The organism is Salinifilum aidingensis, assembly GCF_054782015.1.
Map to the genome: position 1 here is coordinate 1 of NZ_BAAGTH010000006.1, position 55,769 is coordinate 55,769.

54 protein-coding genes, 3 tRNA genes and 3 pseudogenes (1 of these 60 running past the window's edge) are annotated in these 55,769 nt (G+C 71.0%); 30 read left to right on the plus strand and 30 right to left on the minus strand.

The window, feature by feature from the left end:
* From ACYVJE_RS09785 to ACYVJE_RS09815, 7 genes and pseudogenes are all read left to right on the plus strand, one after another.
* Positions 1-179, plus strand: a pseudogene (locus ACYVJE_RS09785) (NAD(P)-dependent alcohol dehydrogenase); the annotation flags it as partial.
* Between the two features lie 90 nt (positions 180-269).
* Entirely contained in the window at positions 270-698 is a 429-nt protein-coding gene (locus ACYVJE_RS09790; protein ID WP_461144222.1) for a hypothetical protein, read from the plus strand.
* Positions 695-2,263 carry a GMC family oxidoreductase gene (locus ACYVJE_RS09795; protein WP_461144223.1) on the plus strand — a complete coding sequence of 523 codons (1,569 nt, stop codon included), beginning with the start codon at positions 695-697 and terminating at the stop codon, positions 2,261-2,263. Before ACYVJE_RS09790 ends, ACYVJE_RS09795 begins: the two co-directional genes overlap by 4 nt.
* A 54-nt stretch (positions 2,264-2,317) precedes the next feature.
* Positions 2,318-2,851, plus strand: coding sequence for a YbhB/YbcL family Raf kinase inhibitor-like protein (locus ACYVJE_RS09800; RefSeq protein ID WP_461144224.1), 534 nt, complete (start codon positions 2,318-2,320; stop codon positions 2,849-2,851).
* Between the two features lie 120 nt (positions 2,852-2,971).
* Positions 2,972-3,619, plus strand: a complete 648-nt coding sequence (locus tag ACYVJE_RS09805) for a hypothetical protein (RefSeq protein ID WP_461144225.1) — start codon at positions 2,972-2,974, stop codon at positions 3,617-3,619.
* 39 nt (positions 3,620-3,658) lie between these two features.
* A pseudogene (locus tag ACYVJE_RS09810) lies at positions 3,659-4,455 on the plus strand (IS5 family transposase).
* Positions 4,456-4,774: 319 nt separating this feature from the next.
* Positions 4,775-6,411 (plus strand): annotated as a pseudogene (locus tag ACYVJE_RS09815) (BCCT family transporter).
* Here the strand turns inward: ACYVJE_RS09815 and ACYVJE_RS09820 are convergent.
* The 7 genes from ACYVJE_RS09820 to ACYVJE_RS09850 all read right to left on the minus strand — a co-directional run bounded on the left by ACYVJE_RS09820 (position 6,405) and on the right by ACYVJE_RS09850 (position 12,824).
* Positions 6,405-6,536 (minus strand): hypothetical protein, encoded by a 132-nt coding sequence (locus ACYVJE_RS09820; protein WP_461144226.1) that lies wholly within the window; start codon positions 6,534-6,536, stop codon positions 6,405-6,407. The pseudogene ACYVJE_RS09815 and the gene ACYVJE_RS09820 overlap by 7 nt on opposite strands.
* Positions 6,536-7,105, minus strand: a complete 570-nt coding sequence (locus tag ACYVJE_RS09825; protein WP_461144227.1) for a baeRF2 domain-containing protein — start codon at positions 7,103-7,105, stop codon at positions 6,536-6,538. Before ACYVJE_RS09825 ends, ACYVJE_RS09820 begins: the two co-directional genes overlap by 1 nt.
* A gap of 359 nt (positions 7,106-7,464) precedes the next feature.
* Complete coding sequence (locus tag ACYVJE_RS09830; protein WP_461144228.1) at positions 7,465-8,043, minus strand: hypothetical protein; 579 nt, start codon at positions 8,041-8,043, stop codon at positions 7,465-7,467.
* Positions 8,044-8,234: 191 nt separating this feature from the next.
* Entirely contained in the window at positions 8,235-8,480 is a 246-nt protein-coding gene (locus ACYVJE_RS09835) for a hypothetical protein (protein WP_461144229.1), read from the minus strand.
* A 93-nt stretch (positions 8,481-8,573) separates the two neighbouring features.
* Complete coding sequence (locus ACYVJE_RS09840) at positions 8,574-9,512, minus strand: tyrosine-type recombinase/integrase (RefSeq protein WP_461144230.1); 939 nt, start codon at positions 9,510-9,512, stop codon at positions 8,574-8,576.
* Positions 9,513-10,184: 672 nt separating this feature from the next.
* Positions 10,185-11,393 (minus strand): YcaO-like family protein, encoded by a 1,209-nt coding sequence (locus ACYVJE_RS09845; RefSeq protein ID WP_461144231.1) that lies wholly within the window; start codon positions 11,391-11,393, stop codon positions 10,185-10,187.
* A gap of 612 nt (positions 11,394-12,005) precedes the next feature.
* Positions 12,006-12,824: a phosphotransferase gene (locus ACYVJE_RS09850; protein ID WP_461144232.1), complete on the minus strand. Its 819-nt coding sequence runs from the start codon at positions 12,822-12,824 to the stop codon at positions 12,006-12,008.
* Between the two features lie 102 nt (positions 12,825-12,926).
* On the opposite strand from ACYVJE_RS09850, the gene ACYVJE_RS09855 reads away from it, so the two are divergent.
* The 3 genes from ACYVJE_RS09855 (at position 12,927) to ACYVJE_RS09865 (ending at position 14,988) form a co-directional block, all read left to right on the plus strand.
* On the plus strand, positions 12,927-13,196 hold the full coding sequence (locus ACYVJE_RS09855; RefSeq protein WP_461144233.1) for a DUF1883 domain-containing protein: 270 nt from the start codon (positions 12,927-12,929) through the stop codon (positions 13,194-13,196).
* A gap of 426 nt (positions 13,197-13,622) precedes the next feature.
* Entirely contained in the window at positions 13,623-13,907 is a 285-nt protein-coding gene (locus tag ACYVJE_RS09860; RefSeq protein WP_461144234.1) for a hypothetical protein, read from the plus strand.
* A 94-nt stretch (positions 13,908-14,001) separates the two neighbouring features.
* Positions 14,002-14,988 carry an NAD-dependent epimerase/dehydratase family protein gene (locus ACYVJE_RS09865; protein ID WP_461144235.1) on the plus strand — a complete coding sequence of 329 codons (987 nt, stop codon included), beginning with the start codon at positions 14,002-14,004 and terminating at the stop codon, positions 14,986-14,988.
* A 300-nt stretch (positions 14,989-15,288) separates the two neighbouring features.
* Here ACYVJE_RS09865 and ACYVJE_RS09870 read toward each other — a convergent pair whose 3' ends face one another.
* Positions 15,289-16,110 (minus strand): SAM-dependent methyltransferase, encoded by an 822-nt coding sequence (locus ACYVJE_RS09870; RefSeq protein WP_461144236.1) that lies wholly within the window; start codon positions 16,108-16,110, stop codon positions 15,289-15,291.
* Between the two features lie 603 nt (positions 16,111-16,713).
* Here ACYVJE_RS09870 and ACYVJE_RS09875 point away from each other — a divergent pair.
* The gene (locus ACYVJE_RS09875) at positions 16,714-17,508 is read left to right on the plus strand and encodes a hypothetical protein (protein ID WP_461144237.1); all 795 of its coding nucleotides are present in this window, start codon (positions 16,714-16,716) and stop codon (positions 17,506-17,508) included.
* A 270-nt stretch (positions 17,509-17,778) separates the two neighbouring features.
* Here ACYVJE_RS09875 and ACYVJE_RS09880 read toward each other — a convergent pair whose 3' ends face one another.
* The 8 genes from ACYVJE_RS09880 to ACYVJE_RS09915 form a co-directional block, all read right to left on the minus strand.
* Entirely contained in the window at positions 17,779-18,078 is a 300-nt protein-coding gene (locus tag ACYVJE_RS09880; protein ID WP_461144238.1) for a hypothetical protein, read from the minus strand.
* 67 nt (positions 18,079-18,145) lie between these two features.
* On the minus strand, positions 18,146-19,615 hold the full coding sequence (locus tag ACYVJE_RS09885) for a SufS family cysteine desulfurase (RefSeq protein ID WP_461144239.1): 1,470 nt from the start codon (positions 19,613-19,615) through the stop codon (positions 18,146-18,148).
* A complete protein-coding gene (locus ACYVJE_RS09890; protein WP_461144240.1) occupies positions 19,608-20,984 on the minus strand; it encodes a family 2B encapsulin nanocompartment shell protein in 1,377 nt (458 codons plus the stop codon). The genes ACYVJE_RS09885 and ACYVJE_RS09890 overlap by 8 nt, the downstream gene beginning before the upstream one ends.
* 485 nt (positions 20,985-21,469) lie before the next feature.
* The gene (locus ACYVJE_RS09895; RefSeq protein WP_461144241.1) at positions 21,470-21,727 is read right to left on the minus strand and encodes a hypothetical protein; all 258 of its coding nucleotides are present in this window, start codon (positions 21,725-21,727) and stop codon (positions 21,470-21,472) included.
* A 164-nt stretch (positions 21,728-21,891) separates the two neighbouring features.
* The gene (locus ACYVJE_RS09900) at positions 21,892-22,392 is read right to left on the minus strand and encodes an RICIN domain-containing protein (protein WP_461144242.1); all 501 of its coding nucleotides are present in this window, start codon (positions 22,390-22,392) and stop codon (positions 21,892-21,894) included.
* A 743-nt stretch (positions 22,393-23,135) separates the two neighbouring features.
* A complete protein-coding gene (locus ACYVJE_RS09905; RefSeq protein WP_461144243.1) occupies positions 23,136-23,390 on the minus strand; it encodes a hypothetical protein in 255 nt (84 codons plus the stop codon).
* A 23-nt stretch (positions 23,391-23,413) separates the two neighbouring features.
* A complete protein-coding gene (locus tag ACYVJE_RS09910; RefSeq protein WP_461144244.1) occupies positions 23,414-24,757 on the minus strand; it encodes a TRAP transporter large permease subunit in 1,344 nt (447 codons plus the stop codon).
* A gap of 59 nt (positions 24,758-24,816) precedes the next feature.
* Positions 24,817-26,172: an RraA family protein gene (locus tag ACYVJE_RS09915; RefSeq protein WP_461144245.1), complete on the minus strand. Its 1,356-nt coding sequence runs from the start codon at positions 26,170-26,172 to the stop codon at positions 24,817-24,819.
* Positions 26,173-26,314: 142 nt separating this feature from the next.
* On the opposite strand from ACYVJE_RS09915, the gene ACYVJE_RS09920 reads away from it, so the two are divergent.
* Positions 26,315-27,079 carry an IclR family transcriptional regulator gene (locus ACYVJE_RS09920; protein WP_461144246.1) on the plus strand — a complete coding sequence of 255 codons (765 nt, stop codon included), beginning with the start codon at positions 26,315-26,317 and terminating at the stop codon, positions 27,077-27,079.
* 534 nt (positions 27,080-27,613) lie between these two features.
* Here ACYVJE_RS09920 and ACYVJE_RS09925 read toward each other — a convergent pair.
* Positions 27,614-28,321, minus strand: coding sequence for a B3/B4 domain-containing protein (locus ACYVJE_RS09925; RefSeq protein ID WP_461144247.1), 708 nt, complete (start codon positions 28,319-28,321; stop codon positions 27,614-27,616).
* A 366-nt stretch (positions 28,322-28,687) separates the two neighbouring features.
* Positions 28,688-29,524: an EamA family transporter gene (locus tag ACYVJE_RS09930; RefSeq protein ID WP_461144248.1), complete on the minus strand. Its 837-nt coding sequence runs from the start codon at positions 29,522-29,524 to the stop codon at positions 28,688-28,690.
* 115 nt (positions 29,525-29,639) lie between these two features.
* Between ACYVJE_RS09930 and ACYVJE_RS09935 the strand changes: the two genes are divergently transcribed.
* Positions 29,640-30,224 (plus strand): helix-turn-helix domain-containing protein, encoded by a 585-nt coding sequence (locus ACYVJE_RS09935; RefSeq protein WP_461144249.1) that lies wholly within the window; start codon positions 29,640-29,642, stop codon positions 30,222-30,224.
* Positions 30,225-30,357: 133 nt separating this feature from the next.
* Here the strand turns inward: ACYVJE_RS09935 and ACYVJE_RS09940 are convergent, their stop codons facing one another.
* The 4 genes from ACYVJE_RS09940 to ACYVJE_RS09955 all read right to left on the minus strand — a co-directional run bounded on the left by ACYVJE_RS09940 (position 30,358) and on the right by ACYVJE_RS09955 (position 33,577).
* Positions 30,358-31,179 carry a zf-HC2 domain-containing protein gene (locus ACYVJE_RS09940; RefSeq protein ID WP_461144250.1) on the minus strand — a complete coding sequence of 274 codons (822 nt, stop codon included), beginning with the start codon at positions 31,177-31,179 and terminating at the stop codon, positions 30,358-30,360.
* A gap of 15 nt (positions 31,180-31,194) precedes the next feature.
* Positions 31,195-31,752 (minus strand): RNA polymerase sigma factor SigC, encoded by a 558-nt coding sequence (gene sigC, locus ACYVJE_RS09945; protein ID WP_461144251.1) that lies wholly within the window; start codon positions 31,750-31,752, stop codon positions 31,195-31,197.
* A 111-nt stretch (positions 31,753-31,863) separates the two neighbouring features.
* Positions 31,864-32,493, minus strand: coding sequence for a hypothetical protein (locus ACYVJE_RS09950; protein WP_461144252.1), 630 nt, complete (start codon positions 32,491-32,493; stop codon positions 31,864-31,866).
* Between the two features lie 88 nt (positions 32,494-32,581).
* Positions 32,582-33,577: a cytochrome c oxidase assembly protein gene (locus ACYVJE_RS09955; RefSeq protein WP_461144253.1), complete on the minus strand. Its 996-nt coding sequence runs from the start codon at positions 33,575-33,577 to the stop codon at positions 32,582-32,584.
* Between the two features lie 199 nt (positions 33,578-33,776).
* Here ACYVJE_RS09955 and ACYVJE_RS09960 point away from each other — a divergent pair, with 199 nt between their 5' ends.
* Positions 33,777-35,186 (plus strand): PepSY-associated TM helix domain-containing protein, encoded by a 1,410-nt coding sequence (locus ACYVJE_RS09960; RefSeq protein ID WP_461144254.1) that lies wholly within the window; start codon positions 33,777-33,779, stop codon positions 35,184-35,186.
* Here ACYVJE_RS09960 and ACYVJE_RS09965 read toward each other — a convergent pair.
* Positions 35,132-35,917 (minus strand): M48 family metalloprotease, encoded by a 786-nt coding sequence (locus tag ACYVJE_RS09965; RefSeq protein ID WP_461144255.1) that lies wholly within the window; start codon positions 35,915-35,917, stop codon positions 35,132-35,134. The genes ACYVJE_RS09960 and ACYVJE_RS09965 overlap by 55 nt on opposite strands.
* Positions 35,918-36,243: 326 nt before the next feature.
* Here ACYVJE_RS09965 and ACYVJE_RS09970 point away from each other — a divergent pair, with 326 nt between their 5' ends.
* Positions 36,244-37,767 (plus strand): arylsulfotransferase family protein, encoded by a 1,524-nt coding sequence (locus ACYVJE_RS09970; protein ID WP_461144256.1) that lies wholly within the window; start codon positions 36,244-36,246, stop codon positions 37,765-37,767.
* A 10-nt stretch (positions 37,768-37,777) separates the two neighbouring features.
* On the opposite strand, the gene ACYVJE_RS09975 is transcribed toward ACYVJE_RS09970, so the two are convergent.
* From ACYVJE_RS09975 to ACYVJE_RS09985, 3 genes are all read right to left on the minus strand, one after another.
* On the minus strand, positions 37,778-38,644 hold the full coding sequence (locus ACYVJE_RS09975; protein ID WP_461144257.1) for an Abi-alpha family protein: 867 nt from the start codon (positions 38,642-38,644) through the stop codon (positions 37,778-37,780).
* A 1-nt stretch (position 38,645) separates the two neighbouring features.
* Entirely contained in the window at positions 38,646-39,950 is a 1,305-nt protein-coding gene (locus ACYVJE_RS09980; protein ID WP_461144258.1) for a hypothetical protein, read from the minus strand.
* Positions 39,951-40,180: 230 nt separating this feature from the next.
* On the minus strand, positions 40,181-40,486 hold the full coding sequence (locus ACYVJE_RS09985) for a DUF6191 domain-containing protein (protein ID WP_459157425.1): 306 nt from the start codon (positions 40,484-40,486) through the stop codon (positions 40,181-40,183).
* Positions 40,487-40,551: 65 nt separating this feature from the next.
* Between ACYVJE_RS09985 and ACYVJE_RS09990 the strand changes: the two genes are divergently transcribed.
* Entirely contained in the window at positions 40,552-40,860 is a 309-nt protein-coding gene (locus ACYVJE_RS09990; protein WP_459157424.1) for a hypothetical protein, read from the plus strand.
* Between the two features lie 10 nt (positions 40,861-40,870).
* Here the strand turns inward: ACYVJE_RS09990 and ACYVJE_RS09995 are convergent, their stop codons facing one another.
* Positions 40,871-41,287 (minus strand): TIGR03668 family PPOX class F420-dependent oxidoreductase, encoded by a 417-nt coding sequence (locus tag ACYVJE_RS09995; protein WP_459157423.1) that lies wholly within the window; start codon positions 41,285-41,287, stop codon positions 40,871-40,873.
* Between the two features lie 255 nt (positions 41,288-41,542).
* Between ACYVJE_RS09995 and ACYVJE_RS10000 the strand changes: the two genes are divergently transcribed.
* The 7 genes from ACYVJE_RS10000 to ACYVJE_RS10030 all read left to right on the plus strand — a co-directional run bounded on the left by ACYVJE_RS10000 (position 41,543) and on the right by ACYVJE_RS10030 (position 47,339).
* Positions 41,543-42,532 carry an alpha/beta hydrolase gene (locus tag ACYVJE_RS10000; RefSeq protein ID WP_461144259.1) on the plus strand — a complete coding sequence of 330 codons (990 nt, stop codon included), beginning with the start codon at positions 41,543-41,545 and terminating at the stop codon, positions 42,530-42,532.
* 322 nt (positions 42,533-42,854) lie between these two features.
* Positions 42,855-45,611, plus strand: a complete 2,757-nt coding sequence (locus ACYVJE_RS10005) for a putative bifunctional diguanylate cyclase/phosphodiesterase (protein ID WP_461144260.1) — start codon at positions 42,855-42,857, stop codon at positions 45,609-45,611.
* 140 nt (positions 45,612-45,751) lie between these two features.
* Positions 45,752-45,824 (plus strand) — tRNA-Thr (locus ACYVJE_RS10010).
* Positions 45,825-45,908: 84 nt separating this feature from the next.
* Positions 45,909-45,984, plus strand: a tRNA-Met gene (locus ACYVJE_RS10015).
* 69 nt (positions 45,985-46,053) lie between these two features.
* Positions 46,054-46,218 carry a 50S ribosomal protein L33 gene (rpmG, locus tag ACYVJE_RS10020; RefSeq protein WP_459157420.1) on the plus strand — a complete coding sequence of 55 codons (165 nt, stop codon included), beginning with the start codon at positions 46,054-46,056 and terminating at the stop codon, positions 46,216-46,218.
* A gap of 234 nt (positions 46,219-46,452) precedes the next feature.
* Positions 46,453-46,914, plus strand: a complete 462-nt coding sequence (locus ACYVJE_RS10025) for an FAS1-like dehydratase domain-containing protein (protein WP_461144261.1) — start codon at positions 46,453-46,455, stop codon at positions 46,912-46,914.
* Complete coding sequence (locus tag ACYVJE_RS10030) at positions 46,911-47,339, plus strand: MaoC family dehydratase (RefSeq protein WP_459157418.1); 429 nt, start codon at positions 46,911-46,913, stop codon at positions 47,337-47,339. Before ACYVJE_RS10025 ends, ACYVJE_RS10030 begins: the two co-directional genes overlap by 4 nt.
* A gap of 110 nt (positions 47,340-47,449) precedes the next feature.
* Here the strand turns inward: ACYVJE_RS10030 and ACYVJE_RS10035 are convergent, their stop codons facing one another.
* Positions 47,450-48,679, minus strand: a complete 1,230-nt coding sequence (locus ACYVJE_RS10035) for a pyridoxal phosphate-dependent aminotransferase (protein WP_461144262.1) — start codon at positions 48,677-48,679, stop codon at positions 47,450-47,452.
* 270 nt (positions 48,680-48,949) lie between these two features.
* On the opposite strand from ACYVJE_RS10035, the gene ACYVJE_RS10040 reads away from it, so the two are divergent.
* The 5 genes from ACYVJE_RS10040 (at position 48,950) to rplA (ending at position 51,777) form a co-directional block, all read left to right on the plus strand.
* Positions 48,950-49,022: transfer RNA gene (locus ACYVJE_RS10040), tRNA-Trp, on the plus strand.
* A 30-nt stretch (positions 49,023-49,052) separates the two neighbouring features.
* Positions 49,053-49,457: a preprotein translocase subunit SecE gene (gene secE / locus ACYVJE_RS10045; RefSeq protein ID WP_461144263.1), complete on the plus strand. Its 405-nt coding sequence runs from the start codon at positions 49,053-49,055 to the stop codon at positions 49,455-49,457.
* A gap of 78 nt (positions 49,458-49,535) precedes the next feature.
* Complete coding sequence (gene nusG, locus ACYVJE_RS10050) at positions 49,536-50,387, plus strand: transcription termination/antitermination protein NusG (RefSeq protein ID WP_461144264.1); 852 nt, start codon at positions 49,536-49,538, stop codon at positions 50,385-50,387.
* A gap of 136 nt (positions 50,388-50,523) precedes the next feature.
* Entirely contained in the window at positions 50,524-50,958 is a 435-nt protein-coding gene (rplK, locus tag ACYVJE_RS10055; protein ID WP_459157414.1) for a 50S ribosomal protein L11, read from the plus strand.
* 111 nt (positions 50,959-51,069) lie between these two features.
* Complete coding sequence (gene rplA / locus ACYVJE_RS10060; RefSeq protein ID WP_459157413.1) at positions 51,070-51,777, plus strand: 50S ribosomal protein L1; 708 nt, start codon at positions 51,070-51,072, stop codon at positions 51,775-51,777.
* A gap of 227 nt (positions 51,778-52,004) precedes the next feature.
* Here the strand turns inward: rplA and ACYVJE_RS10065 are convergent, their stop codons facing one another.
* Positions 52,005-53,630, minus strand: coding sequence for an amidohydrolase family protein (locus ACYVJE_RS10065; RefSeq protein WP_461144265.1), 1,626 nt, complete (start codon positions 53,628-53,630; stop codon positions 52,005-52,007).
* A gap of 254 nt (positions 53,631-53,884) precedes the next feature.
* The gene (locus ACYVJE_RS10070; protein ID WP_461144266.1) at positions 53,885-54,745 is read right to left on the minus strand and encodes a hypothetical protein; all 861 of its coding nucleotides are present in this window, start codon (positions 54,743-54,745) and stop codon (positions 53,885-53,887) included.
* A 360-nt stretch (positions 54,746-55,105) separates the two neighbouring features.
* Here ACYVJE_RS10070 and rplJ point away from each other — a divergent pair, with 360 nt between their 5' ends.
* Together rplJ and rplL are read left to right on the plus strand one after the other, a co-directional pair.
* Complete coding sequence (rplJ, locus tag ACYVJE_RS10075; protein ID WP_459157410.1) at positions 55,106-55,621, plus strand: 50S ribosomal protein L10; 516 nt, start codon at positions 55,106-55,108, stop codon at positions 55,619-55,621.
* A 108-nt stretch (positions 55,622-55,729) separates the two neighbouring features.
* Positions 55,730-55,769, plus strand: the beginning of a protein-coding gene (rplL, locus tag ACYVJE_RS10080; protein ID WP_459157409.1) for a 50S ribosomal protein L7/L12. It continues 350 nt past the right edge of the window; the window shows 40 of its 390 coding nt (coding positions 1-40); it begins with the start codon at positions 55,730-55,732; its stop codon lies off the right edge, out of view.

Genomic DNA, 55,769 nt, shown 5'->3' on the forward strand with positions numbered 1-55,769 from the left:
TCAACATCATCGGCAACCTCGTCGGCTCCTACAACGACCTCGACGAGCTCATGACGCTCACCGCCCGCGGCGCGGTGTCGCTGCGCACGCACACCTATCCGCTGGACGACGCGGTGGCCGCCCTCGACGACCTCGAGCATGGTCGGATCCCCGGCGGGCGGGCGATCCTCACGAGCTGAACGGCGAAGCGCCGACGACCACCCGGCGCAACAGAACCGCCTGCTGCGTCCGGGATTCGCACGACCGCAGCGCGAAGGAGAGGTGCCCTGATGGAGTTGTTCTCCGACCACGACCGTCAGACCTTGATCAGAATGCTCGAGGTCATGTATCCGCACGAGTCATTTCCCCGAGGGCCCTACGAGCGGACGGCCCAGGCCGTGTTCGACGCAGTCGCGTCAAACCCCCATCGCCGGGCGAAGTTGCGCCAAGGACTGAACGACCTGGACTCGTTGCGGCCGACCCCGTTCGTCGAGTTGGACGAAGCGGTGACGCTCACCATCCTGCGCGGGATCCAGGACGCACCGTTCTTCGTGGACGTTCTCGCGGTGGCCGGGGTCGCCTTCTACGACGACCACGAGGTGTGGGACCTGCTGGGCTACGAGGGCCCCTCCTTCGACAAGGGAGGTTACCTCGAACGCGGATTCGACGACCTGGACTGGTTGCCAGAACCGAAGATCGAACAGGAGGAGACGGCATGACACGTTTCGACTACGACGACGAGGACGTGGTCATCGTCGTGGGCTCCGGAGCGGGCGGCGGCACGCTGGCCAACGAACTCTGCCAGCAGGGCATCAAGACCGTGGTGTTGGAGGCCGGGCCGTACCTCACCGCTGAGGACTACCACAACGACGAGTGGAAGGCGTTCGCTCAGATGGCTTGGGGCGATCCCCGCACCACCTCCGGGAGTTGGCGCATCCACCAGGACTTCCCGAATCTGCCCGCATGGGTCGTCAAAGCCGTCGGCGGGACGACGACGCACTGGGCCGGTGCGTGCCCGCGGTTCAAGCCCCACGAGTTCCGCGCCCGGGAGGCGTACGGGGACGTCGCGGGAGCGAACCTGCTGGACTGGCCGATCACTCTGGACGAGCTCGAGCCCTACTACGACAAGGCCGAGATCAAGATGGGGGTGAGCCACCGCCACGGCCGCCCGCCGTTGCCGGCGAACAACAATTACAAGGTCATGGCCAACGGCGCGGCGAAGATCGGCTACCAGCAGTACGCGACCGGCCCGTACGCGACGAACGTGGAACCGTACGACGGACGGCCCGCCAGCATCCAGGACGGCTTCAACTTCCAGGGCGACAAGCAGGGTGCCAAGTGGTCTCCCCGGGTCGCCGAGCTGCCGAAGGCGCAGCAAACCGGTCACCTTGACCTGCGCCCGGACAGCCACACCGTCCAGATCCTGCACGACAACCAAGGGCGCGCCACCGGGGTGCTCTACGCCGATCGCAACGGCACGCTGCGCCGTCAGCGCGCCCGCGTCGTCTGCGTTGCGGGCAACTCCATCGAGACGCCGCGGTTGCTGCTGCTGTCGCGCTCGGCACTGTTCCCGCACGGGCTGGCGAACTCCTCGGGACAGGTCGGTCGCAACTACATGCGCCACACGACTGCCACCGTGTGGGGCCAGTTCGACAAGCCGGTGCGCATGTACCGCGGTGAGACCATGGCCGGCTGCATCTCGGATGAGTCGTGGCTGGACACCAGCCGCGGTTTCGTCGGCGGCTACTACATGCAGACGATCGCGCTCGGCCCGCCGTTCTTCACCACGTTCGTCGCCCCGGGACAGTGGGGCCCGGAACTGACGAAGTGCGCCGACGACTACATCAACACCGCCGGCATGTGGCTCATCGGCGAGGACATGCCCCAGGCGGACAACCGCGTCACCCTCAACGACGACGTCACCGACCAGCACGGCCTCCCCGCGGCGAACGTGCACTTCGACGATCACGAAAATGACGTCGCCATGCGGCAGCACGCCCAGCAGCAGGGTCGGGCGATCTACGAGGCGGTGGGCGCCAAGCGCACGATCACCACACCTCCCTACCCCTCGACGCACAATCTCGGCACTTGCCGGATGAGCGAGCGCCCCGGTGACGGCGTCGTCAACCGGTTCGGCCAAGCGCACGACATCCCGAACCTGTTCATCTCGGACGGCAGCCAGTTCACCACGGGCGCCGCCGCGAACCCGACATTGACGATCGTGAGCTTGGCCATCCGTCAAGCCGAATACATCGCACGTGAGCACCGCAGGCACAACAGCTGACCCCCGCTCCGCCCGGACGGCGTCAGCCGCGCCGAGCAGTCAAGGAGAACCACCGTGGCACAACGCCCCGACCCGTACCAGTTCCTGGCCCAAGTACCCGGGTTCACCGTCACCAGCAACGACATCAGCGACGACATCCCGCTGCCCAGTGCGCAAGTCAGCGGCATCATGGGGGCCGGCGGAAAGGACACCTCACCGCACCTGTCCTGGAGCGGGTTCCCCACGAACACGGCCAGCTTCGCCGTCACCTGCTACGATCCGGCTGCGCCCACGCCCAGCGGCTTCTGGCACTGGGCCGTCTGCGACATCCCCGCCCACATCACGGAGTTGCCCGCCGGCGCTGGTGACCCGGACGGCAGCGCGTTGCCCGAAGGAGCGCTGAGCCTGCCCAACGATGCAGGCCTCCGGCATTACCTCGGTGCCGCACCGCCCGAGGGCAACGGCGTGCACCACTACTACTTCGTGGTCCACGCCGTGGACGTCGCCAGCATCGGCGTTGGCAAGGACGCCGCTCCAGCGTTTCTCGGGTTCAACCTGTCCGGGCACACGCTCGCCCGAGCCACACTGGTGCCGATCTACGAACGCTAGAACGAGCGCAACACGAACCGGGATCAGTCCTTCGGACGAATCCGTCCGGAGGCCCGGTTCGCACCCCGCTCGACACAACTCCGATGGTGCAGACGACCGCTCGAATGCGCAGGTGGACTCGTGGGAGACGAAGCAGCGACAGCCTCCGCGGCGCCGGCAACGGTGCGCCGGTGGCAAACGACCGATTCCCTGTCCTTGGCCGACTTGACAGCGCTCTCCGAGGAGCTGGCCAAGGTCGCAGGTTGTTGCGAACAGATCCTCAATCTCTTGCCGCAGGAGCACACGGCGGCGCAGGAACTCGTCGTGGAATCCCTGTGGACCACGGCGCTCCTCTCCTACCGGCGGTGCTTCTCCGAACAGGAGCACGCCGCCGCGCTGAGTGCCGAAGACTTCGCCGAGACCGGCCTGCGCGGTGATGTCAAGCAATGGCACACGACGCTCGAACGACTCCACGAGTACTACGTGGACAGCCGGGTGAACGCGCACGGAAATTTCGTCACCGGCGTGTCCCAGGACTCCGAAGGAAACGCCAATGGTGTGGCCGTCACCTCCGCTCCGCGCCCCCAACCTGACGAGACGACGATCCGGCAGACCGGGCGACTGGCCGTCGAACTCGGCCGGGTCATCGATGAGCGAATCAGGGCGCATCAGCAGCGCGTGTACGAAGCGGTCCGATCCCTCAGCGCGCAGGACCTCTCGCTGCTTCCCGAGATCTACGTAGCGCCGCCGAAGAGCGAGGAGAACACCCAGCACAGGCCCCCTGCTTAAGAGTTTGTCTCACGTGGGGAGGTGAAGGCGGGTTGGGGCGTGGTGGATCGGTTGTCGCAGCGGCTGGTTCCGGATGAGTTGTGGGCGCTGGTCCAGCCGTTGATTCCGCAGTTCACGCCGCGTCCGCAGGGGGTGGTACGGCTCCGGCCGACGACCGGGCGGTGTTCACTGCGATCGTCTACGTGCTCACCAGCGGATGTGCTTGGCGGGACCTGCCGCCCTCGTTCGGTGTGACGGTGCCGACAGCGCATCGCCGGTTTCAGCAATGGACCGAGGCCGGACTCTGGAACGTGCTGTATCAGGCAGTCCTCGATGAACTGGGCAGTCAGGGCGAGATCGAATGGGCACGGGCCGTGGTTGATGCGGCCACGGTCCGGGCGAAAAAAGGGGATCACTGACCGGCCCGAACCCGGTCGATCGAGGTAAACCCGGCTCGGAAATCCATGCCGTGTCTGATCAGGCGGGCCTGCCGTTGGCCGTGGCGGTCTCGGCAGCCAGCACCCACGACTCCCAGGTGTTGCCACTCCTGGTCGAGGCCATTCCAGCCGTCAAGTCCCGGCGCGGGCCACGACGCCGCAAGCCCGGCAAGCTCCACGGCGATAAAGCCTACGATCAGACCGAACTGCGCCGCTGGGTCCGTGATCAGGGCATCACCGTGCGCATCGCCCGCACCGGCATCGAAGCCCGCGACACACTGGGTCGGCATCGCTGGGTCGTCGAGCGGACCTTTGCCTGGTTGACCGGCTACCGCCGCTTGGCCCTGCGCTACGAACGCAGTGCCAACACTTCCTCGCCTCGCCGCCGCACTCACCTGCTACAAGAAAATCCCCACATGAGACACGCTCTAATCGTCGGGCGTTACTGCTGGTCGACGTCCTGGCGGGCGGCGGTGCGGAGGTGTTCGGCGCATTGCCATTCGGCGTCGGTGACCGGTTCGCCGGTCTGGGCGCGGGTGTGGAGGTGCTCGCGGTAGCGCGCAGCGGTGTTCGACCGTGTGAGCGCGGTGTGTTCGGGCAGGCGGCCACGACCATCCCGGTGCCGGCCCCGGCCGCGAGCTGGTGTTCTCCGGGGAGGCCCGGTACGCACCCGCAGTTGCCGCCCGCGGTGGGCGCACCGATGATGTGGCCACGACGAACCCGCGAGCGAGGTGCATTCATGGGGGAGCAAGCGCCGAGCACGTCGAACCAGGCCACTCGAGGTTCGACCGACCGGGTCGTCTTCGGCGTCGCGGCGGTGCTCGTGTTGTTCTTCCTGGGCTGGGGCATCGCCTCGCCCGCGAGCCTGGGCGCCTTCGCCGAGGCCGGGCTGGGCTGGCCATCGACGACATCGGGTGGGGATTCGCGTTGGCCGCCACCGGGTTCGTGGTGTTCGTCGGCTGGCTGGCGCTGAGCCGCTACGGAACGATCCCGCTTGGCGGCGACGAGCAGCCGGAGTTCCGCACGCCGTCGTGGATCGCGATGATGTTTATCGCGGGCATGGGCATCGGCCTGATGTTCTTCGGCGTCGCCGAACCGCTCGCGCACTACGCGCAGCCGCCGCCGGAGGCGGTCGCGCCGCCGAGCGCGGCCGCGGTGCGCACGTCGTTGGCGACGACGCTGTTCCACTGGGCGCTGCACCCGTGGGCGATCTACTCGGTGGTCGGGCTGACGATCGCCTACGGCGCGTTTCGCCGCGGGCGGCAGCTGATCAGTTCTGCGTTCGCCCCGCTACTCGGCGAGCGGCGCTGGGCCAAGCCGCTGGGCAAGGTGATCGACGTCCTCGCGCTGTTCGCAACGCTGTTCGGCTCGGCGGCGTCGCTGGGCATCGGCACGCTGCAGATCAGCAGTGGGGTGCGCAGTGCAGGCTGGATCGGGGCGGTGGGCGCACCGGTGCTGGTGCTGATCATCGGGGTGCTGACGGTCTGCTTCGTCGCCTCCGCGGTCTCCGGCGTCGCCAGGGGGATCCAGTGGCTGTCGGCGACCAACGTGAGCCTCGGCGCGCTGCTGGCGCTGTTCGTCCTGGTGACCGGGCCGACCGTGTTCATCCTGAGCCTGATCCCCACGGCGATCGGCAACTACGTCGCCGATTTCGCCGAGATGGCGGCGCGCTCCGGGGCCATCGGCAGCGAGGTCGTGGACGAATGGCTCTCGCACTGGAGCATCTTCTACTGGGCGTGGTGGATCTCCTGGGCACCGTTCGTCGGGACGTTCCTGGCCCGGATCAGCAGGGGCCGCACGATCCGCGAGTTCGTCGGCGGGGTGCTGCTGGTGCCCAGCGCGGTCAGCGTGGCCTGGTTCGCCATCTTCGGCGGGAGCGCGGTTGACCTGCAGCGCAGCGGTACCGACGTGGTCGGGTCCGGCGGCGAGGAGGTGCAGCTGTTCAGCGTCATCGAGGCGCTGCCGATCCCGACGGTGATCACGGTGCTGGTGATCGTCCTGGTGGCCATCTTCTTCATCACCGGGGCGGATTCGGCCTCGCTGGTGATGGGCAAGTTCGCCCAGCGCGGCACGATCGCCCCGCGCCGGTGGATGATCGTCTTCTGGGGCGTGGCCACCGGCTCGGTCGCCGCGATCATGCTGATCTCCGGCGGGGACGACGCCCTGGAGGGAATCCAGCACCTGACCTTCCTGGCCTCGGTGCCGTTCGCCCTGGTCATGGTGCTGATGTGCGTGTCGCTGGGCAAGGACCTGCGCACCGACGACCTGATCCGCCGTCGCAAGCGGGCCGAGGAATTGCTCGCGAAGCTGGTGGGCGCCGAGGAGCGTGACGAGTCCGGCCCGGGCCGGGATCCCCCGGCTGGAGCTGGTCAGTAGCGCACCATCGCGGCGACCCCGTCCTCGTAGTCGGTGCCCGGCAGGATCTCGGTGAACTGCGCGTTCCCGTGCGCCGCCGAGCGCAGCAGCAGCGTTTCGACCCGCCCCTGCGCCAGCGCCTCCATCACAGGCCCCGTGCCCTGCAGTGCCTGGCCACCTGCCAGCTGCGCGGCGAGCTGGTCGAGCACCTCCTGGTGGCTTTCCACCATCGCCTGCCGCATCGCCGCGTCCACGCTCGTGCGCAGCCCGTCGAGGGCCGAGCGGTCGGTCCGGCCGCCCTCGACGTAGACCAGCCGACCGGCCGGTGGACGGTTTTCAGGTGCTCGCGCAGCAGGCCGATGGCCTTCGGGTCGCCCGCGATGAGGACGACCGCGGCCTCGACCTCGGCGGCGGCTTCCCGGACGTCCTCGGCGACCTGGGCGGGGTTCTCCGTCCACAAGTTCACCGAGCGCCGGTGGTACTGGGCGTGCGAGACCGCGCCGGCGCGCACCCGCGTGATGTGCAGGGTGGAGCCGTTGAAGGTGCGCTGGAACGACGGGGCCGAAGCGGCCGCCGGGTAGGCGTCGATGTCGGCGCCCTTGCGGTCCACCGCGACGACGACGTGCGCCAGCTGGTGGTCCCGGTCGATCGCCAGCGCGAGCGGGTCGGCCACCGGGAGGTGCGCCGCGCTGTTGCCGCGCGGCGGCTCGGCCATGGTGTGCGCCGCCAGCAGTTCCGGTCCGGAGGCGAACAGCGCTTCCCCTGCGGTCCCGGAACGTCGGTAGCTCCGCCGACCACCTCGTCCAGAGCGGCCAGCGTCTCTTGGGGGGCGTCCTGCTCGGCCAGCGAGCGCCGAGCCGCCCGCCAGCGGAGCTCGATCGGCTTCTCCGAATCGACCGCGCCGCGACTGGTGTCCAGGTGCACCGAGGCGACGTCCCCTGCGGAATCGAAGATCGGGCGGAGGAATTGGAGCTCCATCGGCCACCTCGCTCGTGTTCGGACAGCGCCACCTGCCATCGGAAACCCGTGCGACTCCGATGTCATTTCGCTCACCTGCCCCCCCGGGCGCTGCGCTCAGGGACTTCTCGCCGGAAGAGTTCTGCGCCAGGCGCGCCAGGCGAGGTGGGCGAACGCGATGATCATCAACAGGTCGGCGACGTAGGCGACCCAGCCCATTCGAAGCACGCGGCCCAGCGGGAAGACGATCGCGGCCAGGCAGATCAGCACCGCGTCCCACCACGGGGCCATCCGGCTCCGCAGCAGCAGCCCGCCGAAGACCAGCAGCGCACCGGGGAAGGCCGGCCCGGGCAACCACAGCACGAGCAGGCTCTGCGGTGGGTAATCAGCGAACCGTGCGAGGCCGGCCCGGTCGTGCAGGTCGAAAGCGCCTTCGAAGAAGCCCTGTAGACCGAAAGCGATGTTGCCGAACATCCCGATCAGCAGCAGCAACAACCACAGCCCTGCCGCGAACGGAACGCGTTCGCGCAGCCGTTCGTATTCGCCGATCAGTCCGAAAACCCAGGGCACCGTGGAAATCGCGATCAACATCCCGCCGTTGACGCCGTAGTGCCCGTTGACCCAGAAGAACGGCGACGCGGCGAAGATGATCGGGCCGAGGACGAGGGCCGCCGCCTGCAACCGCTTCACGACCATCGTCGCAGACTATGGCCGCGGCCAACGCGCCGCAAACCAGAGCGGCACTGCAGCGCAGCCTGCCACAACGCACGTCCTCGGCCGCGGCACGGTCCGGCTGGCTACGGCCCGCCAGCCGTCGAGCTTCGGATCGTACGACCAGTCCTCGCCCGCTACATCAATACGCTGCATCGACGTGTGCGGGGAGCAACTCATCCCGAATGGCGGTCGGCGACACGAGCGCGCACGGCGTTGCGGTATTCCGTGGCGGCTTGCATCAGGGCTTCCGCAGCAGCGACGTCCTGTTCGTCGAGGTCGCCGCTGTCGTTGCCCGCAGCGGCCAAACCAACGGAGACATGCTCGCCGAAGGCCCGCAGCTGCGGATTGGTTCCACCGGTCACGTGGAACTCCGTGTAGCTGTGGCGGCTGATGGGCAGCAGGACCTGGACCGTTTCCACGTGGACTCCCGTGCAATGTTCGTACTCCTGGTGGGGACCCATTATTCATGGGACGGCACGTCCGAGCGGGCAGGGCCTGGCCCTGGCCCTGGGTCACTCCCCACGGGCGTGTTCCCACTGGCGTTGGGCCCGCTCGGTCGAGGGTCGGGCGTAGCGGGCCAGGGTGCGCACGTCCTGGTGGCCGGATTTGACCATGAGGGTGGTGACGGCGAGGCCGTCTTCGGCGCCGTGCGTCAGTGCGGAGTGGCGCAGGTCGTGCAGCGTCCACCCGCCGGTGGCGGCCTTGAAGGTCTTCAGCGCCGCGTCGTAGCCGAGTCGGCCGCGCTCGGTGTCCGGGTCGAGGTCGTGGTCGGCGACGGCGCCGTGGGCGGTGCCCTTCGCGCGCCTGTGGGTGAGGAACACCGGTCCGCGGCGGCGGGTGCCGAGCAGCCGCGCCAGGGCGCGGGCGGTGCTCGGCGACCAGGTCACGCGGTCGACCACGCCGCCCTTGCGGGTGGTCGTGGCCTGCCGGTTGCGCAGGTCGAGGTCGTCGACGTTCAGCGCCAGGATCTCCTCGGCGCGGGCGGCGGTGTCGTACAGCAGGCGCCACAGCACCCGGTCGCGGAGTGCGTGGCGCTGGTCGGACAGCAGCCGCTCGATGTCGCCGCGGCGGCGCGACCGGTCCTGCGCACGTGGCAGGCTGGCGCGGTCGATCCCCGCGGCCAGGTCGCCGGTGCTCCATCCCTGCTCGCGCAGGAAGTCCGAGAACGCGCGCAGCGCAGCACGGCGGGCGTTCCACGTCGAGGCGCTGGCCTGGCCCCACTGCTGCCGGAACCGGTGCTGCACAACCTGCGCGTCGAGCCGGTGCACCGGCTGCTGGTCGTCGACGAGCCGGCCGAGCGCGGTGGTGTAGGAGCGGATCGTCTGCTCCGCGGTGCTCGTGCCGCCGGCTTGGCGCGTGGTCCGCAGGTGCTCGGCGAACGCGGCCAGCACCTCCTGAGCCGGCGGTGCTTCGCGCGGCGGCTCGGCGTGCAGGGCGGTCACGGTGCCCACGGCTTTCTCCTGTTCCAGATGACGCGTCGCGCTCGCCTGTGCCGACGCAGGATGTCGTCCCTGCTCGCCGAGCACGCTGATCCAGATAATACGTCATTATCTGGAACAAAGTGAAGATCGCTGAGGCGAGCTGGCACACCGATGTTGTCGTGGTCGGCGTGCACGGGTTTTCCGGCGCGTTGCTGCTGCGTGGCGAGGATGAGGTTGCGGTGTTGGCGCCCGTCGCCCGGGCCGGGCCGTGTGGGTACGCCGCAATGTCTGGGCGCCCGAACCGTTGCTCCAGGTGCGCGGCAGTCACGAACCCACGAGGAGGACCTGCGCAGTGCCGCGCAGGTCGATGCCGCCCGTCGTCCCGACGTTGACGAGGCCGACCTGTATCCCAGCCGGTTCCGCGACGCCGACGCGTGGCACTGGAATCGAAGAGTGGGTTCCGCTCCGTACCGCTAGCGGCGCTGCCTTGCCCACTCGGCCGAATGGAAGAGCACATGTCGAACGACTTCGAGGCGATCGCGGCTGGCGGGCGCTGATCGGCACAACCGAGCTTGTGCAAGCGGAGGGTGCCGGAGACGCGCTCGCCGAGGCGGCGCGGCTGCTGGTCGAGCACGACGCGGCCAGCAGTACCTGACTTGCGCAGATGGTGCGGTCGGGTCCAATCGAGTCATCGCCCGAGCGTCAGCACGTTCGGCCGCGGGGGCCGGGAACGACGAGCGCCCCGTTGACGATGGCAAAAAAGCGTTCCAGGCCTGGTACCAGGGTGTGCACAGCGCTCACGTCGTCCGGTAGTACGGCTAAGTGCCGTTGGTAGGCGGTGAACCCGGCTGCGTCCAGACGGGCGAGAACCTCGCGCAGTTGTGCACGAGGGGTTTCGGGCGAAGGTTGGTCGAGGAACGCTGTGGTGTGCGCCCGTTGCAAAGCGTCGGTGAGGTCGAAGCGGGCGCAGCGGTGCAGTGCTGGATAGGGCTTCAGCAGGGTCAGGGCAACGGGTGGCGGCGCGGTACGAGGCAGTTGGGATTGAAGGAGCTCGGTGATCGCGCCGCTGACGGCGTTGCGTGTGGCGAGCGCGGCAGCTTGGCCTCGGCGATAAGGGGGTCCATCGCTGGGTGTGCAGTAGGCGAGAACGGTTGGGATGCCCAGGTCGGTTGTGGCGTCGACGAGATAGATCGTGGCGCTGACTTCACGCTGGGCCTGGTCGTGGAGCAGGGCGAGCTCTTCCGGCAGGGTGCGCGGGTCGATGACCGTGGGCACCCGACCCGACATGAGGGCGCGAATCGTCAGAAGTGAGCACGCGTCACGTTCCACTGTCTCCAGCAAGGCATGGACAGCGGCCTCATCCTGGGTAGGTGCGAGGCCATAACCGGACTGGACGGAGTACCGGGACAGCCCCTGGTAATCGGCGCGGTCGCCGACGCGATCCCGGTAGACGTGTCCGTCGTGACCCGCGTACCACGGGGCACCCAGGTACAGCGGGAGCGTCGCGTCGTCGCGGCCAGCATGAAGTGCCTGGTAGGGGTAGCACGCGATTTCGCTTCCGGTGAGCTGCCTGAGCAGTGGTGCGCTCGCTTCGTCGGCCAGTATGCCGTGGGCGAGTTCCTCGGCGGGGATGAAACGCACGGCCGCGCTGTCCAGGCTCGCCGGGCCTGTCAGGAAACGCTCCAGTGCCTCGCTCAGCGCATAAAGACGCGCTTCGGCCGGGTTGTTCCCCTGGCCGAGACCGTGAGCACCCGGTGCGGGCGCACCAGCATCATCGATCAGCTCACATTCCGACAGAGACACCACACCGGTCCGTGAGCGCCAGCGCGGCCGCAGGCCCACGCTCAGGGCAACCTGCTCGATAGTCGTGGTCGCCGGGCCAGCACCACCGAGGGCCGGCGGGGAGAACACCGAGGTTTCCCCAACCGACCCGCACCGGTGAGCGCTGTCGAGCTCACCTCCGGATGGCACGCGTTTACGCGTCCCCGGGTGCCGAGTTCGTCGTGGCCGTCGTCACCTCGGCGGCCAGCGTCTCCTCAGTGGCCGTCAACCGCGTGCCTTCCGGCTGCTCCGCTACCTTCATATCGCCTTGAGCAGCACCCATAGAGAATCCCTCCAAGATCTCGTTGAGCATCCGAACGCGGCCGTGGATGCGCTGTCCGGCGACGGTATGGGCAAGATCCACCAGCGCACTACACCTGGCGCGCAGACGCACCTGATCGGAGCAGGGCCGCACTCGCCGAAGCCCTGGTCCCGGTCGTCGAGCTTGTCGGCCCGCCGGATTCGGATGCCGATGCGGCGTGGCGGGCGGGGAGTTGGTGTAGCGGTTCGCCACGGTGCGGCCGTTCCCAGTGAGCGACATAGCAGCACTGTGCGCTGGGAGTTCGCCTGTGTGAAGCAAACAGGCGGCACTATGGACTGCTCAGTCGAGGGCGATCACCCCAGGCGCTGTGCGACGCTCTCAGCGGACCGATCTTCCGGGGTGCACGCGCGGTTTCGCGCTGCCGCCGTTCACGGCGTGGCTCACCGGTGCAGGTCTGCGGCCAGGAGTCGCCAGGCGGTGCCCAGCAACGCCAGACGTTGGGACCGCAAGATGTCGTCGGGCAGGGCGGTGTGGATGCGGACTTCGCGGGCGATGGCCAGGGCCCGCTGCAGCAGGAACCCGTCCCACACCCCGGTCGTGGCGGCGTGTTCGGCCAGCAGGTGTTGGGCCACCGGGGTGCGGGTGAGCAGGGTGTGCAGCAGCGCCAGGTCCCACCCGGGCCGGCGCAGCCCGGCGAACTCCCAATCGACCAGCCGCGCGATGCCCTCGCCGGTCAGCAGGATGTTCGGCGGCACGACATCGCCGTGGGCCGGCTCGCTGGGGGAAGTGGTGGCGAGCAGGTGCTGCAACCGCGCCCAGTCGCGGTCTTCGCCCCAGCCGGTCGCCTCAGCGCGGGCCAGGTCGGCAGCCTCGTCCCGGTCCGGCCGCCACACCTCGGAATCGACCGGCGGGGCCCAGGTGTGCAGCCGGTGCAGGGTGGCCAGCGCGGCGCGCAGCTGCGGCAGGCACACGTGCTGCGGGTAGCGCTGCGGATGCAGCGCAGCTCCGCCGAGATCGTCGACGACGAGCACGCACTGCCCGTCGGTGTCGCGCAGCTGCGGCGGGCCCGCGGGCGCGGGTGGCTGCGCGACGGCGCGGTGCACCGCGATCTCGTGGGCGAACCGGCCACGCCAGTACGCATCGAGGCTGGTCAGCTGCTTGGCCACCACCGGATGCCCGTCGAGGTGGCCGGCCGTGACGAGGGCCTTGTCGGAGCAGGTCAGCTCCCGCTCGGCAACGAACCGGTCCGGCAATGGCATCTGCTTCACCCTGCCTGGTGGCAGGCAGCGGTGCTCGGCCGATCTTGTGAATCGTCGTGATCTTCATGTGGCCGGGACGGCTTGTGGGATACGAATGGCGGCATGTTGCAACATCTCTGGTGGGAGTTGGGAGATCGCGCGGGCGGGGCCTGTTTCGAGGTGGAACTGCGCGGGTCGCCGGCGCGCGTGTGTCTAATGGATGTGGGCCACTACCAGGCTTACCTCGATAGCGACGAGTACGAGTTCCATGGCGGCTTCTGCGATTTCACCCCTGTTGCGCTGGAAGTCCCTTACGACGACCACTGGTTCCTCGTCGTCGACAGCTACGACGGGAAGATCAAGGCCAACGTGCGGGAAGTGTTCGACGACTGAGTGCGTGAGCGCGCTGCGCGGTAGCGTCGGCCGGGATGCAGCGGGTCGCGGTGTTGGGAAGCGGTGGGGCGGGCAAGTCCACGTTCGCCCGCGACCTCGCGCAGCGTCTCGACGTTCCGCTGGTCGGGGTTTGAGGAACATCCGAATTCTGCATCTGATCCCCGAATCGGCGGAGTCGACGGGCACCAACAGTGATTTGGCATGCGGGTGTGGTGACGCAGGCGCCTCCCAACAGCGTTGTGGGATGGGTGGTGCCTGCGCTTCCTCTCTACGGTCAGGATCACGAACGCGGCGATCTCGCCTGGTAACAGGCTGGAGACACCCGCGCCGATCTCCTCTCCCGCCGCACGCCCGACCAGGGTGTGTGCGGTGCGAGCTGACCGTTGGAGGAATTCGTGATGACCGCGGCCGTTTCGCACCCGTTCGGTGAGATCGCTGCAGGAGCACCCGTTGCCGCGCATGCTCGATGCCGGGCTGCTGGTCACCCTCAACTCCTGCGACCCGCCGATGTTCGGCACCGACCTCACCGGCGAATACCGCACTGCTGCGGCAATGGGACTCGACCGCGCGCCCCTGGCCCAGCTCGCCCGCAACGGCGTGCACGCCAGCTTCGCCGAACCAGCACGCAAAACTGCGCTGCTCGTCGAGATCGACGCCGCCTCGCCCCCGAACGCCGCAGCACCCGGAACCGGAAACGAGGACCTGCTGTGACTGCACAGCTGCCGAGCTGGTTCCGTGCCCCACTGGCGATCACCGCACGGGAGAACTCATGATCCCACCTACACATGGACACTACGATCATGCTGTGCCTGGTCAGAAAGTTCTCGTGACCGGCAGCGCCGGACATCTCGGTGAGGCCCTGGTTCGGGTCCTGCGCGATCAGGGCCGCGAGGTCGTGGGCCTCGACGTCGACAGCTCGCCGTTCACTACCGTGGTCGGGTCGATCACCGACCGTGAGGTAGCTCGGGAGTGCCTGCGCGGTGTCGACACCGTCCTGCATGCCGCAACGCTGCACAAGCCCCATGTCGGCTCGCACGAGCAGCAGGCGTTTGTCGACACGAACATCACCGGCACGCTGGTGCTGCTCGAGGAGGCCGTCGCCGCCGGTGTCGCACGCTTCGTGTTCACCAGCACCACGAGCACCTTCGGGCATGCGCTGACCCCTGACGCGGGAGAACCGGCTGCCTGGATCACTGAAGACGTCACCTCGACCCCGAAGAACATCTACGGCGTGACCAAGACCGCGGCCGAGAATCTCTGCGAACTCGTCCACCGCGAGCACGGCCTGCCCGTGGTCGTGCTGCGGACCTCGCGGTTCTTCCTCGAACTCGATGACCGCGACGACGTCCGTGCCCGCTACACCGACGCGAACGTCAAAGCCAACGAGTTCCTCTACCGCCGCGTCGACGTCGCCGACGTCGTCGATGCCCACATGGCGGCGGCGCAACGAGCGCCGCAGCTCGGCTTCGGGCGCTACATCATCAGCGCCACCACCCCGTTCGATCCCGATGATCTCGCCGAACTCGGCCAGGACGCGGCTGCCGTGGTACGTCGTCTGCTTCCGGAGGTGGACGAGGTGTACGCGCAGCGGGGCTGGACGCTGTTCCCGCGGCTCGATCGCGTCTACATCAACGAACGCGCCCGCGTCGAACTGGGTTGGAGGCCCCGCTACGACTTCCGCCACGTCCTCGACCGCATCGCCGCCGACGACGATCCCCGCAGCCCACTCGCCCGCGCGGTGGGCGCCAAGGGCTACCACTCCGTGTCCACGGGGGTCTACACCGTCCGGTAACCCGTTGGAGCCTCAGGAGAGGTGTCTTCACCGTTCTTTGGTGTGTTCAACGTTCTGCGTACCGCCTCAGAACCGATCGTTCACGAGACACTCCCGATAGGGAAGCGTTTCCGCAGGCCACATCTGTCACGCAACCCGTGTCCGCGCCAACGTCCAGGCTCGGCGCGTCGCTTCGTCGGTTCGGCTGCACGACGAGCTGGGCGCATCTCGCTGCCGCCACGAGGTCCGTCGATGTTGCCGCCTGGTCCAGCTGGACGAACGCTTTGCGTAGGTCACTGCTGGTCACGGCGCCGCCTCTGCTTACCGGCGCGGGTGGGCGACGGCGGCGTAGAAGGTGGCGTTGCGCGGGTCGTTGTCGGGGGCGAGGGCGGGTTCCGGTCGCCAGCACGCCGGGTAGGTCAGGCCGGGGTCGACGAGGGCGAACCCGCTGTCCCCGAGCAGCTGGTGCTGTTCCGCGTGGCTGCGCAGGAGCATCTGGTCGTCGTCGGCGACGTCGGCGTTGAACACGGCCACGGTTTGGGCGAGCTGTTCGGGGAAGTCGTCTCCGGTCATGTGCGAGAACACCAGGTACGAGCCGGGTGGCATCGCCTCGCGGTAGGCGCGCAGGATGCCGACCGGATCGTCGGCGGGTTTGAGGTAGTGGGCCATGGCCACCATGAGCACCGCGACGGGCTCCTGGTCGTCGAACAGGGCCTGCACCTCGGGCTGGTGGAGGAGGTGCTCAGTGTCGCGCATGTCCTGCTGCAGCATGGTCACGCCGGCCACTCCGTCGAGGAGTCGGTAGGCGTGGGCGGCGGCGACCGGATCGTTGTCGACGTAGACGATGCGGGCGTCGGAATCGTGCTGCTGGGCGATCTCGTGGACGTTGCCGACGGTTGGCACTCCCGAGCCCAGGTCGAGGAACCGACGGATGCCGTGCTGGCTGCAGAAGCGCACTGCACGGCGCAGGAAGTCCCGGTTGTCGCGCGCGGGCTGCGGGGTCGAGGGGAAGATCTCGGTGATCTGATCCAGCACGGCGCGGTCGGCGGCGAAGTTCTGCGCACCGCCGAGGGCGTAGTCGTACACGCGCGCCGGGCTCGGCACGGACGGGTCCACTGCGGGAGGAAGAGCCTCAAGATCCATCCCGGCGATCGTGCCAAATCCCGCTGCGCCGCACGAGATGCTCGCCGAGTGACCTGCGCACAGCGCTGCCCACCGCACGGCCCCCGAGCAGGCCGTGACCGCCCTGGCGGAGCTGCATCGGGCGAAGCCGGGATATCGGTGCCCTCGCCGATGCGCTGCTGCTGGCCGCGCGCCGGCAGGGCGCTAGTCGGTACCGCGAGCGAGGTGTCAATACGGATGGACTTCGCAGTACGCTCCTTCGCGGTCCCTATGTGGTCCCGCAAAGACCACGCGAACAACAAAACGCCTGGTCACTAGGGCCGCGGTTGGCAGTCTGTAAATCAGCCGGCACTGCCTTCAGAGGTTCGAATCCTCTACCCGGCACCCAGCACCGACGACCCCGTGACCTGCGAAGACAGGCCACGGGGTCGTTCGCGTGCGGTCCGGCCGTGTCCGGCCGTGTCCGGCCGTGTCCGGCTGAGTCCGGCTGTGTACGGCTGTCTGTCCCCTATACGGTCCCCAAGGGGTAAGCGCCGTAGCTGCGTCCTCCGCGCGCTCGCTCACCGAACGGAACCACCTCATGTGAGGCTGCACTGATGTGATCATGGCCCCGTGCGGGGAGCAATGGTCCGGAAAGCGGTGGCCCGGTTGAAGCGGGCACGCGTCTCGACGTGGGTCCTGCTGACAGCGGTGGTACTCCTGTCCGGTGGGCTCCTGCTCTCGGTGCCCTGGTCGGCGGTGGCTGCTTGGAGCGTGGACCTCCTGCGAGCTTGGGGGAGTGCTGGTCCGATCACGCTCGCCGGGGCTCTCCTGCTCCCGGCGGTTGCGATTCCGCGGGCGGTGACGCGCGCCCGTCGCCAGAACCGCGCTGCTGGCCGGCAGGCGTCGGTGCGGCCGATTCCGATGTGGGGGATCTGGCTGGGCGCGGTCGTGGTGGTGCTCGTGGGCGTGTTCGCCGCCGCGGTGCTGATGGTGGTCTTCGGCAGCGGCACCGCCGAGGACCAGATCCGGCTGGAGGTGATCAAGCTGGCCGGCACCATCGCCCTGGGTGCCGGTGGAGGGGGCGCGCTGTTGTTGACCGCGCGCCGACGACGGGCGAAGAGTCGGCCCGTCGTCATGTCATCCTTGCCAGCCTTCGGGGCGGGGCACTTTGAAGGCGCTGTGGACCGTGCCGTTGGTTTTCGCACCGCCGGCGATGACGGAGTGCAGGATGCCGTTGTAGACGAGGTCCCACATGTGTTCTGCATGAACCAGGTGGTCATCTCGAACCGGGACGACTTGCGCGGTGGGAAAGTCGGACCGCTGGGTGACGCCGAAACCGTAGGCACCGACGAATGCCTGGTATTGCTCACCGCTCCACCACAGGGCCCCGGGCAGCGTTCGGTGGCGGTGACGCCGAGGTCCCACTCGATGCCGTAGACGAGGTGCCCGAAGCTGATGAGGATCGCCCGACCGTTGCTGATCACGAGAGTCTCGATGCGCGTCATCGCGGACGGCGTGGGAAGGAAGCTCGCAGGAGAGCCCGTCGGCTTCGGCGCGACCCCTTCAGGCGGTTGAGCGGGAACGTCTTGTCGGCCTCGGCGATCGGTGCTTCTCAACGCGCGGCTGGACGTCGGGCGGCCCCGGCGCTGGTCGGTGCCACGCGTTCCTGGTCGGGGCAGCCCGCACCGGGCTGCCCCGACCAGGACGTCATCCGGTCTGCGCCGTTTCCCTTTGCATGAGGGCGGCGACGTGCTGCTGGTTCTCCCAGTCCTCGGCCAGCGCCTGGGCGTGCTGCTCGGCCTCCGCCAGGGCTGCCGACAGCTTTGCCCAGCTCTCGCTCGGCGTCACGCCGTCGGGGAGTTGGGCCAGCTCCTCGTCGGAGAAGCCCTCGACGTGCACGACCTTTCCCAGGCCGTTGACGATGGCGCCGTTGACTTTGGCAGTGCCGTTCAAGATGGCCTCTCCTGCCTTCTTGAAGCCGTTGCCGATGTCGTCGAAGATCGACACGTTCATCTCCTCTCGGCGGTCCGTGCGGCAGCTGGAGCGTGCTGCCGCGGCGCCGGGGCTTAGTTGATCATGGTAGCTCGTCGGTGGGATGCGGGGCATGTTCACTCGGAGGTGCTTCGCGCTGGAGCCGCTGCAACGAATCGACCAGCGCGTCCACGTCCTGCGCGGTGTTGTACAACGCCAACGACATCCGGACCGCGCTGTCCAATCCGTAGTGCCGCAACGTTGGCTGCGCGCAGTGGTGCCCGGCCCGCACGGCGATCCCGTCCCCGTCGAGGTGCTCGGCGACTGCGGCCGGGTCCTGCCCCGCCACCGTGAAGGCCAGCACGCCGATCCGCTCCGGAAGTGAACCCACGAATTCCAGCCCAGGAACCGCGGCGAGGGATCTGCGGGCGTAGTTCGTGAGCTCGTGCTCGTGCTCTGCCACGGCCTCCCGGTCGAAGGATCGCAACCAGTCCACAGCGGCGCGCATTCCGACGGCTCCGGCGATGTTTCCCGTGCCCGCTTCGAACCGGTACGGGATGGGCGCGTACGTGGTGTCCTCGAAAGTCACTGTGTCGATCATGCTGCCCCCGCCCTGCCAGGGCGGCATGCGTTCGAGCAGGTCCCGCTCCGCGTACAGCGCACCGATTCCCGTGGGGCCGAAGAGCTTGTGCCCGGAGAAGACGTAGAAGTCGGCCCCCAGCTCCTGCACGTCGACGGGCAGGTGAGCGACCGCCTGCGCTCCGTCTACCAGCACCCGGGCGTCGTAGCGGTGGGCCAGTGCGGCCATCTCCTGCACGGGCTGGGCACCACCGAGCACGTTGGACACCTGGCTGAGCACGACCAGTTGGGTCCGGAAGGAAAGCAGGTCGGCGTAGGCCTCCTGGTCGATCTGCCCGTCCGAGAGCAACGGCACCGGCACGACCCGGGCCCCGCGCTCCTGGGCGAGCAGCTGCCACGGAACGATGTTCGAGTGGTGTTCCAGCACGGGCACCAGGATGTCGTCGCCGGGGCCGATGTTGGCCCGTCCCCAGGACTGCGCGACCAGGTTGATCGCCTCGGTGGTGCCGCGCACGAAGACGATCTCCTCCGGCTGGTCGGCCCCGAGGAAGTCGGCCACGCTCGCCCGGCCGGCCTCGTACACCTCGGTCGCCTCCCGGGCCATGGTGTGCGCACCGCGGTGGATGTTGGAGTTGGTGGCGCCGTAGTGCTCGGACAGCGCCTCGATGACGTGCCGCGGCTTCTGCGTGGTGGCGGCGTTGTCCAACCACACCAGCGGGCGTTCCTGCACGGTGCGGTGCAGGATCGGCACGTCCCGGCGCGCCTGCCACGGGTCGAACGCCGGCACCCGGTGCTGGCCGCGCGGTTCCGTCCTCATGGCGACCGGGGCGCTGCTGGCGGCGAGCGCTTCCGCACCGGACAGCATCGCCTCGGGGGATGCCGAATCCGGGCAGGCAGCATCGGGGAACGCGGCTGCGGCCGACGTCGCGCCGGGCAGCGCCGACGGCGGCACGCCGCTCGCGGTGGCGCGCCGCACCATGTCCTGTTCAGTCATGGTAGTGCGACACCTCGACGTTGCGCAGCGCCGCAAGCGCGTCCTCGACCAGCACGGCCACGTTGAAGTACGCCGTCATCAGGTACGAGGTGATGCCTTTGCGGTCGAGCCCCATGTCCCGCATCGCCAAGCCGGGCTCCACCTCGTTTTGGACCGACTTGGGTCGCAAGCCGACCACGCCGCGGTCCGCCTCGCCGACGCGCATGAGCAGGATTTCGGTCGTGCCGGCACCGGCCGGCCCCTTGAACGGCACCTTGTCCGACGGCAGCAGGGGGATGCCGCGCCAGGTCAACAAGGGACTGCCGAACCGCGTGTCGGTGACCGGGGGAACGCCGCGCAGGGTGCACTCGCGGCCGAAAGCGGCGATGGCGCGAGGATGCGCCAGGAAGAAGGACGGTTGTTTCCACACCCGGCTGAGCAGCTCGTCCAGGTCGTCCGGTGTGGGCGGGCCCGTGCGGGTCTGCACGCGCTGACCGGGGGCGACGTTGCGGAACAGTCCGAACTCGGGGTGGTTGAGCATCATGGCTTCCTGCCGCTCGCGCAGCGCCTGGATGGTCAGGTCCGCCTGTTCGCGAGTCTGGTCCATCGGCTCGCTGTAGAGGTCGGAAACGCGGGTGTGCACTCGCAGGACCGTCTGCGCGAGGCTCATGTGGTACTCGCGGGGCGCTTCCTCGTATTCCACGTAGGTACCCGGCAGGTCCGGTTCGCCGGCGTGGCCGGCAGCAAGATCCACCGGGGTCTCGGCACCGTGCGCCGGCATCTGCCCGGCGAGGTAGGCCTCCACGGCGGTCCGCAACGCGTCGTCGCGGTCCGCGAGCTCGGCCAGTGCGGAACGTTCCAAGCACAGCGCGGTGCCGGCGGTCAACGCCGTCACCCCGCACGGCAGCGGTTCGGACCGGGTCCAGGAGTCCAGATCGAAGAATTGGCCATCCGCGATGACATCGACCCGCGCGGTCTCGTCGTACCGACCGGTCGTGGTCTTCTCCGCACGTCCCTGCACCAGTACCCACAGCTGCTCCGACGGGCTCCCCTCCACCCCGAGCACTTGACCGGCGGTGAAATCGACCCGCGTGAACGCCTCGGCCAGCGTCGTCAACAGCGCTTCGTCCACCTCGCGCAGGTAAGGCACCTCGCGCAGCTCCTCCGGCGCGATCCGCGGGGTTCCACCTTCGGTGGTGGTGTTGATGGCGTCGTCACCCAGCAGCACGGTGCGCCGGCGGTTCACCCGGTACACGCCCGACGGGGCGTCCACCCAGGGCAGCGCGCGGAGCAGGTATCGCGGGCTGATGCCGCGCATCTGGGGCTTGGTCTTCGTCGTGGTTGTGAGCTGACGTGCGGTATCGGGGCTGAGACTGCGGCGGTCGGTCATGGCTTCCCTTTCCTGGGACGGTCGCTGCTGCGGAGCAGCGTGGAAGTTCAGCAGTCAACAGGAATCCGGCGTCGTCGCGGCGGGGAACGAGAGAGCTTCTCCGTCCGATCTGGCGCGGACGACGCGGGATCCACCACTGCGCCTTACGGTGCCGAAGGGATGCGGCGCTGCGGCCGGCTCGAAATCCAGCGGCTGATAACCGCTTTCCGGGTGAACGCCATTATCTGGAACAGTTCGGGATGAGCTCGAGGTCGAACTCGCGGCGCGGGAGTGGATCGCGGGAACGGTGGAGGCCGCGCTCGCACGCTCCCCGCGGTGGCGGTTCCTTGCTGGCCTCCCGGAGTGCCACTCGCATCGCACGCGCGCCCGCTATCGAGCCTGCGGGCCGGCTCCACCGGGATCGCTCTGCTCTGCGCCTCAGGACAGCTTCAGGAGTACGGGGGCAGCAAGGGATGATCTCGATGCTGGAACCATCCCTCGCTGCGTCACCCGCGCGTCTTGCCCGCAGCCCGGTCCTCGGCTGCCATCTCGCGTTCGATCCCGTCCTGCACATCCGGGTCGTCGACGTCCTTACCAGCAGCCCGGGCGGCTCGGTACTTCTCTGCCAACCGGCGTTCCTGCATTCGGTCTTCGGCCTCCTGCGTCGCCTCCTGCCGCGCCTCGTCCGGGTGCTCCTTCCTGTGCTTGGCCGCTGCTGCTGCGGCCTGGGCGAGCCCTTCTTCGTCGTCGTGCAATTCCGACATCCGTGTCACCTCGTGTTCTGTCGATGCTCGTGGGCGCGAAGCAGCGGGGGAGAGAGCGTTTCAGCGGTGTCTCGTGTACCGACGAAGCCGCGCCACGAACGTGTCCGGCTCGCCGGGGCGGCGGCGCATGATGACCTAGCCACCGCCCCGACGGAATTCCTCGATCAGTTCGGGATGATGTCCTTGTGCGCGCGATCGTTGAAGTACCAGAGGCGATCCGCCGAGGAAATCTCCCTGTTGCGCACAACGTAGTCCCAGGTTCCGCCGTAGTCTTGGACGCACAGGACGACTGACGTGTCCACGTGCGAGCAGAGCTTCACGAGATGCCCTTCGCCGGCGACGTCGCGCCACACGCGCCACTTCTGCCGATCCGAGTCGTTGGCCTGCTTGAGCAGAGCATGGTTGCCATCGGCATCGGGATCGTCGTTACCAACGTCCACGCGGAACGTCTCGTTGTCGTCCGACTGCTCGATGTGGATGATGTCGTTCCCGTATTCGTCCTCGCCGACTTTGACCGTGTTCCACCGCTGCGGACGGGTCGTGTCCCAGTTCGAGTAACGAGTGACGATGATGCTCCTTCCGTCCGCGAGACCTCCACCGTAGACGGACAGCCGGCCCCCGTTGAGGCGGTTGAGAACGAGCGCGTCCTGGTACCCATATGCCATGGGAAGCCTCCAATTGCAGGAGTTGCTGCGACGCCTCAGGACGCTACAGACGCTCCGTTCGCCGGATAAAGAAGTTGTTGATCATGCCGTCCGAATGGCCGAGTGATCATGAGCCCGCAGGCGAACCACGCCACCGCACGTGGTCTTTGATGCATGCCGCACATCACAAAAGATCACTCCGCATGGGGAGTAGGAGCGACGCCGCCCCCGACACCGGAACGGCCGTGCAGTTGCTCGGACCACCCGCCGAGTCACTGCCCTGCGGCCGACCCCACAGGGGAGGACTAGTCTGTACCGCGAGCGGCATCAGTGCGGACGAACGTCGCAGTCTTCGCCTCCGTGGTCCCCATGTGTTCCCGCAGGGACAGCGCAGGCAGCGAAACGCCTGGCCACCAGGGGCGCGGTTGGCAGCCCGCAAGTCAGCCGGCACTGCCTTCAGAGGTTCGAATCCTCTACCCGGCATCCAGGGCCGACGGCCCCGTGCCCTGCACCGGCAGGCCACGGGGTCGTTCGCGTGCGGTCCGGTTATGTCCGGCTGGTGAATTTCCCCGGTAGTTCGGAGGCTTTGGTGGGCCCCCGGGGCGGCTCAGCAGCCTGACCCGAAAGCGGCGCGGAGACCGCGATACTCGTACAGCCCCAACGCCAACCGCCAACGAGGTTGGACCGAACTGCCCCATCGCCGGTTGAAGAGGCGTTTCCGCCAGGAGCGCCGCTTCGTCCATGGCTGCGGCAGTCTATTCAGCCTATTCGGAGGCGCCGGCTTCAGCGGGGATTAGGTAGCTGTTGACGAAGCCTGACAGCCCGAACACGACCGCGGCGGTGATACTGGGGATCAGTAGCGTGTCGGAGGTCCAGGTGATCCAGTCCGGTCGTAGTAGGAGCACTCCGGCGAGCTGTATCGACACCAGCAGTGTGGCCAGGGCGAGGAACACCAGCAGGGTCGTGATGAACGCCGCTCGGCACGCGGCCTGCGTGCGAGTGCGCAGCGTGGTCGTCATGTCGTGTCCTTTCGCGGCGAAGGTCAGGTGAGCACGGGCAGCACGCCCCAGGCGATCAGACAGCCGATGAGCATGATCGGGAGCATGTAGTAGCCGATCAGGGGCAGGAACATCTTTTCTGGTTTGGCGCCGGTGATTCCGGCGGCGACGAAGATCGAGCCGGAGGCTGGTGGTGAGGCGCCTTCGGTGGAGGCGAAGACGAGGATCGCGGTCACGGCCAGGACCGGGTCGACTCCTACGGATACCAGCGCGAGGAGGGAGACGTGGCCGACGGCGGTGAGTGTGGCGGTGGAGGACAGGGGGCCGGCGATCACGGCGATGAGCACGCCCACGAGTAGGGCCATCACGTACTTGTTGAGGTGCACGTCGCTCAGGATGGCTTCGATGTCGCCGGCGAGTCCGAGGTTGGTGAGGGTTTCGCTGGCGGCGACGGCGAAGAACAGCAACGCGCCGATGCTGGTGAAGCGGGGCATCGCCGCGGCGAGCCAGTTGGCCCAGGCGCGGGTGTCGCGGGGGAGCGTGCGTCTGCCGATGAGCAGGGCCAGTGCGGTGACCAGGACGGGGATCCAGGTCAGGATGGAGATGTCGTCGAGCGATGCGCCGAGCAGGTTGTTGTTGCTCAGGGCGGAAGCGATGGGGCCGACGGTGATCGCGATCGGGACGAGGGCGCCGAGCACGATGGTCAGGGCCGCTCCTCCCTCGCGCAGTGCCCGGGACAGCGGTTGGAGCTCCGCTGAGGGGGCCCGTTGGATGCCGTCGCGGCGTGCGAGGTGGGCGATGAGCAGTACTCGCCACGCGAGCTGATAGATCCCGGCGCACAGCAGGGCCAGGTAGATTTGGCCGGTGGTGACTATCGAGCCGGCGAAGCCGATCATGATGACCATGGATGAGCTGGGCGGCATCGCCGCGCCGAGGCCGCCGTTGCCGGCCATGAACGTGGCGCTGCGTTCGGGGCTCCAGCCGGTGCGGACCATCCAGGGGCCGGTGAACGAGCCGGTCGCGGCGGTGTTTCCGGAGTTCGACCCGGACAGTGCGCCCATGGCGGCCGATCCGGTGGCGTCGACGAGGACGGGGCCGCCCCGGATCCGCCCGACGAGCGAGTTCAGGATCGTCAGGATCTTGCCGATGAGCCCGGTCCGGTCGACGACGTAGGCCATGAACACGAACGCCATCGCCGCGTACAGGACTTCCTCGTCGAGGGCGCCGCGCAGGCCGGTGACCAGTGCCCCGGGAGCGTCGGGGCCGGCGAAGGCCGCGATGACGAGGAAGCCGAGCAGCATGGCCTCGCCCATGTTCCGCTTGAATGCGACGTTCCAGATGATGATGACGGCGATGAAGGCGCCGAGTGCGATGAGCCCGGTGGGCATGGACAGTTCCCCTCTGCGTCGTTGGAGCGGGGGCGAGGGCGATTGCCGGGGCGCCGAGATCAGTTGGCGCGCTCGTTGAGGATCTTCTGGTGGCGGGCGGATTCGTCGTCGAGCACGGCGCGTGCTCCGGCGAGGACGTCTTCGGCGTCGGTCAGCGGGACGGTGACGACGCCGTCGGAGTCGGCGACGATGATGTCGCCGTGGTGCACGACCGCCCCGCCGAGGGCGACATCGGTGCCGACCCGGTAGGGCCCGGACTTGTAGGGGCCGGCGGGCGAGGACCCCACGGCCCACACCGGGAAACCGGCTTCCTCCAGGGCCGGCACGTCGCGGACGGCACCGTCGATGACCATGCCGCGCACGCCGCGATTGATGGCGCGGTGCGCGATGAGCTCACCGATCAGTGCCCGCGACGGGTCCCCGCCACCGGCCACGACGAGGACGTCGCCGGGCCCGGCCATCGTCAGCGCCTCGTGGATCCCCTTGTTGTCACCGGGCCGGCACAGCACCGTCAGGGCACGGCCGGTGAGTCGCTCGGCCGGCCACATCGGACGCACCCGGGGGCCGATGACGCCGAGGCGGTCTCCCGCATCGCCGATGGCGGCGGTGGGAATCCGCGCGCATTCCTCCAGCAGTCCCGCCATCTCGCACGGGGGCCGCTGGCTCAGTGCCCGGTGGCGGTTGCTCACGGCCGTGGTCACCAGCGGAGCCACGCCGAGGGAATGCACCAAATCCGTCGCGGCGGCGGACTCGCGCATGCGGCGCAGCGCGTGCTTGCGCGTGCCCCGGTCGAGCCGGTCGAGAGCGGTTTCACCGCCGACGAGCTCTCCGGCGATCTGCGCCCGGACCCACGCGGTTTCCCCAGCTGCCTCGGCAGCGTCCATGGCCTCGGTGATCACCGCGCCGAGCCCCTTCATGAAGACCGTGCGCAGGATCTTGCGTCGCGAGGCATCCCCCGCCGAACCGCCGATCACGTCGACCTCAGCCCCCAGACCGCGGAACAGCTCCGCCGCCTCGCCGCAGGCCGGTCCTGAACTGATCAACGCGGTCTGCGCGCCGAACCGGGGGACCGATCCGATGACGGCGACATCCACACAGCGGTGCGCGAGCTCTCCGAACGCGGCCGCGACTTCGGCCTTGCACTCCGGAGAGGCGGCGTTGAGATCCGCGTACACCGCGGTCGGATCCAGGTGGGGCGCGACCTCTGCGGCCACGTCGACGGCGTGCGCAGCCGTCACCAAGCTGATGACCAGGTCCGCTCCCCATACCGCCTCGACCGCGTTCGAAGCGGCGGTGACACCTTCGGGCATCGGCGCGTCCACCGGGTCATAGGCGAGGACAGAAGCCCCGGTCGCGGTGAAACCCGCCGCGTAGACGGTTCCGGCCTCGCCCATGCCCAGCACTGCGATCTTCATCGCTCTCCCTTATCATTCTATGATATAGAACTTCATAAGACGATTTGGAGCATCACTGTGCGAGCGCCGACGACGGGCGTCAAGAGAAATGAACGAAGTTCTCATGCAGTGATATATTGCAGTGCGACGATCTGGAGGTGCTATGACAACCGCGAAAACCAGCACGATGCGCTCGGTGCACCGAGCTTTCGACGTCCTCAAGCACCTGGAGCTCGCGCAGCAACCGCTGCGATTGACCGACCTCGCCCAGCGCGCCGGCCTGCACGTCGCCACCACGCAACGTCTGGTCACCGTGCTCACCGAACACGGATACGCCAGCCGGCACGCGAACGGGTACACCGCCGGACCCGCCGCACTGTCGACCGCGCACGCCTTCGCCACCACCAGCCCGCTGCGCCTCGTCGCCCGCCCCGTCCTCGAGGAGATCGCCACCGCCACCGGGCTGACTGCCTCGCTGTACGTGCGTGTCCAGCACAACCGGGTCCTCATCGAGCGCGTCGAAGGCGGGCAACGCCCGCAGTACTCGCTGCCCGTCGGAGAACGGCTGCCGCTCTACCCCGGCGCCGCGGGCAAAGTCTTCCTCGCCGGCGAGGAAGATCTTGAGGCGACCGCGGCTGAGCTGCAGTCGGTCGCCCTCGCTAGCGGTACCGTGCTGAGCACCACCGACATTCACGCCGATCTGTGTCAAGTGCACGAGAACGGGTTCGCGATCTCCGTCGACGAACGCCAATTCGGCACGACCGCGGTCGCCGCGCTCATCACCGATCCCACGGGCGGCACGCTGGGATCACTCGGTCTCAGCGGCGCCACCAGCTCGCTCGGCGACATCCACACCACCCCGCTGCCCAGTGACGTCCGCCGCGCCGCCCACGCCATCGGATCCCGAGTCCCCACGACTCCCCATTAGCTGGGCCCGCGCTGATTTCGCCGAGCACAGGGGGCCTGGAAGCCGTGTCCGGAGAACGCGTCGGCGAGAATCAGCGCACTGGTCTCGCCTGCGAGGCCAGTGTCGGTGGTGCAGGACCTCGCCGTAGGTGGTGTGGATTGCTCGCGGTGCAGGCAGGAGCCGGTGGATGTCCTCGCGGGCTCGGGTGTGAACGTGCCCGCCGCTCGGCGGGCGAACCGCAGGGCATCGACCGCGCTGATGCTCACGTGCCGCATCGGGACCGAGGGGACGTGGTGCGCCCACGGTCTGGGTGCGAGGACGATGCGATCACAGCGGTGCTCGCCGTGCCCTGCGGCGGAGCATGCGACGGGCCGGTCCGTTGATGTCGCGGGAAGAGGTGCGTGCGCGTGTCGTCTCGGTGCGGGGGCGTGTGTTTCCGGCCGGGGCTCCACTGTCCGAAGAGGCACGAGGAGCGCAACGCCTGGTGGGGTGCGACGGTCCGCGGACTTGACGGGATGCTGAGGACGGCGGCTGCGGAGGTGATGAGCTCGCCGGTCAGACCGCGACTCGGGGTCGTGCTGGGGTGAGGTGGTCCACTGCGGTCTGCTCCGCGTGCGGGGACAGCAGCGCGCGGAGTTCATCGGCTGCGGTTCCGAGGAGCTCGCCGTCGCGAGTGGACTGGAGGGTCTCGAGGACGAAGACCACGTGCGCGGAGTCTTCGGTGACGCGGGTGCGGTGGGCGTCGCGGTGGTTCCAGTGGCGGGTCAGGACGCCGGTGGTGTCGGTGTAGATGATCTCGCCGTGCCCGGGGTTCTCGAGGGTGTCGGGTTCGCCGAGCGAGGTGAAGGACTCGGTGCCGTCGGCGTGGCCGAGGACGACGTCGCCGGTGACGTGGTCGAGGTCGAAGGCGCCGGCGGGCAGTCCGTGGTGGACGGAGACGGCGTTGTAGGAGTCGACGGCCGGGTTGATGCGCGGCAGGGACCCCTTCTTGACCAGGCGGCGGCCGAGCGCGTCGACGCTGGGGCGGGTGCGGCGCGGGTTGGTGCCGAAGGAGCGGTAGGCGGTGTGCCAGGCCGCGATGCGGGGGTCGGTCTCGTCGGCGGGCTGCCAGGTGCCCTCGGCGAGCTGCTGTTCCAGCCGTTCGAGGGCGGCGGTGGTCCCCGGCCAGGGTTCGCGGCCGCGCAGGCCGGTGGCGGTGACCAGGGCGATGCGGGTGTCGCCGAAGGCGTCCGCGACGGCGGGAGTGAGGGAGAAGGCGGGCATGGGGCTCTTCCGTTTCCGGTGTGCGGGGCGGGCGGTGGTCAGGAGTTCCAGGGACCGATGCGGTCCAGCCGGCGGCGCTGCTGGCGTGCGGCGGGCGCGTCGAGGCCCTGGCCGCGTTCGGATCGCGCTCGATCGCCGTCCACACCGGATTGGGGCGGGCGAGGTGGACGAGCAGGTGCTCGCCGTCGCAGGTGAAGCGGGTCGGCACGACGGTGGGCGGCTGTCCCGGCGGGCCGTTGACGCGCAGCTGCCCGAAGTCGTGGCCCTCGGCGATCCAGTCCTGCCGTTCGGCGTCGTCGAGGCCGGCGTCCCAGGGACGCACCAACATGCTGTCCTCCTCGATTCGGTGAGCGGGCGCACGCGCGTTCAGGTCACGGCCAGCAGGCTCACGGCGACGGCGGCGGTGCCCAGGCCGACGAGCTGGCCGCGGTGGACCCGCTCGGCGGTCACGCCGCAGGCGAGCAGGACCGTGCCGGCGGGGTAGAGGGCGACGACCACGGCGACGACGGCGAGGTTGCCGCTGCGGGCGGCGAGCAGGAACAGCAGGTTCGCCACCGAGTCCAGCGCGCCCGCACCTGCCGAGATCGCGTACGCGGGGCGTTCGGGTCCCAGCTTGCGGTGCATCAGTCCCGCCGCGGCCAGGGTGACGCTCGAGGAGACCGCCCGGCCGACGATCAGCGGAGCCACCCCGCTGTCGGACGGAGCCTGGTGCAGGCAGATCAGCTGGCCGGCGATGGCCGCGCCCGCGCCGAAGGCCAGCAGCAGCGCGGTCCGCGAGGGCCGCGCCGAGCCCGCGCCGGGGCCGGCGCTGACCAGCACCACCGCCACCAGCGCGAGCGGCAGGCCCACCGCTCCGGCCGTGGTCAGGTGCTCGCCCTGCAGCAGGCCCGCACCGACGGGCAGCGCCGCGGAGGCCAACGCGGTCACGGGGGAGAGCACGTTCATCGGCCCGATCGCCAGGGTGCGGTAGAGCAGGACGAACGCGGCGGCCGAGGCGACCCCGGACGCGGCACCCCAGACCAGCGTCGCGGGGCCGAACGACGCGCCGAGCACCGGCCACAGCAGCAGTTCGACCGCGAGGCTGGCCGGAGCCGCGACCACCACGGTCCGCAACGCGTGCGCCTTGCGGGCGCCGAGACCGCCGAAGAAGTCGGCGCACCCGTAGGCCAGCGAGCTGCCCAGGGCCAGCAGCAGAGCGAACACGGCACATCCTTACTAGTCAATGGAACGACCAGACTGTACATTGAACCGACCGAAGGATGTCAACAAAACGACCGCGCGGTGCAGTAAACTGTCCAGCAGCGAGGAGGGGGCTCCGATGATCGAGACGGCCGCGGCCCTGCGGGCGGTCGCGCACAACGTCCGCGCGGCCCGGCTCCGCGCGGGCCTGTCGCTGGATGAGCTCGGCCGTCGCGCCGAGGTCAGCAAGGGCGCCCTGGTGGGGCTGGAGAAGGCCGAGGGCAACCCCAACCTGGCCACCCTGGTGCGCCTGGCCGACACCCTCGGCATCTCCGTGTCCGCCCTGATGCAGGGGCCGGCCGAGGACCGCGTGCGCGTGGTGACCACCGACGAGGTGGCCCCCCTCTGGAGCGGGGCGCGGGGCGGTCAGGCCCGGCTGGTGCTGACGACCTCCGGCGCGGCTCCGACCGAGCTCTGGCGCTGGCAGCTCGAACCCGGCGAGGAGTACCCCAGCCACCCCCACCAGGCCGGCGTGGTGGAAACCGTCAGCGTCACCGCCGGTCGGATGACACTGCTCGTCGACGGCACCGAGTACGCCGTCGAGGCCGGGCAGACCGCCACGTTCGACGGCGACGCCCCGCACGCCTACCGCGGCGCGGGCGCCGGGACCTGCCACCTGATCATGACCGTCCACCTGCCGCCCGGACCCGCCTCCCCCGCCTGATCCGGGCGGCGGAGGGTGCGCGCTCACCCGAGCCGGCCGGGCACTTCGCGATCGGAGCGGCGCAGCGCGCCTTCGCGGCACCCGGCCGGTCGGGGCGGCCGGCCGGGGGTGGCGGGTTCGCAGCCGCTCCGCGCTACCCCGCTCGGCGGAGTCCCGCGGGCGGGAGCGGCCCGTGGTGGTCCTCCGCGTCCCCGGCGGGTGCGCGGCGGCGCTCGGTGCTGCCGACGTCGTCGGGGGAGTCGCTCCTCCGGGGCTCCTCGGCGGCCGGCTGCGATCGCCGGTGCGTGGTGCTGCGGTGCACCAGCAGCAGGCAGACGAGGCCGAGGACCAGCAGTCCGTGCGCGGCCAGGCGGGAGACGGACACCGCGGAGTTGGCGAAGTCGACCGCGCAGAACCCCGTGAGCACGGCCAGGAACGCGGAGAGCACGGGGATGAGCCCCGCGCTCGCGCGCACGCGGTAGGCGCACCAGAGCAGCCCGAGGCCGAGCGCGAGGTTCCACGAGGTGCTCTCGTTGAACAGGTGCCCGGCGGTCAGCGCGCGTTCCGCGTGGTCCCCGCCGGACCCGGGCAGGCCCGTCAGCTGCGACGCGCCGAGCGCGATCTGGCACACGGCCACGCAGGCGAGCAGCACGCGCGGCCAGCGCGCCGGTCGGCGCGGCCGGCTCGCCGCCGCCTCCACCACGGACCGGGACACGTCCGGGACGGGGTGCACCGGGCGGAGGCGCAGCGAGCGGGACAGGTCGCGTGCGCGCTGCTCCCACGACCGGCAGGCCGAGCACTCCGCGAGGTGCTGCTCCACGTGCTCGGCCGGGACGGGCGGGGCTTCCCCGTCGAGCCGGGCCGAGAGCGCTTCGCGGCAGGTGTCGCAGTCCACGTCCATACTGTCGTGCGGCAGGTGGGCGCAGTTCCCGCGCGGCCCGCGCGAGCGGGCGGAGCGGTGGGGCAGGTGTCGCATCGGTGCTTCCTCGTCCTACCCGGTTCCTTCGGAGGGCTGGTGCTCGGAGGCGAGCAGGTCCTCGCGGGCGCGCGCCACGCGGGAGCGGATGGTGCCGACGGCGCAGCCGCACACGCCTGCCGCTTCCTGGTACGACAGGCCCAGGACCTGGGTGAGCAGGAGCGCTTCGCGGCGCTCCTCGTCGAGCCCGCCGAGCACCAGGTTCACCTCGACGAGGTCTTCGAACCCGGCCGCGACCCGGTCGCGGTCCGCGGCGGACGTCCAGTCGAGCCCGGTGTCGGTCCGGGGGCGGGACCGCTCGTAGCGGATGTTGTCCACGACGACGCGGCGGGCGATGGACAGCAACCAGACCCGGACCGAGGAGCGCCCGGAGAAGCGGCGGAGCGCTTTCAGCGCCCGCAGGTAGGTCTCCTGCGCCAGGTCGTCCGCCGCGCGGACCCCGGCGCGGTGGGCGATGAAGCGCCACACGTCGCGCTGCGTTCCGGCAACGAGCTCCTCCAGCGACGCGTGGTCACCGGCACGGGCGGCGAGCGCCAGTGCGGTGAGGCGATCGTCCTCGGACTGGGAGCGCATGGGGGTACCCTAGCCATCCGGTCGGGGGAGCGACGACGTCCGGCCGCGGGGTGTGCACGGCGTCATACCGCCGGGCAGGCGCCGGATTCCGCGGGACCTCGCCCGGCGGGCTCAGACGAGGGAGGCCGCCAGCATGTGCCCCATGCCGGCCGCCATCAGCGCGAGGCTGACCCGCACGGCGGGGGTGCTGTCGGCGACCAGTCCGACGCCCGCGCCCCGCTCCACCGGTGCGGCCGCGGGACCGCCCGCAGGCACGGTGGCCGCCGTTCCGACGGTGGCCGGGCGCACGACCGCGACGCGGCTCCACAGGTCGAAGGACCAGGCGATGACCTGCAGGGCGAGGTAGACGACCAGGACGGCCGTCACCGCGGCGGGTCCCCGCATGGGCAGGGCCAGCATGTAGACCATGACGAGCTTGTCGACCGCCGCGCCCGCCCACAGCGGGTTGAGCACCCCCTCGCGGCGGCGCAGCACGACCGCGGTCGCGGCCTCCGCGGCGGCCAGCAGCACGAAGACCGCGAGCCCGAGGCGGAACGTCGCCGAATGCCCCATGTGCGGCATCGCGTACATCAGCAGCATGCCGACGGCCATGATCGTGTGCCCGACGTGCCACCAGCGCGGCTGACTCCGCATCGATGCCGCGTGCCAGACGTGCACCGCGGTGATCGCGAGGAAGACCGCGGACCAGGCCCAGCGGGCCCACTCGGGCAACAGCGGCGTGCTCATGGCCATGTGGTCCACGGGCGCGACTCCTTCTGCTTCGACTCCGCCTCCGGTCACGGAGTCGGGTGACGATCGCGGGAAGTTCCCGGCCGAGGCGATCCGGTGGTCAGTGCTCTTCGTCACCCGAGCTGCGCGATCCGCGGTGCAGCCGGGCGAGCATCGCGTTGTAGGCCGCGAGCGCTTCCTCGGAGTCCGCGTCGTCGCCCAGCGACGAGGAGGGGGAGTCCCCGGTCTCGGCGAGGGTGTTGCGGCGGGCCTCCTCCAGCCAACTGCCCAGCCCGGCCTCGGAGCTGCGCGAGCGCGACCACATGCCGAGGATCACCGCGGCCACCGCCGCCATGCCGGCGTCGCCGAAGAACCACATGATCGCACCGGACAGCTGCTGGTCGGCCAGCAGGCTCGGCCCCCAGCCCGGGTGCGCGGCGGCGAAGGCGGGCGCCACCGGGTGCGGGACGATCATGAGCACCACGCCGACGAGCGTGTCCGGCAGCATGCCCGCCATGAGCAGCACGATCCGCAGCAGGTAGGGCACCCGGCGCCAGCGGACCGGTTCCCCGCCGATGACGGACAGGAACACCAGGTAGCCGCTGAGCACGTAGGCCGCGATCTCGACGTGCTCCAGCCCCGGGTTCTCCAGCCGGACCTGCAGGAACGGCGTGAGGTGCGTGCCGATGAGCACGGCGCTGTAGAGGGCGAACCCCACGGCGGGGTGGGTCAGCACACCCGCGGGCCGCGAGCCCAGCAGCGCTTCCCGGCGGCGCTCCTTCTCCGGCGTCGCCGCTGCGGAGACCCACAGCGACAGCGGGCGTCCCAGGGCCAGCAGGACCGGCACGAGCATGATCAAGGTCAGGTGCTGGGCCATGTGCACCGCGAACAGCACGTCGCTGTAGACGCCGACGGCGCTGTTGACGGCGAGCGCCCACGCCACCAGGCCGCCGAGGAAGCAGCACACCCACGACACCGGCCACCGCTGCCCCTGCCGGCGGCAGCTGAGCACGCCTGCCGCGTAGGCGACGGCCAGGGCCAGCACGACGCCGTCCCAGAGTGACCACTCCCAGCTCGTGAACGCCGAGACCCAGGTCAACGGCTGTTCGGTTCGCATATCGATCGGTGCTCTCCCACGAAAACCGGCCGCACTCGCTCGGTCGCCACGCTACTGCGCCGCTCCGGTGGCGGTTCGAGCCCCGAGGGGTGGGCGCGCCGTCGTGGCGCGCGTCACTGATCCCCGGGGCGGGGAACTCACCGGTGGCTCCGGGCGACTCGGTGGTCAGCAGGATCACCGCCGACCCCGGAGGCGAACCGTGACCGCCCGGCAGGACAACGCCGCCGCCGAGACCCCCTCGGGGCGCGACGAGGACCCGAGTGCGCAGCGGCGGAGCGGGCGCTCCGCGCTGCGGCCGCTGCTGTGGCGGCTGCACTTCTTCGGCGGGCTGCTGGCCGCGCCGATCGTGCTGTCGCTGGCGGTCACCGGAATCCTCTACGCCTGGAACCCGCAGATCGAGCAGCTGCTGCACCGCGATGCGCTCACCGCCGTCTCCGACGGACCGCCCCGACCGCTGGGCGAACAGGTGCGAGCCGCACGCGCCCAGCACCCGGGCTGGGACGTGTCCACCGTGACCCCGCCGGCTCCGGACGCCCCCCAGGGGGAGGAGACCACCGGCGTCGCGCTCGCACCGCCCGAGGCCGGGTCCGACAGGTTCGGCCAGCCCGCGGGGGCCACCACGGTCTACGTCGATCCGGCCTCGGTGAGGGTCACCGGCGAGATCGTCGAAGCGGAGCGCCCGGACGAGTGGCTGCGCAACCTGCACTCCAGCTGGCGCCTGGGCCCGGTGGCCGAGCCGCTGACCGAGCTGGCCGCCAGCTGGGTGCTCGTCTCCCTGCTCACGGGGCTGTACCTGTGGTGGCCCCGCGACCGCCGCGCGCTGCGGCGGGCCTTCCGGTTCTCCCGCCCCGGCCGGGCGCGCTGGCGCTCGCTGCACGGCACGCTCGGCGTCGGGCTCCTCCTCGGCTTGGCGCTCCTCGTCGGCACCGGGTTGACCTGGACGAACTACGCCGGCGGCTGGATCGACCTGGCCCGCTCGCAGCTGCACTCCGACACGCCCGCCGTGTCCACCCAGCTCGCAGGCACGGCCGCGGCCGGAGACCACGCGCCCGGACGCGGTTCCGACCCGGCGGCCGAGCAGCGCTCCGCGGACGTCGACCGGGTCGCCGCCGCCGCGCGGAACGCCGGGCTCGGTGGGGTGGTGGAGCTCGAACCGGCGCAGCAGCCCGGGCAGGCGTGGACGGCCACCGTCGAGGACGACCGCTGGCCGATCACCGCCACGAGCGTGGCCGTCGACCCCGACACCGGCCGGATCGCCGATCGCGTCGAGTGGAGCGACTACCCGCTGCTGGCCAAGGCCACGACGCTGGGCATCGCCTTCCACCAGGCCCAGCTGTTCGGGCTGGTCAACCAGGTCGGGTTGACGCTGCTGGCCCTCGGCACCACCGCGCTGGTCCTCGCCGGCTGCCGCACGTGGTGGCTGCGCCGCCCCGCCGGGGGCCTCGGCGCACCGCCGCGCGCGGGCCCGCTGCTGCGCACCGTCCCGGTGCCGCTGCTGCTGGGCTTCGCGGTGCTCGCGGTTCTGCTGCCCGTGCTCGGCGCGTCCTTCGCGGCCTACCTGGTCGTCGAGCGGGCCGTCCGCGCGGTGCGCGCTCGGGCGCGGGCGTAGCCCCCGCGCCACCGGCAGCGCGGCGGCCTCGCCGGAGCGCGTGCACCCGTCAGGCGCTGCCGCCCTGGGCGGGCTGGTGCTCGGCGCTCCAGGAGGCGAGGATGCGCAACCGCTCGTCGGTGGCGCTGCCCGCCTCGGCGGTCCCGCGCCACCGCCGCGTCGCCGGCCAGCACGCACCCGCGCACCACTGGCCGGACCGCGCGGTGGAACGCGCCCAGTGCCCACCGGCTCGTCGCGACCAGGTCGGCTTCGGCCAGCACGGCGCGCACCTCAGCGGAGGGCAGGGCCGTGCGGCGCAGCCGCGCGCCGGGGGTGCGCCAGCCGGCGAGTTCCGCGGCGATCGCGAGTCGCAGACCGTCCGCAGGGCAGGCGCTAACCGCACCGGCGCCGAGGCGCAGCCGCCACCGGCCCCACCGCGGTCCCAGCCACTTTCCGTCGCAGCGCGCCACCACCGCGACGTCATCGCTGACCAGCTGCTCGGACACCGTTGCGACGTCGGCCATCGCGGCGGCCTCGTCGACCAACCGCCACAGCCGGGGGAACTCGGCTCGCTCCATCGCCACACCCGGCCGCTCGGGCGGCGCGTGCAGCAGCGCTCGCCAGAACGGCCACAGCAGCGCGATCAGCACCGCGATCGTGACCAGCCGGGACAGCGCGCCGAACCACTTCTGCTCGACCAGCCGCAGGGCGAACTCGAACCCGGCCAGCAGCACCAGGAGCGGACCGGCCACCAGCACGGCCGCGAGCAGGAGGTAGCAGATTCCGCGTCGTCACACCCCGCCGAGTCTGCACCATCCGCCCGTGCGCACGGGGGCTCGTGGATGAACCGCTGTGCGGGCGATTCCGGTGCGGTAGCCGTCTCGCGGTCGTTCAGCGCTGCCCGCGCCGCCGGTTGTCGCCCCTGGTCCGGGCAACACTCATGTGGTAACCCGTACGGGTGTTTCATCCTCGGAGGGTGAAACCATTCGGTGGGGCAAGCCCTCAACGGTCGATGCGACTCGCACGTTCCCCGGCTTGCGCCTCCGCGGGGCGTAGCAGGACCGGAGGGAACCGCACCATGCCTGAACGGGCGCAGCGCGCCGACGCAGCGAACTGCCTCCCGCGTTCGGGCCGGCGCGGCCCGCGCACGGCCGCGGTGATCGTGCTCGCCCTCGCCTGCGCGGGCCTCACCGGCGGCAGCGCGGGGCCGTTCCGCGAAGCCGGGCACCGCTACGTCACCCGCCCCGACCTCCACCCGCCGCGCACCGAGGTGACGGTGCCGCCGCGCGGGACCGAAGACGGCTACGTCCTCCGCTCGCCGGTGAACTCCGACGAGGCGGCCATCCCCACCACCCGCGAATCCCCCGGGCAGTCCGGCGCCCTGATCACGGACGAGCGGGGCGAACCCGTGTGGTTCCACCCGGCCGAGCCGGGCGAGGCGATCTTCGACCTGCAGAAGCAGCAGTACCGCGGGCAGCCGGTGCTCACCTACTGGGAGGGCGACCTGATCGCTCCGCCCGGATACGGCGAGGGGACCGCCGTGATCCGCGACCGCTCCTACCGCGAGATCGCCCGCGTGCAGGCGGGCAACGGGTTCGACGCGGACATCCACGAGTTCCGGATCACCCCGCGGGGCACGGCGCTGCTGCTCGGCTACCGGGCCGTCCCCGCGGACTTGCGCCCGGTCGGCGGGCCGGCGGACGGGCGGCTGCTGGAGAACGCGGTGCAGGAGGTGGACATCGAAACGGGAGAAGTGCTGCTGGACTGGCGCGCCACCGAGCACATCGGACTCGACGAGTCCTACTTGGAACTGCCGGAGGACACGAAGGCCGTTCCGTGGGACTACTTCCACGTCAACTCGGTCAACCTGGACCACGACGGCAACCTCCTGCTCTCGGCGCGCAACACGCACGCCGTGTACAAGATCGACCGGAACACCGGGCGGGTGCAGTGGCGGCTCAACGGCACGGAGACCGACTACTCCCTGCCGCCCGAAGCGCAGTTCCAGTGGCAGCACGACGCGCAGCGGCGGTCGGACGGGACGATCAGCCTGTTCGACAACGGCGTTCCGGAGAAGGAGCGCTCCCGCGGGCTCGTCCTGCGCCTCGACGAGGAGGCGGGCACGGCCGAGGCCGTCCGGGAGGACTGGCGGCCCGCGCCGGAGCTGAGCCCGAACATGGGCAACTACCAGCTGCTCGGCAGCGGCAACGCCTTCACCGGCTGGGGCGGCGGCTCCGGCTACACCGAGTTCGGCCCGGACCGGTCCGTGCGCCACGAGGCCGAGCTGTCCGGCGGCTTGAAGTCCTACCGCGCCTACCGGGAACCCTGGGTGGGACGCCCCGCGACGGACCCGGACGTGGCCACCCGCCCGGACGGGGACGGCACCGCGGTCCACGCCAGCTGGAACGGCGCCACCGAGGTCGCCCGGTGGCGCGTGCGCAGCGGCCCCGCGCCGGACCGGCTGACCCCGGAGCAGGAGGTTCCCCGGCGGGGGTTCGAGACCGGAGCCAGGATTTCGACCACCGAGGGGTACGTCGCGGTGGAAGCCCTCGACGAGCACGGCGAGGTCCTCGGGCGCTCCGAGCCGACCCGCATCGCGTAGGGACGAGAGCTCACTCCGCGGGCCGCAGGCCGACGACGGTGCACAGGTCCCGGCCGAACGCGGTCAGCTCGATCCGGTAGCGGCGGGTGGACGCGCGGCCGGCTTCGTGCAGGGCCTCGGTGACGGCGGGCTGGATCTCGAGGACGTCGTAGGCGCTCTGCTCGGGCAGCGGTTCGCGGGAGAACGCGATGAGCCCGAGCCGGAGGAGGTTGTCCAGGTAAGCCGGGACGCGCTCGCAGCGGCGGCATCCCGCGTGCTGGCCGATCATCGTGATCCCGCCCGCGACCAGCCGCCCGCCGGAGCCGAACGCGCGCTTCGCGCGCACGTCCACCACCGCCTGCGGCCCCTCGCGCGCGAACAGCCGCAGGATCCGCGCCTCGTCCGGGGAGAGCTCGCTGACCAGCCGCACGTAGGCGGGGTGCTCGCCGTCCACTCCGCGCACCTCGCTGGACGCGTCGAGCAGCGCGGCGAACCGCTCGGCCACGCTCAGCTGCCTGGTGGAGGTGGCGCTCCCGCTCGCCTCCACCCGCTCGCGCAGGACCCTGGACAGCGGATCCGGGAGGTCGCTCATGCCCAGTGCGCTGCGCACCGACTCGCGGGCCTCGTCGGCGACCTGCTCGAGCACCGCGTTCGCGGGCTCCCCGGAGAGCGTGCCCTGGAGGACGCGGTGACCGATGCGCAGCGAGGTGCCCGTGGCCCAGAGGCTCGTGCGCAACGCCCCGTGCGCGAAGACCGTGGCCACACCGGGCAGGGCGCGCAGCACCACGGTGGACGCGTCCTCGTCTCCCGGATCCCGGCCGTGCCCCGGTGCCGGGGCACCGGAGCCGCTCCCGTCGGGGCCGCCCACGCCGTCGTCGCTCACCTCGGGGTCGCTCACGTCAGGCTCCGAAGACCACGACGTGCAGCGCTCCGGCGAGGAGCCCCAGCGCGGCGCCGTGCAGGATCAGCAGCCACTCGTCCTCCTTGATCGCCGACCGGAGGGATTCGGCGAAGTCCGCCGGGCCCATGCTCCGCATGCGCTCGGCGACGAGCCGGTAGATGTTCTCGCTCTGCTTGCGGCTGAAGGCGGCGTCCCGCAGCGACACGTCGCTGAACTGCCCCGCCTTCCGCGCCATCGTCCCGGTCATGCTGCGGTACTGCCGCTGCCCGAGCGTGAACCGCAGGGGGATGTGCACCGAGTCGACCGCGCGGGTCACGGCGGGGCGGAGGTGCCGTTCGATCACCCTGCTCGTGCGGTCCCCGCTCGGCCCGTGGAAGAGCTCCCGGCTGATGTTGTCGAGCGTGATGACCTCGTCGGCGATGATGCGCGCGTAGATGTCGGCGACCTCCCGCTGGCGCCGCAGGAACAGCCCCTGGATCCGCAGCGGTCCGATCCTCCGCGGCTGCACCGGTTCGAAGATCGCGGCGATGGCCAGCCAGTTCGTGACGTGGCCGATCACCACTCCCGCCACGGGCAGGACCCACCAGTGCGGGAACACCGCCGTGACGAAGATCAGCGGGACGCCCAGGAGCAGGCCGAACAGGAAGCCGAAGTGCACGATCATGCGAAGCTCGCGCTTGCCCACCTCGTAGAAGACCTTGTTCGCCAGCGCCGGGTCCTGCTCCATGTGCCGGATGACCATGATCTTCACGTCGAGGATCTGGTCGATGTCCGAGCCGATGCCGCGGGTCACCGACCGGGCGATCTCCGGCAGCTGCCCGGCGAGCCGGTCGTGGATGGCGTCGCGCACGCGGCCGGGCGCCGTGGCCCACAGGGTCGGGTACCAGGTCTTGACGAGGTTGTCGATCAGCGCGTCGATCTCCTTGTCGGAGGTGTGCAGGATGTGCCGCGCGATGACGTCCGGGTCGAGCTGCTCGTAGAACTCCGCCTGGGTGCCGAGCTTGGACAGTCCCTTGTCGACGGCGACGCTGCCCATCTTCGCCGCGCGGGACGGGATGATCCCCTGCCAGCCGAGGTGCCCGTTGCGGATCCCGAGGGGGACCTGGAGGACCCTGCGGGGCAGGAGCTGCGCCAGGGCGGCGAGCCCGGGAACCCGGACGCCGCGGAAGCGCACCGGGTAGAACAGCATCCACACGCCGGTGGCGTTGGTGATCCACCCGATCACGGCGGTGAACAGGGGGATCGACGCGTGGTGGACGGCACCGCTGGTCTCCACGAGCGGAAGAGGCGATGCCAGGTCCATCGTTCACCCCGTCGACGTGCGGTGCCGGATCGGCCGCGAAGCACGGGGTGCGGGCTCGTGCGGACCGATCCCGCGCCGCCGGCTCGGTGCCCCCCGCGGACGCGGCCGTGCGCCCCTGTCCGCCTGCCGTTGCGCGCTCGGCAGTGTAGATCAGGGCGCACCCGCGTGGCCATGCTCGCCCGCGCAACCGTCCCGGGGCGCCCGAGCTGCGCCGGGCCCTCGCTGCGCTGCTACTGCGCCGCTGCGCCCGGTTCGCGCGAGTCCGCGGGGCTCAGGCGCACCACCCCGGAATCGAGGTCCAGCGGTCCGCCGCCCGCGCTCGCGGAGCGGTCGTCCTCGGTGACCAGCTCGACGCGCCGCAGGTGCTCCTGCTGGTGCTGGGCGCCCGGGTTGAACAGGCCGTCCACGCCGAGCACCGCGCCGGCGGCGGGCCGGTGCTCGCGGGCGGGGCGGTGCTCGCGCCCCGCCCCGGACGTCCGGTCGGTGGCACGCCGCCGCCACCGCCGCCGTGCCCGTCCCGCCCGGTCGATCGCCATGCCCTCCACCATACGGCTCCGGGCGCGGTCACCGCCGCCACCGCGCGGGCCAGTACGGTGGGACCGTGTCGGACCCGCGCGAGATTCAGGTCGCCACCGCCGAGCTCGGTGAGCTGTCCGCGGCGCTGGACGTGGTCGACGAGCGCGCCGTGCTCAACCACCGCTACCGCAAGCTCATCCACACCTCCCGCGAGGAGCTCGCCGCCGAGCACGTGCGGCTGTCGCAGGCCCGCGGCATCGCGAAGCGCCTCATGGTGCTCGCCCGGGCCGGCGGCGAGGGGTTCGCCGAGTCGCTGCCGGCGGAGGAGCGCCGCGCCCTCGACGACGGGTTGGCGAAGGCCGACGAGCTGGTCTTCCACACCGAACCCGGGTGAGCCCCGCCCCTCACGCGCCGCCGGACCAGCCGCTCCAGGTCTCGACGGTGACGACGATCAGCTCACCGGAGGGCGGCTGCCGGCGGTACTGCTCGTAGCGCTCGCACAGCGCCCGCACCAGCTCCGGGTGCTCGGCGGCGGTGGAGATCGCCGCCGTCCCGTCGGCGCGCACCCACCACAGCCGGCTCCAGTCCGCGTCCTCGTAGTGGTCGGCGAGCAGCGACACGCGCGGGTTGGCCTCGATGATCCGCAGCCGGCGCAGCCGCCGGCCGCTCTTCGGCTTGTGGTCGACCGCGGTGACGACCTGGTCGCCGCGGGCGGCGAAGGTCACCGGGACCAGGTGCGGACGCGTCCCGTCGGAAGTGGCCAACCGCGCCACGCGCGCCCCGCCGAACCAGCAGCGGGCCTGCTCCGCGGACAGCCGCACCGGTCATCCCTCCTGCTTCGCCGCACCGCAGCAGCACCCCGTTCCCGGGACACCGGGCCCGGGAGGATCCAGGTGCATGGTGCCACCGCGCTCGGGGGCCGCGCCCGCGCTGCGGACGTGCCGGGCCGGCTGCGGGCGCGCGGGGATCGCCGCCGGGCGCAGCGGGCTGCTCCGAACGTCCGAAGGCCCCTGCGCCACCCGGAGGCCGCGGTTGCGCGAACTTCGCGTTCCGCCCCGATGTCCTATGTTCGGGGTGTGCCTTCGTGCGCTTCGACCGCCGGCGACATGGCCGGCCCCACCTACCGCGACAGCGGTCACTGGCGGCGGTACCAGGAGTTCTTCCCGACAGCGCTGCGCGTGCCCGAGGGCGGCGCGCCGGACGAGGAGTGGTGGCGCGGGTGCGCCGGGCGGATCCACCTCGACCGCGTCGCGCGCCCGGAGGCCCGGGCGAAACTGCTCGTGCTGCACGGGGTCGGCACCTACGGCCGGATGCTCGCACCCTTCGGCCGCCTGCCGGGGCTCTCCGAGTACGAGTTCCTCGCCCCGGACCTGCCCGGTTTCGGGCTCAGCCGCGAGAACCGCGACCGGTGCTGCCCGGCCAGCTACACCCGGTGGGTGGAGTGCCTGCGGCTGCTCGTGCGGGCCGAGCGCGCCCGCGACCCGCGCCCGGTCGTGCTGTTCGGGCTGAGCACCGGCGGTCGTCTGGCCTACGACGTGGCCGCCGCGGGCGCCGACGTGGCGGCGGTGATCGCCACCTGCCTGGCCGACGCGCGGCACCCGGCGGTGCGCCGGAGGCTGGCCGCGCACCCCGGCTACGCCCGGTGGGCGCGGGCGCTGCCGTTCGTCCCCCCGCCGCTGGACGCGGTGCGCGTGCCGATGACGTGGGTGGCGAACCTCGCCGCGGTCAGCAACAACAGCCGGTTCGCGCAGCTGGTGCTGGCCGACCCGCTCGGCGGGGCGAGCGGGCTGCCGCTGCGCCTCGCGCGCACCTGCCTGGGCAGCGCGCCGGTGGTGCCGCCGGAGGTGTACACCGGCCCGCCGCTGCTGCTGGCCTGCCCGGACGAGGACCGGTGGTTGCCGCCCGCGGTCTCCCGCGCGTTCCTCGCGCGGATGGACGTGGCCCCGGGCGGGCCGACCCGGTACGCGCCGCTGCGGGGCGCGGGGCACGTGCCGGTGGAGGAGTCCGGACTGGCCGACCTCGACCGGGCCGCGCGGGACTTCCTCGACGAGTTCGAGCCGGGCTGAGCCCCCGCGGCCGCCCGCACGCTACGGAACGTGCCCGCAGGAACGCGAAACGTGCCCTCCCGGCTGCGTTGTGCTGATGATTGTCACACCGCCCGGGTTCCCCCTCCGGCGGGCGTTCGGAGCAGGTCATCGCGGGGTCCCGGACGCGGTGCGCGTTGCGCGCCCCCCTCCCGCGGGTGCGGGCAGCGCGCAGTCTGGCCTCATCCGCTGTTCGTGGGGGAGGATCAGCCCGTCGGACGCTGTTCGTGCGGCGGGACCCGGCTCGTCGAGCCGGGTCCCACCGGACCGGTGGGCCCGGACCAGCGGGCGGGGAGGTGCGCTGATGATCCAACGTCACCGCCCGCCGCATTCCGACGCGGAGGTGCGCCCCCCGGTGCGCTCCGATGCGGACCCGGTCCGCCGCAGGCGGTTCCGGAAGTTCTCCGGGGCGGTGCTCGGCTGCGGGCTCGTCGTCGCGGCGCTCGTCTCCTGGTGGCTGCCGTTCCACTACGACGGGGGCCTCTTCCTGGCCGCCCCGGCGCTGTTCTTCGGGTTCCTGCTCGCCGAGCGGTTCACGATCGACGTGGACGTGCGGCGCGTCGGCTGGACGATCTCGTTCACCGAGATCCCCCTGCTGATGGGGATGCTGGTCGCGCCGTTCGAAGTGGTGCTGATCGCGAACGTCGGCGCGGGGCTGGCGGCGAACCTGGGCAGGCGCGCGGCGACCCACGCGGTGTACAACTCCGGCGTCCTCCTGCTGGAGACGGCGCTGCCGTTCGCCGCGGCCCACGCGCTCAACCGGGCGCTGCTCGGCCTCGCCCCGCAGTGGTTCGGTCCCGTGGTCGGCACGCTGATGTCCTCGCTGATCAGCTGCGGCTGCGCGCTCGCCGCGGTGTACGTGCTGGGCGGGCCGATGCGCATCTCCGGTGGCGTGCGCCTGGCCGTGCGCACGTTGGCGGTCGGGCTGTTCAACACCGCCGTCGGCCTCGTCGGCTACGAGGTGACCCGCAGCACGGCCTGGGGGTGGCTGCTGGTGGTGCTCGTCGCCACCGGGGTGGCGGTGCTCTACTGGGCCTACTCCGGCCTGCTGCGGGAGCAGCGGGACCTGGAGACGCTCAGCGACGTGAGCCTGCGCGTGGCCCGCTCCGGCCAGACGGCGCGCTTCTCCCGCGACGCGCGCAGCGGGGATGACGAGGGCTGGGCCGCGGAGTGGGATCCGATGGCCGAGCGCATCCGCGAGCAGCTCAACGCCAAGCGCGTCGTGCTGCGGCTGCTCACCGACCCGAACCGGGCGGAGGAGGGGACGGCCACCGGCGCGGAGCAGTACTGGAAGCGCGCGCACCCGCCCGCCGGCGGCTCCGCGCCCGCCCCGACCGAGCACCGCCGGAACGGGCACCGGCGGAGCGAGCACCGCACCGTCGTCGCCGGTGAGGAGCTGCCACCGGAGGCCGCGGAGCTGCCCGCCGGCGATCCGCTCTCGCTGCTGCCGGGGGAGCACGTCCGCTCGTACCGCGTGGGCGATGCGCCCGAGGAGGTGCGCGGGGCGCTGGCCCGGCGCGGCGCCTACGAGACGCTCGCCGCGCCGCTGCGCGGGGCGAACCAGCTGCTCGGCACGATCGAGGTGCACGACCGGTTGAGCCGCTGGCGCGGTTTCGGGCGCGCCGACGTGCGCCTGCTGCACACGCTGACCAGCCACCTGGCGACCGCGCTGGACAACCGGCGGCTGCTGGCGCGGCTGCGGCACGACGCCTACCACGATCCGCTGACCGGGCTGCTGAACCGCACCGGGTTCTGCGAGGTCGCGGCGGGGCACATCGCCGACCTGGCCTCCGGGCGGTGGGCGGACCGGGGGCGCGGGGCCGTGGTGCTGCGGGTGGACCTGGAGGTGCACACCACGGTCAGCGAAGCCCTCGGCCACATGTGGGGCGACCGCCTCGTGATCGCGGTGGGCGAGCGGCTGCGCGAGCAGCTCGGCGCGGTGCCGCTGGCCCGCCTGGAGGGGGACTCGTTCGCCGTGCTGCTCCTCGACCACACCGAGCAGGAGGCGCACGCGGCCGCCGAGCGCCTGCACGGCGCGCTGAGCGATCCGTACCCGCTGGACCGCATCGTGATCGAGGCCACGGCTGTGGTCGGGTACGTGTCGACCCACCCCGGCGACGGCGAGCCGGAGACCGACGTGGACACGCTGCTGCAGCGCGCGGACATGGCGCTGCGGGCCGCGCGCAGCGGCGAGGACGGGGTGCGCGGCTACGCGCCCGCGATGGGCCAGGTGTTCCTGCGCCGGTTCCAGCTGGTGACGCAGTTCCGCCACGCCTTGGACTCGGGGCAGGTGGAGGTGCACTACCAGCCGAAGGTCTCGCTGCCGCGGTCCCGCGTGATCGGCGCCGAGGCCCTGGTGCGCTGGTCGCACCCCGAGTACGGGCGGCTCGATCCGGACGAGTTCGTGCCGGTGGTGGAGGCGACCGGCCTGGTGGACGCGCTGACGGCGTTCGTCCTGGAGTGCGCCCTGCGCAAGGTGCGTGAGTGGCTCGACCGGGGCATGCGGATGTCGGTGGCGGTGAACCTGTCGGTGCGCAACCTCGGCGACGCCGAGTTCCCGGACCGGGTCGCCGAGGGGCTGCACCGGTACGGGGTGCCGCCGGAGCTGGTGACCTTCGAGCTGACCGAGTCGAGCGTGATGGCGGATCCGGAGCGCTCGTTGCCGGTGCTGCGGCGGCTGCACGCCCTCGGGGTGGTGCTGGCGGTCGACGACTTCGGCACCGGGTACTCCTCGCTGGCCTACCTGCGGCGGCTGCCGGTGGACGAGGTCAAGATCGACAAGAGCTTCGTGCTCGGCATGGGCACCGACCTGTCGGACATGGCGGTGGTGCGCTCGATCGTGGAGCTCGGGCACTCGCTGCACCTGGCCGTGGTGGCCGAGGGCGTGGAGGACGACGCCGCCCGGGAGCAGCTGGTGGAGATGGGCTGCGACGTGGGGCAGGGCTACCTGATCTCGCGACCGCTGTCGGAGCAGCGGTTCGAGGCGTGGCTGGACGCGCGCACCGCCCGGGACGCCGTCCCCGGCGGCGAGGAGGTCCTCACGCTGCTGCCGCGGGCGTGAGCCGCGGCCGGGGCGGTGCCGGAGCGAGCTGCGCGCCGGGCGGCCCGGCGGGAGTGCCCAGCGAAATCGCGGGAAACCCACCCCGCTGCACGTCCGCGAGCGCGGGGTGTGTAAAGTATGAATCGCTCCGCACGGAGCACGCCCCAATAGCTCAGTCGGTAGAGCGTCGCCATGGTAAGGCGAAGGTCTGCGGTTCGAGTCCGCATTGGGGCTCGACAAGCGACTGCGGTGCTCCAGGGTCGAGTGCCGTGGTCGCTGGGCATGGGATATCCTGTGTTGGCCGGGATTCCCAGGCATGGCGGTGTAGCTCAGTCGGTAGAGCAAGCGGCTCATAATCGCTGTGTCGTCGGTTCGAGTCCGGCCACCGCTACCATGAGTTGGGTCCCCGGCGTGTCCGCCAGGACCGTCCAGGAATCAGACCGAGCAGAGAAAGGCACCTCCCGTGGCCGCCACTGACATTCGCCCCAAGATCACGCTGGCGTGCGAGGAGTGCAAGAACCGCAACTACATCACCAACAAGAACCGCCGGAAGACTCCGGACCGGTTGAACTTGAAGAAGTTCTGCAACACCTGCGGTCGGCACCAAGTGCACAAGGAAACCCGCTGAGCCAGCGGTAACCAGCCATCGAGAACCCGCCCCCGGAATGCCCGGGCGGCGGGTTCTTCGCGTGTGCGCCGGGTCTCCCGCGGCGCGGGATCCCCCAGCAGTACCGGGTTGCCCGCGGCGCGGGGCTGCCGGCAGCACTGGTTCTCCCGCGGGGCGGGGTGTCCGCAGCGCCGGGCCGCGCGGGCCTCCCCGGTGGTGGAACCGGCCGGAACGCGCGCGGGTAACCTTCCGGACGTGCCGCTCGATCAGTCATTCACAGGACGTGAGTACCCCGCCGGCGACGCCTACGAGGTGGGGCGGGAGAAGATCCGCGAGTTCGCCGCGGCGATCGGCGATCCCTCGCCGCTGCACCGGGACTCCGAGGCCGCGCGCGCGGCCGGGTACGCCGATGTGATCGCACCGCCGACCTTCGCCGTGCTGCTGTCCATGCGGGCGCAGGAGGCGCTCGTCGCGGACGAGGAGCTCGGCCTGGACTACAGCCGCGTGGTGCACGGTCAGCAGGAGTTCCTGCACCACCGGCCGATCCGCGCGGGGGACCGGCTGGTCAGCACGGTGCACGTGGACGATGTGAAATCCCGCGCCGGCAACGACTTCCTGACCGTGCGCGCCGAGATCGGCACGGAGTCGGGGGAACCGGTGTGCACGGCCACGTCGACGCTCGTGGCGCGCGGGACGGCAGCGGAAGGGGACGCATGATGCCGCGGATGTCCGAGGTTGCGGTGGGCGAGGAGCTGCCCGCGCTGCACGTCCCGGTGACCCGGGCCGACCTGGTGCGGTACGCGGGGGCCTCGGGGGACTTCAACCCGATCCACTGGAACGAGCGCTTCGCCACCGAGGTGGGCCTGCCGGACGTGATCGCCCACGGCATGCTGAGCATGGCCCTGGCGGGCCGGGTCGTCACCGACTGGACGGGCGATCCCGGCGCGGTCGTGCGCTACGCCGTCCGGTTCACCCGGCCGGTCGTCGTCCCGGACGACGACACCGGAGCGGTGCTCGACGTCGGGGCCAAGGTCGCCGCCAAGGACGAGGAGGCCGGCACGGTGCGGATCACCATCACCGCCCGCAGCGGCGGGCAGGGCGTGCTCGGGGGTGCCAGCGCCACCGTGCGCCTGCCCGCCTAGGGAGTCCGCGGACTCCCCCGCGGCTACCCGATGTCGGGGTTCCCGCAGCGCGGCCTCGCTGCGGGATCCCTCCCACCCGACCCGCTGCACCGGCCGATCCGAGGACCCTCCTACTCCGCCTCGCGGAGGAGGGCGCCCATCCGGCGGACGCCGGTGGCGAGGTCCTCGTCACCGAGCGCGTAGGACATGCGGAAGTAGCCCGGGGTGCCGAAGGCCTCGCCGGGCACCACGGCCACCTCGGCCTGCTCGAGCACGAGCTCGGCGAGCTCGACGCTCGTGGCCGGGCGCCGTCCGCGGATCGAACGCCCGAGCAGGTCCTTGACCGAGGGGTAGGCGTAGAAGGCGCCCTCCGGCTCCGGGCACTGCACGCCGGGGATCTCCGAGAGCATCTGCACGATCGTGCGGCGCCGCCGGTCGAAGGCGGTGCGCATCTCGGCCACCGCGTCCAGCGGTCCGCTGACGGCCTCGAGCGCCGCCCGCTGCGCGACGTTGGTGACGTTCGAGCTCAGGTGCGACTGCAGGTTCGCGGCGGCCCCGACCACGTCGTCCGGGCCGATCATCCAGCCGACCCGCCAGCCGGTCATGGCGTAGGTCTTGGCCACGCCGTTGAGCACCACGCAGGTGTCGGCCAGCTCGGGCACGAGCACGGGCATCGAGGCGTTCTCGGCCGAGCCGTAGACGAGGTGCTCGTAGATCTCGTCGGTGACCACCCAGATGCCGTGCTCGAGGGCCCAGCGGCCGATCCGCTCGATCTCCGCGGGCGGGTAGACGGCACCGGTGGGGTTGGACGGCGAGTTGAACAGCAGGACCTTGGTGCGCGGGGTCCGCGCGGCCTCGAGCTGCTCGACGGTCACGCGGTAGCCGGTGGACTCGTCGGCGCCGACCACGACCGGCGTCCCGTCGGCGAGCTTGATCGCCTCCGGGTAGGTGGTCCAGTACGGCGCGGGCAGCAGGACCTCGTCGCCGGGGTCGAGCAGGGTCTGGAACGTCTGGTACACGGCCTGCTTGCCGCCGTTGGTCACCAGCACCTGCGAGGCGTCGACGCGGTAGCCGGTGTCCCGCGCGGTCTTGGCGGCGACGGCCTCGCGCAGCTCCGGCAGCCCGGAGGCGGGGCTGTAGCGGTGGTTGCGGGGATCGGCGCACGCGGCCGCGGCGGCCTCGACGATCGGCTGCGGGGTGGGGAAGTCGGGTTCGCCGGCGCCGAAGCCGATCACCGGACGCCCCTCGGCCTTGAGGGCCTTGGCCTTGGCGTCGACGGCGAGCGTGGCGGACTCGGTGATGCCTCCGATGCGCGCGGAGACCCGTGCTGCGTTCCGGGTTGCTGGTTCAGGTGCGGCCATGGCTGCATACTGGCAGACGGGCCCGTCCGCCGGATCTCCGGCTCGGCGTGCGCGGCGCGGGCGTGTCGGGGAGTGCACCGCTGTCCGCTCGGGAAACGCGGCCGCCGGCGCGGGTGAGGGGGTGCCGTGTCAGCCCGCGCGTGGTGTGCCGTACACTTTTGGATCCGGGAGACCTTCACCCGCGATCCCGCCGCACGCAGTCCGCTGCGCGCGGGCGAGGCGATGTGGGCGGGGTGGTGGTTTCCCGATGTCGTGGCCCGCGGGCTGCGAAGGGGTGTAGCTCAATTGGCAGAGCACCGGTCTCCAAAACCGGCGGTTGCGGGTTCGAGTCCTGTCACCCCTGCGTCGATGCGACGGTGAGCGGAGGAGTTCCGTGAGCGAGGACCGCGAGCAGGACCGGAACGGGGAGTCCGAGGGGACTTCCCGCCCGTCCAGCGCCGCGGCGCGGCGCCAGCGCCGCGCCTCCGCCCGCTCGGCCGGTCGGAAGGGCCGTACCGGTGAGTCGGTGCCGGGTGGCTCCGACTCGGCGCGCACAACAGAGTCGAAGGGTCGGCCCACTCCTCCGCGGGAGGGCCGGCAGGGCCGGGTTTCGCCGTTCCACAAGATCGGGCGCTTCCTGCGTGAGGTCGTCGGCGAGCTGCGTAAGGTCATCTGGCCCACGCGGAAGTCGCTGGTGACCTACACTCTCGTGGTGCTGGTGTTCGTCAGCGTCATGGTGGCGTTCATCGCTGGGGTCGACCTGCTCATCGCGAAGGGCGTGCTCTGGTTGTTCGGCTGAGCACCTCGGCTCCGCGCGGCGGGACGGCGGATGCCCTTCGACCCGGCACGCAACGCACGAGAGGAAGCGAGACCGACAGTGACCTCCGACGAGGGCCAGGAACTGACCGGCCGTAGCGAGCAGGCCGAGGCCGAACAGGTCGGCGAGGCGTCGGCTGCTGACTCGGTTGTTGCCGAATCGGCCGACACCGCCGCCGAGCCGGCCGTCCCGGAGGCGGCCGAGGAGGACTCCGCGGGCGACCGGACCAGCGCGGACGAGGCGGCTGCGGACGAGGCCGCCGGGGACTCCTCCGCGGAGGAGGGCGAAGCCGACCCGGTCCAGGAGCTGCGCGATGCCCTGCGCCGCGCACCCGGCGACTGGTTCGTCGTGCACTCGTACGCCGGCTACGAGAACAAGGTCAAGAACAACCTCGAGATGCGGGCGCAGACCCTCGACGTCGAGGACTACATCTTCCAGGTCGAGGTGCCGACCGAGGAGGTCGCAGAGGTCAAGAACGGGCAGCGCAAGATGGTGAACCGCAAGGTGCTGCCTGGTTACATCCTGGTGCGGATGGAGCTCAACGACGCCTCCTGGGCCGCGGTGCGGAACACGCCCGGCGTCACCGGATTCGTGGGGGCGACCTCGAAGCCGTCCCCGCTCAGCCTGGAAGAGGTGCTGAAGTTCCTCGCGCCGCAGGCGGAACAGCCCGCCAAGGGCTCCGAGACGGCGAAGAAGGCCGCGCCGCAGCAGCAGGCCGCCGCGCAGCAGCCGGCCGTGGAGGTCGACTTCGCCGTCGGCGAGTCGGTCACCGTCATGGACGGGCCGTTCGCGACGCTGCCGGCGACGATCAGCGAGGTCAACGCCGACGCCCAGAAGCTCAAGGTGCTGGTGTCGATCTTCGGCCGGGAGACGCCGGTCGAGCTGTCGTTCAACCAGGTTTCCAAGATCTGACCGGCTCCGCAGCAGGAGCACGGCCAACGACGCGCGGCACGGCAGTGCGCGCGGTGGCGGGTGGCCACCGGGTGGCCCCGCCAGATTCGGTTCCGGGGCAGGCCGGGACCGGGTGATCGGATAGCGAGGAAGCGAAATGCCGCCCAAGAAGAAGAAGCTTGCAGGAATCGTCAAGCTGCAGATCCAGGCCGGCCAGGCCAACCCGGCTCCGCCGGTCGGCCCGGCGCTGGGTCAGCACGGCGTGAACATCATGGAGTTCTGCAAGGCCTACAACGCCGCCACCGAGGACCAGCGCGGCGATGTGGTTCCTGTTGAGATCTCCGTGTTCGAGGACCGGTCCTTCGACTTCAAGTTGAAGACGCCGCCGGCCGCGAAGCTGCTGCTCAAGGCAGCCGGCGTGCAGAAGGGCAGCGGGACGCCGCACAACAACAAGGTCGGGAAGGTCACCCAGGACCAGATCCGCGAGATCGCCGAGCGGAAGATGGTCGACCTCAACGCCAGCAGCATGGAGCAGGCGGAGAAGATCATCTCCGGTACTGCCCGGTCGATGGGTCTGACCATCGACGCGTGACCCCGCGGCTCGACCCGGTCGAGCCGGACGCCCCGCCGGTCGGAAGGCGGGGGCGTGGGAGGGCCGGCGCTGGCCCGACCAACCACATCTGACTCAGCAGCGAGGACAGTCATGGCGAAGCGCAGCAAGACCTACAACCAGGCCGCCGAGCTGGTGGACCGCGATCGGCTCTACACCCCGCACGAGGCGGTGGAGCTGGCGAAGAAGACCTCGAAGGCGAAGATGGACGCCACCGTCGAGGTGGCGCTGCGGCTGGGAGTTGACCCCCGGAAGGCGGACCAGATGGTCCGCGGCACCGTGAACCTGCCGCACGGAACGGGCAAGACGGCCCGCGTCATCGTGTTCACGTCCGGCGACAAGGCCAACGAGGCCGAGCAGGCCGGCGCGGACGCGGTGGGCTCGGACGACCTGATCGAGCGGATCCAGGGCGGCTGGCTCGAGTTCGACGCGGCGATCGCCACACCGGACCAGATGGCCAAGGTGGGCAAGATCGCGCGCGTGCTGGGCCCGCGCGGGCTGATGCCGAACCCGAAGACCGGCACCGTGACGCCGAACGTGGCCAAGGCGGTGGCCGACGTCAAGGGCGGCAAGATCAACTTCAAGGTCGACAAGCAGTCGAACCTGCACTTCATCATCGGCAAGACGTCGTTCGACGCGAACCAGCTGGTGGAGAACTACGAGGCCGCGCTGGACGAGATCCTGCGGGCCAAGCCGACCGCGGCCAAGGGGCGGTACCTGAAGAAGGTCAACTTCACGACCACGATGGGCCCCGGCATCCCGGTCGACCCGAACATGACCCGGAAGCTGGCGGAGGCCTGATCCGGCCCCGCACCACGGTTCTGGAAGTCCCCCGGCCCGAGGGGCCGGGGGACTTCGTGTCTCCGCGGGCGGTGCTCCGCTCGTGAACGACCCCTGCTCTGATCGTGTGGGGACGGCTCGCAATTTTCAGGAAAATTGAAAATCATCCCCACGCGATCGGGGGTGAGTGCACTCCGGGGAGCACTCGATGGTGGTGTTCCTGCACCGGGCCGTGCGCCCGGCCTCGCTCACGGGCGGGCGCGCGGGTCCACGCGCTCCACCTGGGCGCGGTGGAGGACTTCGCGTCCCACCGCGGCCGCGTGCCGGACGAAACCGGGCCCGTCCCAGTCCGGCGGCCAGCCGTGCCACAACCGCAGCTGCCCGTCGACGACCACCGCGGTGATCTGGTCCCGGTTGGCCAGGCGCACGAGCTCCCACGGCAGATCCCACGACGGCGTGAGCTCCGGGACGCCGAGGTCGACGAGGAGGAAGTCCGCGGCGCGCCCGACCGCGATCTCACCGGTGGTCCCGCCGAGACCGACCGCTTCGGCGCTGAGCGCCGTCGCGTGCTTCAACCACCGCTCGCCCGCACCGGCAACGGTGTCCCCGTTGCGCAGGCCGGTGGTGAGCAGCTGCGCCGTCTCGGCCGCGTCGACCATGCGGAAGCCGTCACCGCGGGTGCCGTCGGTGCCCATCCCGAAGCGCACGTCCAGCGCTGCCATCGTGTTCGCCGGTGCCACCGAGTTGCCCTTCCACGCGCTGGCGACCGGGTTGTAGCTGATCGCCGTGCCGGTGTCGGAGAGCAGCCGCAGCTCCTCCGCGGACAGCAGCGTGGTGTGCGCGCCGAGCGTCTGCGGCCCGAGCGCGTCGATGCTGTGCAGGTACTCCAGGGGGCGCAGGTCGTGGCTCCGCAGCGAGCGCTCGACGGCCGCGAGGTGCTCGTTGAGGTGGATCTGGAACACCGCTCCCGCCTCGGCGCACAGCTTCGCCGTCCGGGTGATCACCTCGGCGGTGGCATCCCCGGGGACGGGGATGGCCAGGGACGGGTGCACCAGCCGGTCGGACTCCCAGCGGGCCAGGTGCTCCGGCCCGCCGGAGCCGTCCGAGCACACCTTCCCGAGCACGCAGCGCACGCCCGTCTCGTGCGCGGCCTCGGCCAGCACGCCCACGTCCACCGGCGCGCGCGTCCCGGCGTCGGCGACGGTGGTGAAGCCGCCGCGCAGCGCTTCGAGGGCCGCGAGCTTCGCGGCCGTGCGGGCGGTGTCCTCGTCGAGGGCCTGCTCCAGCGGTTCCCAGATCTGTTTGAACACCTCGGAGGGCTGGCCGAACGACTGCGCCTTGCCGAAGCTCTGCGTGAGGTGGTGGTGCGCGTCGACGAAGCCGGGCATGAGCAGCTGCCCGGGCAGGTGCACCGGCTCGGTGCCGTGCCTCGCGGAGAGCCGCTGCGCAGGTCCGATGTCGCGGAACTCGCCGCCGGCGACGAGGACGGCCTGCTCGCGGGTCGGTCCGTCCGGCAGCAGGACGAGTTCGGGCGCGAGCAGCAGCGGATCGGCGCGGAACCGTTCGGGACCGGGGGGATCGCCGGGGCTCCCGGAGGCCTGCGCCTCGGCCGTGGTGTGCAACCCGAAGCCCGCGGCGGTCGCGCCCACACCGGCGAGGAACCGGCGGCGGGCCACCCCGCCACCGGCGCTGGACTCCCCGGATCCCCGGTCACCTGTCCCGGAGCCCCGGTCCGCAGCTCCCCGCGCGGGGAGGTCGTCCCCGCCGGGGCCGCGTTCCGCGGGCCCGGGCGCGGTCGCCCCGGGGAGCTCGGGACGGGGCTCGGAGTCCCCCGTGCGCTCGGGCGGCTGCTGCGCGGTGGAGTCGTCGGCCAACCTGTCCTCCTCGGTTCGGCGGTGACCGGATCGGCTCGCAACCTAGGGCCGCGCGATCACGGGGCACAATCGGCGCGGACGACGAACGAGCGCCGCGACACGCCGCAGGTCGTTGTGCGTTCCTCCGAAGAAGCCCGCGTCCGGGGGAAGCCGATCGCCCGGGGGCAGGAGAGGCGAGCGGCTTCGCCGCTCGCCCGGCGGAGCGGTGCGGCCGAGCGCACGACCAGCCGCTCCGCGCGGTCGCTGCGCACGGGCTACTGGCATGCGGGGGCGCTGCGGTCGTACGAGGAGATCAGCCAGCCGCCGTCGTCCTGGCGGGTGAGGCCGAAGCTGCCCAGCTCGGGGCCGCCGCCGGTGCGCACGCGGCAGCCGTACACGACCGCTTCCGGCTCGGCGACCTCCACCGCGTTCTCCGCGAACGAGGGGTTGGCGTACTGCCCACCGCTGGTGATCCGCTCGTGCAGCCGGCGTGCGGCGCTCGCGCAGTCCTGCGCTCCGTGCTCGCTGGCGAAGGCGGCCTTGCCGGAGGGGCTGAACAGCAGGCAGGTGCGTTCCGGGTCGTCCCCGCGGAGGTAGTTGTACACGCCCGCGACCGCCCGCTGCGGGTTGGTGGAGGTGATGGGCACCGAGCCCGGCGGCACGCCCCCGCCGGTGCCGCCGCCTCCGCCGGAGCCGCTCGACCCGGTGAGGACGTGCTGCAGCACCGGCGGCACGAGCAGGATCAGCAGGACCAGGTACACCAGGCGCCGGACGAATGTGAACCGGAACAGCCGCAGGATCCGCTTCCACCACGGGGTGCGCGGTGCCGCGGCCGGTGGTGGTGCGGCCGGAGGCGGTGCGGCCAGGTCGCCGGGCTGGCCGCCCTGCTCGCGCTGCCAGCGCTTGAACCGCTGGAACTCGAGGAACTCCTGGTACTGGCGGTACTCCTCGTCGTCGGTCGCCGCGGGATCGGTGGTGCCGCCGTCCGGCTGGTCCGCGCCGGTCGGCGGTGCGGGGGCTGCGCTCGCGGAGTCGCGCGGAGGTTCGACGAGTTCGGCCTCGAGGGGCTCGGCGGGTTCGATCTCGCCGCTGCCCGGGGAGTGCGGCGCGGAGCGGTGTTCGTTCGGATCGGCCACGCCGATCATGATGCCGCCCGCCGGGCGCGCGGTCACCAGTGCCCGAGCGGCCCGGCGCGGAGCTGCTCGCGGGTGCGCACCGGTGCTGACCGGCGGTGACCCCGGTGCGGACCAGCCTGCGCGGTTGACGTACCCTGGGATGCGATTCCAGCCGATGACCGCTGGTCTTTCCCCGCCGCGCCGGATGCCGGCCGCAGGGGAAACGAAGGTCCCGTGAGAGGCGGGCGGCCCGCGCAGGAGGAACGTGGCCATCAGTGCCCGCATGTGCTGATACGCCCCGTGCTCTCGCTGCGCCGGGGCGTTTTGTCGTCTCCGGGCCCGACTGACGGACGACAGTCGGAAAGGGAGAAAGGAGGCGACATGGCGAAGCCCGAGAAGGTCGCGGCGGTCAACGAGATCGCCGAGCACTTCAACGAGTCGACCGCCGCGCTCATCACCGAGTACCGCGGGTTGACCACGGCGCAGCTGGCGCAGCTGCGGAACAACCTCGGCGAGGAGACGACCTACCGCGTCAGCAAGAACACGCTGACGAAGCGTGCCGCCGCGCAGTCCGGTGTCGAGGGTCTGGACGAGCTGTTCACCGGTCCGACCGCGATCGCCTTCATCCGGGGCGAGCCGGTGGACGCGGCGAAGGCGCTGCGCGAGTTCGCCAAGGCCAACCAGGCGTTGGTGATCAAGGGCGGTTACATGGACGGCCGCCCGCTGTCGGTGTCCGAGGTCGAGCGGATCGCCGACCTGGATTCGCGCGAAGCCACCCTGGGCAAGCTGGCCGGTGCGATGAAGGCCAAGCTCAACCAGGCGGCGACCATGTTCTCCGAGCCCGCCGCGCAGGTCGCGCGCCTGTCCGGTGCGCTCAAGGACAAGAAGGAATCCTGAGTCCGCTTCGGCGAACTCGACCGTCGCGGACCCCGGCGGACGCCGGTTCCGCCATCCGCACACCCGGCTACTGCCCGTGCGCGGGCACTGATCGAAAGGAACGCCACCATGGCCAAGATGAGCAACGAGGAACTGCTCGACGTCTTCA

What these genes read in the sequence shown, in the direction of transcription:
- ACYVJE_RS09790 (WP_461144222.1), top strand. Translation starts at nt 270, where the DNA reads ATGGAGTTGTTCTCCGACCACGACCGTCAGACCTTGATCAGAATGCTC.
- ACYVJE_RS09795 (WP_461144223.1), top strand. Translation starts at nt 695, where the DNA reads ATGACACGTTTCGACTACGACGACGAGGACGTGGTCATCGTCGTGGGC.
- ACYVJE_RS09820 (WP_461144226.1), bottom strand. Translation starts at nt 6,536, where the DNA reads ATGGAGGCGCTGGCGCAGGGGCGGGTCGAAACGCTGCTGCTGCGCTCG.
- ACYVJE_RS09825 (WP_461144227.1), bottom strand. Translation starts at nt 7,105, where the DNA reads ATGGCCGAGCCGCCGCGCGGCAACAGCGCGGCGCACCTCCCGGTGGCC.
- ACYVJE_RS09830 (WP_461144228.1), bottom strand. Translation starts at nt 8,043, where the DNA reads ATGGTCGTGAAGCGGTTGCAGGCGGCGGCCCTCGTCCTCGGCCCGATC.
- ACYVJE_RS09850 (WP_461144232.1), bottom strand. Translation starts at nt 12,824, where the DNA reads ATGCCATTGCCGGACCGGTTCGTTGCCGAGCGGGAGCTGACCTGCTCC.
- ACYVJE_RS09855 (WP_461144233.1), top strand. Translation starts at nt 12,927, where the DNA reads ATGTTGCAACATCTCTGGTGGGAGTTGGGAGATCGCGCGGGCGGGGCC.
- ACYVJE_RS09870 (WP_461144236.1), bottom strand. Translation starts at nt 16,110, where the DNA reads ATGGATCTTGAGGCTCTTCCTCCCGCAGTGGACCCGTCCGTGCCGAGC.
- ACYVJE_RS09875 (WP_461144237.1), top strand. Translation starts at nt 16,714, where the DNA reads ATGGTCCGGAAAGCGGTGGCCCGGTTGAAGCGGGCACGCGTCTCGACG.
- ACYVJE_RS09885 (WP_461144239.1), bottom strand. Translation starts at nt 19,615, where the DNA reads ATGACTGAACAGGACATGGTGCGGCGCGCCACCGCGAGCGGCGTGCCG.
- ACYVJE_RS09890 (WP_461144240.1), bottom strand. Translation starts at nt 20,984, where the DNA reads ATGACCGACCGCCGCAGTCTCAGCCCCGATACCGCACGTCAGCTCACA.
- ACYVJE_RS09895 (WP_461144241.1), bottom strand. Translation starts at nt 21,727, where the DNA reads ATGTCGGAATTGCACGACGACGAAGAAGGGCTCGCCCAGGCCGCAGCA.
- ACYVJE_RS09900 (WP_461144242.1), bottom strand. Translation starts at nt 22,392, where the DNA reads ATGGCATATGGGTACCAGGACGCGCTCGTTCTCAACCGCCTCAACGGG.
- ACYVJE_RS09905 (WP_461144243.1), bottom strand. Translation starts at nt 23,390, where the DNA reads ATGACGACCACGCTGCGCACTCGCACGCAGGCCGCGTGCCGAGCGGCG.
- ACYVJE_RS09910 (WP_461144244.1), bottom strand. Translation starts at nt 24,757, where the DNA reads ATGCCCACCGGGCTCATCGCACTCGGCGCCTTCATCGCCGTCATCATC.
- ACYVJE_RS09915 (WP_461144245.1), bottom strand. Translation starts at nt 26,172, where the DNA reads ATGAAGATCGCAGTGCTGGGCATGGGCGAGGCCGGAACCGTCTACGCG.
- ACYVJE_RS09920 (WP_461144246.1), top strand. Translation starts at nt 26,315, where the DNA reads ATGACAACCGCGAAAACCAGCACGATGCGCTCGGTGCACCGAGCTTTC.
- ACYVJE_RS09925 (WP_461144247.1), bottom strand. Translation starts at nt 28,321, where the DNA reads ATGCCCGCCTTCTCCCTCACTCCCGCCGTCGCGGACGCCTTCGGCGAC.
- ACYVJE_RS09935 (WP_461144249.1), top strand. Translation starts at nt 29,640, where the DNA reads ATGATCGAGACGGCCGCGGCCCTGCGGGCGGTCGCGCACAACGTCCGC.
- ACYVJE_RS09940 (WP_461144250.1), bottom strand. Translation starts at nt 31,179, where the DNA reads ATGCGACACCTGCCCCACCGCTCCGCCCGCTCGCGCGGGCCGCGCGGG.
- sigC (WP_461144251.1), bottom strand. Translation starts at nt 31,752, where the DNA reads ATGCGCTCCCAGTCCGAGGACGATCGCCTCACCGCACTGGCGCTCGCC.
- ACYVJE_RS09955 (WP_461144253.1), bottom strand. Translation starts at nt 33,577, where the DNA reads ATGCGAACCGAACAGCCGTTGACCTGGGTCTCGGCGTTCACGAGCTGG.
- ACYVJE_RS09970 (WP_461144256.1), top strand. Translation starts at nt 36,244, where the DNA reads ATGCCTGAACGGGCGCAGCGCGCCGACGCAGCGAACTGCCTCCCGCGT.
- ACYVJE_RS09980 (WP_461144258.1), bottom strand. Translation starts at nt 39,950, where the DNA reads ATGGACCTGGCATCGCCTCTTCCGCTCGTGGAGACCAGCGGTGCCGTC.
- ACYVJE_RS09985 (WP_459157425.1), bottom strand. Translation starts at nt 40,486, where the DNA reads ATGGCGATCGACCGGGCGGGACGGGCACGGCGGCGGTGGCGGCGGCGT.
- ACYVJE_RS10005 (WP_461144260.1), top strand. Translation starts at nt 42,855, where the DNA reads ATGATCCAACGTCACCGCCCGCCGCATTCCGACGCGGAGGTGCGCCCC.
- ACYVJE_RS10030 (WP_459157418.1), top strand. Translation starts at nt 46,911, where the DNA reads ATGATGCCGCGGATGTCCGAGGTTGCGGTGGGCGAGGAGCTGCCCGCG.
- ACYVJE_RS10035 (WP_461144262.1), bottom strand. Translation starts at nt 48,679, where the DNA reads ATGGCCGCACCTGAACCAGCAACCCGGAACGCAGCACGGGTCTCCGCG.
- rplK (WP_459157414.1), top strand. Translation starts at nt 50,524, where the DNA reads ATGCCGCCCAAGAAGAAGAAGCTTGCAGGAATCGTCAAGCTGCAGATC.
- rplA (WP_459157413.1), top strand. Translation starts at nt 51,070, where the DNA reads ATGGCGAAGCGCAGCAAGACCTACAACCAGGCCGCCGAGCTGGTGGAC.
- rplJ (WP_459157410.1), top strand. Translation starts at nt 55,106, where the DNA reads ATGGCGAAGCCCGAGAAGGTCGCGGCGGTCAACGAGATCGCCGAGCAC.